General features: G+C 71.7%; 49 protein-coding genes and 1 riboswitch (2 of these 50 running past the window's edge). Of the genes, 31 read left to right on the top strand and 18 right to left on the bottom strand.

All coding sequences use genetic code 11. From position 1 onward, the window contains the following. Positions 1–68: the end of a GTP-binding protein gene (locus ACFYZ4_RS17365; protein ID WP_351292689.1), read on the top strand. The gene continues 1,039 nt to the left of window position 1, outside the view; 68 of the gene's 1,107 nt are visible here — the last part of the coding sequence; the start codon falls outside the window, past its left edge; its stop codon occupies positions 66–68. 30 nt (positions 69–98) lie between these two features. Here the strand turns inward: ACFYZ4_RS17365 and ACFYZ4_RS17370 are convergent, their stop codons facing one another. The 3 genes from ACFYZ4_RS17370 to ACFYZ4_RS17380 form a co-directional block, all read right to left on the bottom strand. Further along, positions 99–863, bottom strand: a complete 765-nt coding sequence (locus ACFYZ4_RS17370; protein WP_351292691.1) for an alpha/beta hydrolase — start codon at positions 861–863, stop codon at positions 99–101. Positions 864–872: 9 nt separating this feature from the next. Then, a complete protein-coding gene (locus ACFYZ4_RS17375) occupies positions 873–2,924 on the bottom strand; it encodes a restriction endonuclease (protein WP_390784260.1) in 2,052 nt (683 codons plus the stop codon). 107 nt (positions 2,925–3,031) lie between these two features. After that, complete coding sequence (locus ACFYZ4_RS17380; protein WP_390784261.1) at positions 3,032–5,488, bottom strand: DNA topoisomerase (ATP-hydrolyzing) subunit A; 2,457 nt, start codon at positions 5,486–5,488, stop codon at positions 3,032–3,034. 263 nt (positions 5,489–5,751) lie between these two features. Between ACFYZ4_RS17380 and ACFYZ4_RS17385 the strand changes: the two genes are divergently transcribed. From ACFYZ4_RS17385 to ACFYZ4_RS17400, 4 genes are all read left to right on the top strand, one after another. Next, positions 5,752–7,101 (top strand): pitrilysin family protein, encoded by a 1,350-nt coding sequence (locus tag ACFYZ4_RS17385; RefSeq protein WP_351292695.1) that lies wholly within the window; start codon positions 5,752–5,754, stop codon positions 7,099–7,101. 20 nt (positions 7,102–7,121) lie between these two features. Further along, a complete protein-coding gene (locus ACFYZ4_RS17390) occupies positions 7,122–8,489 on the top strand; it encodes a pitrilysin family protein (protein WP_351292739.1) in 1,368 nt (455 codons plus the stop codon). 217 nt (positions 8,490–8,706) lie between these two features. Further along, positions 8,707–8,866: riboswitch (cyclic di-AMP (ydaO/yuaA leader) on the top strand. 12 nt (positions 8,867–8,878) lie between these two features. Beyond that, positions 8,879–9,679: a M23 family metallopeptidase gene (locus ACFYZ4_RS17395; RefSeq protein WP_362855565.1), complete on the top strand. Its 801-nt coding sequence runs from the start codon at positions 8,879–8,881 to the stop codon at positions 9,677–9,679. Between the two features lie 194 nt (positions 9,680–9,873). Continuing rightward, on the top strand, positions 9,874–10,551 hold the full coding sequence (locus ACFYZ4_RS17400; protein WP_351292698.1) for a GntR family transcriptional regulator: 678 nt from the start codon (positions 9,874–9,876) through the stop codon (positions 10,549–10,551). Positions 10,552–10,836: 285 nt separating this feature from the next. Here the strand turns inward: ACFYZ4_RS17400 and ACFYZ4_RS17405 are convergent, their stop codons facing one another. Beyond that, the gene (locus tag ACFYZ4_RS17405; protein WP_030012489.1) at positions 10,837–11,118 is read right to left on the bottom strand and encodes an HPr family phosphocarrier protein; all 282 of its coding nucleotides are present in this window, start codon (positions 11,116–11,118) and stop codon (positions 10,837–10,839) included. 184 nt (positions 11,119–11,302) lie between these two features. Between ACFYZ4_RS17405 and ACFYZ4_RS17410 the strand changes: the two genes are divergently transcribed. The 4 genes from ACFYZ4_RS17410 to ACFYZ4_RS17425 all read left to right on the top strand — a co-directional run bounded on the left by ACFYZ4_RS17410 (position 11,303) and on the right by ACFYZ4_RS17425 (position 16,665). Next, the gene (locus ACFYZ4_RS17410) at positions 11,303–14,098 is read left to right on the top strand and encodes a GNAT family N-acetyltransferase (protein ID WP_390784262.1); all 2,796 of its coding nucleotides are present in this window, start codon (positions 11,303–11,305) and stop codon (positions 14,096–14,098) included. A gap of 50 nt (positions 14,099–14,148) precedes the next feature. Then, positions 14,149–14,748, top strand: coding sequence for a DUF5998 family protein (locus ACFYZ4_RS17415; protein WP_030009684.1), 600 nt, complete (start codon positions 14,149–14,151; stop codon positions 14,746–14,748). Continuing rightward, positions 14,748–15,950: an alkaline phosphatase family protein gene (locus tag ACFYZ4_RS17420; RefSeq protein ID WP_390784263.1), complete on the top strand. Its 1,203-nt coding sequence runs from the start codon at positions 14,748–14,750 to the stop codon at positions 15,948–15,950. Before ACFYZ4_RS17415 ends, ACFYZ4_RS17420 begins: the two co-directional genes overlap by 1 nt. 64 nt (positions 15,951–16,014) lie before the next feature. Further along, positions 16,015–16,665: a thymidine kinase gene (locus ACFYZ4_RS17425; RefSeq protein ID WP_351292704.1), complete on the top strand. Its 651-nt coding sequence runs from the start codon at positions 16,015–16,017 to the stop codon at positions 16,663–16,665. A gap of 23 nt (positions 16,666–16,688) precedes the next feature. On the opposite strand, the gene ACFYZ4_RS17430 is transcribed toward ACFYZ4_RS17425, so the two are convergent. The 6 genes from ACFYZ4_RS17430 to ACFYZ4_RS17455 all read right to left on the bottom strand — a co-directional run bounded on the left by ACFYZ4_RS17430 (position 16,689) and on the right by ACFYZ4_RS17455 (position 25,087). After that, positions 16,689–17,711, bottom strand: a complete 1,023-nt coding sequence (locus ACFYZ4_RS17430; protein WP_390784264.1) for a DMT family transporter — start codon at positions 17,709–17,711, stop codon at positions 16,689–16,691. Beyond that, entirely contained in the window at positions 17,708–20,146 is a 2,439-nt protein-coding gene (locus ACFYZ4_RS17435) for a penicillin acylase family protein (RefSeq protein ID WP_390784265.1), read from the bottom strand. Before ACFYZ4_RS17435 ends, ACFYZ4_RS17430 begins: the two co-directional genes overlap by 4 nt. Position 20,147: 1 nt before the next feature. Further along, positions 20,148–21,605 (bottom strand): pyridoxal phosphate-dependent decarboxylase family protein, encoded by a 1,458-nt coding sequence (locus ACFYZ4_RS17440; RefSeq protein ID WP_390784266.1) that lies wholly within the window; start codon positions 21,603–21,605, stop codon positions 20,148–20,150. 86 nt (positions 21,606–21,691) lie between these two features. After that, positions 21,692–23,530 (bottom strand): NAD(P)/FAD-dependent oxidoreductase, encoded by a 1,839-nt coding sequence (locus ACFYZ4_RS17445; RefSeq protein WP_390784267.1) that lies wholly within the window; start codon positions 23,528–23,530, stop codon positions 21,692–21,694. Positions 23,531–23,633: 103 nt separating this feature from the next. Then, positions 23,634–24,359 (bottom strand): GNAT family N-acetyltransferase, encoded by a 726-nt coding sequence (locus tag ACFYZ4_RS17450; protein ID WP_390784268.1) that lies wholly within the window; start codon positions 24,357–24,359, stop codon positions 23,634–23,636. Then, positions 24,356–25,087, bottom strand: coding sequence for a gamma-glutamyl-gamma-aminobutyrate hydrolase family protein (locus ACFYZ4_RS17455; RefSeq protein WP_390784269.1), 732 nt, complete (start codon positions 25,085–25,087; stop codon positions 24,356–24,358). Before ACFYZ4_RS17455 ends, ACFYZ4_RS17450 begins: the two co-directional genes overlap by 4 nt. 575 nt (positions 25,088–25,662) lie before the next feature. Between ACFYZ4_RS17455 and ACFYZ4_RS17460 the strand changes: the two genes are divergently transcribed. Genes ACFYZ4_RS17460 through ACFYZ4_RS17470 form a run of 3 tightly spaced genes read left to right on the top strand, consistent with a single transcriptional unit; the run spans position 25,663 to position 28,871 of the window. Next, complete coding sequence (locus tag ACFYZ4_RS17460; protein ID WP_384340739.1) at positions 25,663–26,700, top strand: lysine-2,3-aminomutase-like protein; 1,038 nt, start codon at positions 25,663–25,665, stop codon at positions 26,698–26,700. Between the two features lie 24 nt (positions 26,701–26,724). Then, entirely contained in the window at positions 26,725–27,981 is a 1,257-nt protein-coding gene (locus ACFYZ4_RS17465; RefSeq protein WP_390784270.1) for a hypothetical protein, read from the top strand. Then, positions 27,978–28,871, top strand: a complete 894-nt coding sequence (locus tag ACFYZ4_RS17470; RefSeq protein ID WP_351292721.1) for a DMT family transporter — start codon at positions 27,978–27,980, stop codon at positions 28,869–28,871. The genes ACFYZ4_RS17465 and ACFYZ4_RS17470 overlap by 4 nt, the downstream gene beginning before the upstream one ends. Here ACFYZ4_RS17470 and ACFYZ4_RS17475 read toward each other — a convergent pair. After that, on the bottom strand, positions 28,846–29,712 hold the full coding sequence (locus ACFYZ4_RS17475; RefSeq protein ID WP_384340743.1) for a VOC family protein: 867 nt from the start codon (positions 29,710–29,712) through the stop codon (positions 28,846–28,848). The genes ACFYZ4_RS17470 and ACFYZ4_RS17475 overlap by 26 nt on opposite strands. 176 nt (positions 29,713–29,888) lie before the next feature. On the opposite strand from ACFYZ4_RS17475, the gene ACFYZ4_RS17480 reads away from it, so the two are divergent. Further along, positions 29,889–30,737 carry a sulfurtransferase gene (locus ACFYZ4_RS17480; RefSeq protein ID WP_390784271.1) on the top strand — a complete coding sequence of 283 codons (849 nt, stop codon included), beginning with the start codon at positions 29,889–29,891 and terminating at the stop codon, positions 30,735–30,737. Positions 30,738–30,789: 52 nt separating this feature from the next. Here ACFYZ4_RS17480 and sepH read toward each other — a convergent pair whose 3' ends face one another. Further along, the gene (sepH, locus tag ACFYZ4_RS17485) at positions 30,790–31,848 is read right to left on the bottom strand and encodes a septation protein SepH (RefSeq protein WP_351292727.1); all 1,059 of its coding nucleotides are present in this window, start codon (positions 31,846–31,848) and stop codon (positions 30,790–30,792) included. A gap of 488 nt (positions 31,849–32,336) precedes the next feature. Between sepH and ACFYZ4_RS17490 the strand changes: the two genes are divergently transcribed. Then, positions 32,337–33,155: a hypothetical protein gene (locus ACFYZ4_RS17490; protein ID WP_390784272.1), complete on the top strand. Its 819-nt coding sequence runs from the start codon at positions 32,337–32,339 to the stop codon at positions 33,153–33,155. 35 nt (positions 33,156–33,190) lie between these two features. On the opposite strand, the gene ACFYZ4_RS17495 is transcribed toward ACFYZ4_RS17490, so the two are convergent. Continuing rightward, positions 33,191–34,528 (bottom strand): D-arabinono-1,4-lactone oxidase, encoded by a 1,338-nt coding sequence (locus ACFYZ4_RS17495; protein ID WP_384340747.1) that lies wholly within the window; start codon positions 34,526–34,528, stop codon positions 33,191–33,193. Next, positions 34,470–35,735 (bottom strand): MFS transporter, encoded by a 1,266-nt coding sequence (locus ACFYZ4_RS17500; RefSeq protein ID WP_351292733.1) that lies wholly within the window; start codon positions 35,733–35,735, stop codon positions 34,470–34,472. Before ACFYZ4_RS17500 ends, ACFYZ4_RS17495 begins: the two co-directional genes overlap by 59 nt. A gap of 170 nt (positions 35,736–35,905) precedes the next feature. Between ACFYZ4_RS17500 and ACFYZ4_RS17505 the strand changes: the two genes are divergently transcribed. Both ACFYZ4_RS17505 and ACFYZ4_RS17510 read left to right on the top strand, forming a co-directional pair. Further along, positions 35,906–37,060 carry a ferrochelatase gene (locus ACFYZ4_RS17505; RefSeq protein ID WP_390784273.1) on the top strand — a complete coding sequence of 385 codons (1,155 nt, stop codon included), beginning with the start codon at positions 35,906–35,908 and terminating at the stop codon, positions 37,058–37,060. Between the two features lie 11 nt (positions 37,061–37,071). Continuing rightward, positions 37,072–37,875, top strand: a complete 804-nt coding sequence (locus tag ACFYZ4_RS17510) for an inositol monophosphatase family protein (RefSeq protein WP_390784274.1) — start codon at positions 37,072–37,074, stop codon at positions 37,873–37,875. A gap of 147 nt (positions 37,876–38,022) precedes the next feature. Here ACFYZ4_RS17510 and ACFYZ4_RS17515 read toward each other — a convergent pair whose 3' ends face one another. Further along, positions 38,023–38,202 carry a hypothetical protein gene (locus tag ACFYZ4_RS17515; protein WP_319728675.1) on the bottom strand — a complete coding sequence of 60 codons (180 nt, stop codon included), beginning with the start codon at positions 38,200–38,202 and terminating at the stop codon, positions 38,023–38,025. A gap of 245 nt (positions 38,203–38,447) precedes the next feature. Between ACFYZ4_RS17515 and ACFYZ4_RS17520 the strand changes: the two genes are divergently transcribed. From ACFYZ4_RS17520 to ACFYZ4_RS17535, 4 genes are all read left to right on the top strand, one after another. Then, positions 38,448–39,101, top strand: a complete 654-nt coding sequence (locus ACFYZ4_RS17520) for a response regulator transcription factor (RefSeq protein ID WP_030008767.1) — start codon at positions 38,448–38,450, stop codon at positions 39,099–39,101. A 5-nt stretch (positions 39,102–39,106) separates the two neighbouring features. Continuing rightward, complete coding sequence (locus tag ACFYZ4_RS17525) at positions 39,107–40,348, top strand: sensor histidine kinase (RefSeq protein WP_384352573.1); 1,242 nt, start codon at positions 39,107–39,109, stop codon at positions 40,346–40,348. 382 nt (positions 40,349–40,730) lie between these two features. Further along, positions 40,731–41,027, top strand: coding sequence for a DUF4193 domain-containing protein (locus ACFYZ4_RS17530; protein WP_267723728.1), 297 nt, complete (start codon positions 40,731–40,733; stop codon positions 41,025–41,027). Between the two features lie 12 nt (positions 41,028–41,039). Then, the gene (locus ACFYZ4_RS17535; protein ID WP_351288730.1) at positions 41,040–41,972 is read left to right on the top strand and encodes a hypothetical protein; all 933 of its coding nucleotides are present in this window, start codon (positions 41,040–41,042) and stop codon (positions 41,970–41,972) included. Between the two features lie 27 nt (positions 41,973–41,999). Here the strand turns inward: ACFYZ4_RS17535 and ACFYZ4_RS17540 are convergent, their stop codons facing one another. Continuing rightward, positions 42,000–42,473, bottom strand: coding sequence for a DUF3093 domain-containing protein (locus ACFYZ4_RS17540; RefSeq protein WP_351288728.1), 474 nt, complete (start codon positions 42,471–42,473; stop codon positions 42,000–42,002). Positions 42,474–42,531: 58 nt separating this feature from the next. Here ACFYZ4_RS17540 and ACFYZ4_RS17545 point away from each other — a divergent pair, with 58 nt between their 5' ends. The 7 genes from ACFYZ4_RS17545 (at position 42,532) to ACFYZ4_RS17575 (ending at position 49,164) form a co-directional block, all read left to right on the top strand. Then, positions 42,532–43,116, top strand: coding sequence for a PaaI family thioesterase (locus tag ACFYZ4_RS17545; protein ID WP_390784275.1), 585 nt, complete (start codon positions 42,532–42,534; stop codon positions 43,114–43,116). Beyond that, positions 43,116–43,661, top strand: a complete 546-nt coding sequence (dut, locus tag ACFYZ4_RS17550; RefSeq protein ID WP_030709520.1) for a dUTP diphosphatase — start codon at positions 43,116–43,118, stop codon at positions 43,659–43,661. Before ACFYZ4_RS17545 ends, dut begins: the two co-directional genes overlap by 1 nt. Before the next feature lies 1 nt (position 43,662). Next, entirely contained in the window at positions 43,663–44,448 is a 786-nt protein-coding gene (locus ACFYZ4_RS17555) for a DUF3710 domain-containing protein (protein WP_351288723.1), read from the top strand. A 264-nt stretch (positions 44,449–44,712) separates the two neighbouring features. Continuing rightward, a complete protein-coding gene (locus tag ACFYZ4_RS17560) occupies positions 44,713–47,316 on the top strand; it encodes an ATP-binding protein (protein WP_390784276.1) in 2,604 nt (867 codons plus the stop codon). Continuing rightward, positions 47,313–47,999, top strand: coding sequence for a response regulator (locus ACFYZ4_RS17565; protein ID WP_351288719.1), 687 nt, complete (start codon positions 47,313–47,315; stop codon positions 47,997–47,999). The genes ACFYZ4_RS17560 and ACFYZ4_RS17565 overlap by 4 nt, the downstream gene beginning before the upstream one ends. Positions 48,000–48,024: 25 nt before the next feature. Further along, positions 48,025–48,444, top strand: coding sequence for an OB-fold nucleic acid binding domain-containing protein (locus ACFYZ4_RS17570; RefSeq protein WP_125816976.1), 420 nt, complete (start codon positions 48,025–48,027; stop codon positions 48,442–48,444). A gap of 3 nt (positions 48,445–48,447) precedes the next feature. Beyond that, complete coding sequence (locus tag ACFYZ4_RS17575) at positions 48,448–49,164, top strand: DUF3159 domain-containing protein (protein ID WP_351288717.1); 717 nt, start codon at positions 48,448–48,450, stop codon at positions 49,162–49,164. A 94-nt stretch (positions 49,165–49,258) separates the two neighbouring features. Here ACFYZ4_RS17575 and ACFYZ4_RS17580 read toward each other — a convergent pair whose 3' ends face one another. Together ACFYZ4_RS17580 and ACFYZ4_RS17585 are read right to left on the bottom strand one after the other, a co-directional pair. Continuing rightward, a complete protein-coding gene (locus ACFYZ4_RS17580; protein ID WP_351288715.1) occupies positions 49,259–49,921 on the bottom strand; it encodes a TrkA family potassium uptake protein in 663 nt (220 codons plus the stop codon). Continuing rightward, positions 49,918–50,586 (bottom strand): TrkA family potassium uptake protein, encoded by a 669-nt coding sequence (locus ACFYZ4_RS17585; protein ID WP_351288713.1) that lies wholly within the window; start codon positions 50,584–50,586, stop codon positions 49,918–49,920. The genes ACFYZ4_RS17580 and ACFYZ4_RS17585 overlap by 4 nt, the downstream gene beginning before the upstream one ends. A 251-nt stretch (positions 50,587–50,837) precedes the next feature. Between ACFYZ4_RS17585 and ACFYZ4_RS17590 the strand changes: the two genes are divergently transcribed. The 4 genes from ACFYZ4_RS17590 to ACFYZ4_RS17605 form a co-directional block, all read left to right on the top strand. Beyond that, entirely contained in the window at positions 50,838–52,892 is a 2,055-nt protein-coding gene (locus tag ACFYZ4_RS17590; RefSeq protein ID WP_390784277.1) for an APC family permease, read from the top strand. A gap of 93 nt (positions 52,893–52,985) precedes the next feature. Further along, positions 52,986–54,320, top strand: coding sequence for a class I SAM-dependent RNA methyltransferase (locus tag ACFYZ4_RS17595; protein ID WP_390784278.1), 1,335 nt, complete (start codon positions 52,986–52,988; stop codon positions 54,318–54,320). Between the two features lie 285 nt (positions 54,321–54,605). After that, complete coding sequence (locus ACFYZ4_RS17600; protein WP_384342215.1) at positions 54,606–55,340, top strand: SDR family NAD(P)-dependent oxidoreductase; 735 nt, start codon at positions 54,606–54,608, stop codon at positions 55,338–55,340. A gap of 538 nt (positions 55,341–55,878) precedes the next feature. Beyond that, on the top strand, positions 55,879–56,232 hold the 5' end (the start) of the coding sequence (locus tag ACFYZ4_RS17605; protein WP_384342213.1) for a BTAD domain-containing putative transcriptional regulator. It continues 450 nt past the right edge of the window; 354 of the gene's 804 nt are visible here — the first part of the coding sequence; it begins with the start codon at positions 55,879–55,881; its stop codon lies off the right edge, out of view.

A 56,232-nucleotide genomic window follows, 5' to 3' on the forward strand; every position in this document is an offset into this window, starting at 1 on the left:
CCGCGGCCGGCCCCGAAGCAGGGGCCGAGCCTGAGCCCGACCTCGAAGCCGAGGTCGAGGCCGTCTGATGAGCTGACCGGGACACCGGCCCGTCCCGCTCAGGCCGCGGGAACCGTCTCGCGCAGGAAGCCGATCAGCAGGTCCGTCACCGCGGCGGGCCGCTCCAGGCTGGGGAGATGCCCGGCCCAGGGCAGTTCTACGTGCCGGGTGTCGCCGAGGAGCCCCGGCAGCCGGGCCGCGATCTGCCGGAAGTCCGCCAGGTCGAGGCCGCCCGAAACCGCCAGACCGGGCGCCTTGACCGCCGACAGGTCGATGTCCACGTTCTTGCGCCCGGCCCCCTCGGGAGCGGCCAGTTGCACCTCGAAGGCACGCCGCTGCATCGCACGCACCTCGTCCCGGACCGCTTCCTCGGCGTCCGGCCCCAGGAAGGTGTCCACGTTCAGCTCCACGGCCCCCGCGATGTCACCCGCCTCGATCAGCGCGTCCTCCCGCTCGCCGAACGCGCGCAGCTCAGCGCTCGGTTCGTGCCCGGGCAGCCCGGAGCACAACAACGCCAGGGCGGACACCCGCTCCGGACGGCGTGCGGCGATCTCCACGGCAACACGCCCGCCGTACGAGGAGGCGATCAGCGCCGCCTGCTCGATGCCGAGGGAGTCCAGCAGGTCCAGCACGTCCTCCGCGTCGTTGTGACGCCGGCCCGGCAGGAGGCTCTGGCCGAAGCCCCGGAAGTCGCAACGCACCACCCGGTATCCGGCATCGACCAAGGCCTGCCACTGCGGATCCCACATCCGTCGGTCACAAACGGCGGAGTGCAGCAGCACCACCGCGGGGCCGTCTCCGGCTGCGTCGTAGGCAAGGGTCATGCGCAGACCCTAGGCGACCTCGACGCCGTACTCACGCAGCAGGTCCTCCAGGCCGCCCCGGTAGCCCTTGCCGCCGATCACGAAGTCCCAGTCGCCGTTCGCCCGACGGCGGAACGAGCCGAGCACCAGCGCCGTCTCGCCGGCCCGTCCGTCGGAGACGTCGAGCCGGCCCAGTTCCTCCCCGCCGGCCGACAGCAGGCGGATGTGGGCGTCGGTGAACCCGGCGAGGTCGGCGTGCGGGTCGACCTCCGGATCGATGGCGGCCACCAGGACCAGGCGGTCGGCCTGCACCGGCAGGGCGTCGAAGGAGACCTCCAGCGCAGCCTTGTCGGGCATCGCGTGCTCCCGGGCCCGGACCGAACCATCCGGGGTGCGCGGGTTGTTGAAGAAGACGAAGTGGTCCTCGCTCAGCACCCGGTTGCCCGTGCAGACCAGCGCGCACACGTCGAGGGCAACCGACCCCGACCAGGACATGCCGAGCACGTTGTGGTCCGCCGGGGGCGCAGGCTCCGGCGCCCGCCGCGCCGGTCCGCCGCCGAGGCGGCCGCGCAGCCCGTACTGGTGCAGCAGTTCCACGAGCTTGTCGCCGGGAACCAACTCCAACGGCTTGCCGTTGGAGAAGGTGTACGACGTCGGCCCGAAGGACGAGGTGGTGACCAGCACCCCCTTGTTCGCCCCCTTGTCCTGGACCGTGCCGTACAAGTCCCTGACCGCCGTGGGTGGCACGGTGTTCCGGTAGCGCTTGACCTGTACCACGATCCGTCCGCCCGTGATCGGGGAAGGGTCGTTCGCCTCGATGTCCACACCGCCGTCGCCGGACCGCTGGGTGGTCACCGCCTCCATGCCCATCGCCCGGAACAGCTCCGCCACCAGGTTCTCGAAGGCGATCGGGTCCATCACGAAGAGGTCCGGCTCGCCGTCGCCCGCGTGCCCGCCGTGGCTGACGACTCCTCCGCCGACCTGGTCGGGCCGGCGCCCGGGACGCACCGCCGTCAGCTGGTCGGGCCGCGCCGACAACTGCCCGCCCAGTCCCGAGACGAGACAGTCCACCGCGCTGACCTGCTCCAGCCGCAGCCCGGCGAATGCGCTGCGCTCCGCCGGCACGGTCGAGAGAACGAAGCGTGCCTCCTGCCCCGTCACCGGATCGTGGCAGTCCACGAAGCCGTTGACCACGACCGAGTCCAGTACGCCGAACTCGTCCGCCGCGTACAGCTCGCGCACCACCAGCAGCACGCACTGCGCCAGCAGGTCCCGGTACAGGGCCCGGCGTTCCGTGACCGGGCGCGGCTTCACCTTGTCCTGGTCCGTGCTCGGCAGGTACTGCACGGCCCGGGCCTCCGGCACGACCGCATACCCGGGAAGCTCCCAGTCCAGTACCAGCTGGCGCGCGGCGGGATCGTAGGCGGCGGCCACCTGGCGGGGCAGCGCCTCGGGCCAGGCCTTCGAGGCGTACAGGGCTGCCGAGAAGTACTCCACCGCCGCCTCGGCATCGCCCATGCGCAGCGCGTCGGCCAGCTCGGTGAGCCCGCTGTTGTGCGCCCGTACCCCGGCGAGTTGTTCCGCCGCCCACCGGTCGTACTGCTGCCGGTACGCGGCCAGTTGCTGCTGCCGCTGCGCCTCCGCGGCGTTCGCGGCCTGCCAGGCCTGCGTGTACCGGGCGTGCGCATCCCGTTCCGCCTGCGCCCGGTGGTTCGAGCCGAGAGTCCAGCCGCTGCTCTGCCGCTGGAAGTCCTCGATGCGTGGCATCGGCACCGGCTGGGCCAGGGCCCCGGGGTCGAAGGGCTCCAGCCGGTCGGGCCGGGCCAGGTCGGTTATCCGGAACGCCGGTGCCCGGCAGCCCGCGGCCAACAGGCGCTTGAGGGCGGTGACCTCGGCGTCGAGCTGTGCGGTGCGCCTCAGGGCCTCCGCCTCGCGGTACTGCCGGTGGCTCCGGTTCGCGTCCCGTTCGTAGGTACGCTGCCGACGCTCGGCCTCCCGCTGCTGGATCAGCTGCGTCTGCTGCTGACGGCGCTGCGCCTCCGCCCAGTTCCCGATCAGTCCGCTGCCCGCTCGACGGCTCATCAGCTCTGTGTTCTCCCGCCCCACCCGACAGTGCCAAGAGGGAAAACACTAGTCGCCATTCGGGTGGTACGTCCCCCGGACGTACCACCCGAATGACCGCGTACTTCCTACAGCGCGGCGCCCGCCAGCGCCGCGACGGACGCGGGCAGCGCCGCACCCGAGCCGTCCCGGCGCGGGTCCACGGCCGGGAGCTCCGCCGGAGTGCCGTTCGCCGCCGCCGCGCGGACGGGGGAGCCGCCCGCCCAGGCCAGTACGAGCACGTCCTCGCCCTTCAGGAACCGCTGGCAGCGCACACCACCGGTGGCCCGGCCCTTGCGCGGGTACTGGTCGAAGGGCGTCAGCTTCCCGGACAGCAACGAGTCGTCCAGCGTGCCGTGCGCGCCCGCCACGGTGAACACCACCGCGTCCCGGCCGGGGTCGATCGCCGAGAAGTGGATCACCTTGGCGTTGTCGGCGAGCTTGATGCCCGCCATGCCGCCCGCCGGACGGCCCTGCGGACGCACCTGGCCCGCCGGGTAGCGCAGCAGCTGGGCGTCGTCGGTGATGAAGACCAGGTCCTCCTCGCCCGTGCGCAGCTCCACCGCGCCGACGATCCGGTCACCGTCCTTGAGGGTGATGACCTCCAGCTCGTCCTTGTTGGCCGGGTAGTCCGGCACGACGCGCTTGACCACTCCCTGCTCGGTGCCCAGCGCCAGGCCCTGCGAGGACTCGTCCAGCGAGATCAGGCAGATCACCTTCTCGTCCGCCTCCAGCCCGGACAGGAACTCCGAGACCGGGGCGCCGCCCGCCAGGTTCGGCGCGGCGTGCGTGTCCGGCAGCTGCGGCAGGTCGATCACCGACAGCCGCAGCAGGCGCCCGTACGAGGTGACCGCGCCGACGTCGGCCCGGGCGGTGGCCGCGACCTGCGAGACGATCAGGTCGTGCTTGGCACGGGAGCCGCCCTCCTCCTCCGGCAGCGCCTCGCCGTTCGCCGTGCGCGCCAGCAGGCCCGTCGAGGACAGCAGCACCCGGCAGGGGTCGTCCGCGACCTCCAGCGGGACCGCGGCGACCGCGGTGCCCGCCGACTCCAGCAGCACCGTACGGCGCTCGGTGCCGAACTTCTTCGCGACCGCGGCCAGTTCCGTGGAGACGAGCTTGCGCAGCTCCGTGTCGGAGTCCAGGATCCCGGTGAGCTCGTCGATCTCGCCGGTCAGCCGGTCGCGCTCGGACTCCAGCTCCAGCCGGTCGAACTTGGTGAGCCGGCGCAGCGGGGTGTCCAGGATGTACTGCGTCTGGATCTCGCTCAGCGAGAACCGCTCGATCAGCCGGGCCTTGGCCTGCGCGGAGTTCTCGCTGTCGCGGATGAGCCGGATGACCTCGTCGATGTCGATGAGCGCCACCAGCAGGCCCTCGACCAGGTGCAGCCGGTCCCGGCGCTTGGTGCGGCGGAACTCGCTGCGCCGCCGGACGACCTCGAAGCGGTGGTCGAGGTAGACCTCCAGCAGCTCCTTGAGGCCCAGGGTCAGCGGCTGCCCGTCCACCAGCGCCACGTTGTTGATGCCGAAGGACTCCTCCATCGGCGTCAGCTTGTAGAGCTGCTCCAGCACGGCCTCCGGGTGGAAGCCGTTCTTGATCTCGATGACCAGGCGCAGACCGTGCGAGCGGTCGGTGAGGTCCTTGACGTCGGCGATGCCCTGGAGCTTCTTCGCGCCGACCAGGTCCTTGATCTTCGCGATGACCTTCTCGGGGCCGACCGTGAAGGGCAGTTCCGTGACGACCAGGCCCTTGCGGCGCGCCGTCACGTTGTCCACGGCCACCGTCGCGCGGATTTTGAAGGTGCCGCGCCCGTTCTCGTAGGCGTCCTTGATGCCCGAGAGGCCGACGATCCGGCCGCCGGTGGGCAGGTCGGGACCCGGCACGAAGCGCATCAGCGCCTCCAGGTCCGCCTGCGGGTGGCGGATCAGGTGGCGGGCGGCCGCGATGACCTCGCCGAGGTTGTGCGGGGGCATGTTGGTGGCCATGCCGACCGCGATCCCGGACGCGCCGTTGACCAGCAGGTTCGGGTACGCGGCGGGCAGTGCCACGGGCTCCCGCTCCTGGCCGTCGTAGTTGGCGGTGAAGTCGACGGTGTCCTCGTCGATCGACTCCGTCATCAGCGACGTGGCGTCGGCCATCTTGCACTCGGTGTAACGCATCGCGGCCGGCGGGTCGTCGTTGCCGAGCGAACCGAAGTTGCCGTGGCCGTCGACCAGCGGCAGCCGCATGGAGAACGGCTGGGCCATGCGGACGAGCGCGTCGTAGATCGAGGCGTCACCGTGCGGGTGGAGCTTGCCCATGACCTCGCCGACGACACGGGCGCACTTCACGTAGCCGCGGTCGGGGCGCAGCCCCATCTCGTTCATCTGGTAGACGATGCGGCGGTGCACCGGCTTCATGCCGTCCCGGGCGTCGGGCAGGGCGCGGGAGTAGATCACCGAGTACGCGTACTCGAGGAAGGAGCCCTGCATTTCGTCGACGACGTCGATGTCGAGGATCTTCTCCTCGAAATCCTCCGGCGGCGGGGTCTTCGTGCTGCGGCGGGCCATCGCTGCGCGGCTCCTTAACCAAGAATGGGGTGTGCTGGGTGTCTGGCGGGACTGCTGGGGTCTGGCTGGGTCTGGCCGGTCTTGCCGGGTCGGGCGGGTGTCCGGACGGGGTATGACGCGGACCATTGTGGCCCGAGGCACCGACAACGCCGACTCCGACCCCGGGGGAGTGACCCGGGAACTTATCCGGTGGTCGACGCGCTTGCATACAGTGGCAGGTCTGACAGAAATCTCTGCATCGCGATCGAAGGGACCACATGCCCATGGGTCACACGGCCACAGCCCAGGCCGGCTCCGGCGGCCTGACAGCGACCGAGCACCGGCTGGCCAACGGCCTGCGCGTGGTGCTCTCGGAGGACCACCTGACCCCGGTCGCCGCGGTCTGCCTCTGGTACGACGTCGGTTCGCGCCACGAAGTCAAGGGGCGTACCGGCCTTGCTCACCTCTTCGAGCACCTGATGTTCCAGGGTTCGGCGAGCGTCCCCGGCAACGGCCACTTCGAACTGGTCCAGGGAGCCGGCGGCTCCCTCAACGGCACCACCAGTTTCGAGCGCACCAACTACTTCGAGACGATGCCGACCCACCAGCTGGAGCTCGCGCTCTGGCTGGAGGCGGACCGGATGGGGTCGCTGCTGGCCGCCCTGGACGACGAGTCCATGGAGAACCAGCGCGACGTCGTCAAGAACGAGCGCCGCCAGCGGTACGACAACGTCCCGTACGGCACGGCCTTCGAGCGGCTCACGGCCCTGGCGTACCCCGAGGGCCACCCGTACCACCACACCCCGATCGGCTCCATGGCCGATCTGGACGCCGCCTCCCTGGAGGACGCGCGCACCTTCTTCCGTACGTACTACGCGCCCAACAACGCGGTGCTCTCGGTCGTCGGTGACATCGACCCCGAGCAGACGCTCGCCTGGGTCGAGAAGTACTTCGGCACCATCCCGGCGCACGACGGCAAGCAGCCGCCCCGCGACGGCTCGCTGCCCGACATCATCGGGGAGCAGCTGCGCGAGGAGATCGTCGAGGAGGTCCCGGCGCGGGCGCTGATGGCCGCCTACCGGCTGCCGCACGACGGCACCCGCGAGTGCGACGCCGCCGACGTGGCGCTGACGATCCTGGGCGGCGGGGAGTCCTCGCTGCTCCACAACCGGCTGGTGCGCCGCGACCAGACGGCCGTCGCGGCCGGCTTCGGCATGCTGCGCCTGGCCGGCGCGCCCTCGCTGGGCTGGCTGGACGTCAAGACCTCCAGCGGTGTGGAGATCCCCGCCATCGAGGCGGCCGTGGACGAGGAGCTCGCGCGGTTCGCCGCCGAGGGCCCGACGGCCGAGGAGATGGAGCGGGCCCAGGCGCAGCTGGAGCGCGAGTGGCTGGACCGGCTGAGCACGGTGGCCGGCCGCGCTGACGAACTGTGCCGCTTCGCGGTGCTCTTCGGCGACCCGCAGCTGGCGCTGACCGCCGTCCGGCGCGTCCTCGACATCACCGCCGAGGAGGTGCAGGCCGTGGCCGCGGCCCGACTGCGCCCGGACAACCGCGCGGTGCTCGTCTACGAGCCGATCGCGGCAGACGACGACGAGAACGACGAGTCCGACGAGAACGAGGGGGCGGAGCAGTGAGCGACACCGCAGCCGTCACGATGACCTTCCACCCGCGCCCGCAGGCCGGCGAGCCGCAGCCGTGGGCCTTCCCGGCCCCCGACCGCGGGGAGCTGTCCAACGGGCTGACCCTGCTGCGCTGCCACCGGCCGGGCCAGCAGGTGATCGCGGTCGAGGTCAACCTCGCCGCCCCGCTCGACGCGGAGCCCGCGGGCCTGGACGGCGTGGCGACCATCATGGCGCGGGCGCTCTCCGAGGGCACCGACAAGCACTCCGCCGAGGAGTTCGCGGCCGAGCTGGAGCGCTGCGGCGCCACTCTCGACGCGCACGCGGACCACCCGGGCATCCGGGTCTCCCTGGAGGTCCCGGCCTCCCGGCTGGCCAAGGCGGTGGGCCTGCTCGCCGAGGCGCTGCGCGCCCCCGCCTTCGCCGACGCCGAGGTGGACCGCCTGGTCCGCAACCGGCTCGACGAGATCCCGCACGAGCTGGCCAACCCCCAGCGCCGTGCCGCCAAGCAGCTCTCCAAGGAGCTGTTCCCGGCGTCCCTGCGGATGTCCCGGCCGCGCCAGGGCACCGAGGAGACCGTCGCCCGGATCGACTCCGGCGCCGTACGGGCCTTCTACGAGGCCCACGTACGCCCCGCCACCGCCACCGCGGTGGTCGTCGGCGACCTGACCGGCATCGACCTGGACGCCGTGTTGGCGGACACCCTGGGCGCCTGGACGGGCAACACCGCCGCGGCCCTCCCGGTGCCGCCGGTGACCGCCGACGACACCGGCCGCGTGGTCATCGTGGACCGCCCCGGAGCGGTCCAGACGCAGCTGCTGATCGGCCGGATCGGGCCGGACCGCCACGACCAGGTCTGGGCGGCCCAGGTGCTGGGCACGTACTGCCTTGGCGGCACCCTCACCTCCCGCCTGGACAAGGTGCTGCGCGAGGAGAAGGGGTACACCTACGGCGTGCGCGCCTTCGGCCAGGTGCTGCGCTCCACCGCGGACGGCAAGGGCGCCTCGATGCTTGCCATCAGCGGCTCGGTGGACACCCCGAACACCGGTCCGGCGCTGGAGGACCTCTGGAAGGTGCTGCGCACCCTCGCGGAGGGCGGTCTGACCGATGCCGAACGCGATGTGGCCGTACAGAACTTGGTGGGCGTGGCCCCGCTGAAGTTCGAGACGGCGGCCTCGGTCGCCGGCACCCTGGCCGACCAGGTCGAGCAGGAGCTGCCGGACGACTACCAGGCGCAGTTGTACGCGCGGCTGGCGGAAACGGGCACGGTGGAGGCGACTTCGGCGGCCGTGAAGGCCTTCCCGGCGGACCGCCTGGTCACGGTCCTGGTGGGCGACGCGGCAGTGATCGAGGAGCCGGTGCGCGCCCTCGGGATCGGGGACGTCACGGTCGTCACCAACTGACCTGTCGGTGACGGCCGACTGACGGCCGACCGACGGATCGCGCAGGGGCTCTGGCGGGCTTATCCGCTGGGGCCCCTTTTGTCCGTTTAGCGGCTAGGTTGCTTGTATGGGGTGTGGCGTACGCAACAAAAAGGCGCGTCTGTTTGGCGATTGACTGATGATCCGCCTAGCGTCAATCCCGCTGTCCGTCAGTTGTGCCCGCCGCATCCGCGGCACCGGACAGCGATCGCCGAGTCCCCGTCAGGCGCGAGCCTGGGGAGCCGGGGACCCACATGAGTCCCTGGGGTGAATCGGACCCCCTCGCAAGAGGAGGCCCGTAGGAGACCTTCCTGCTCCGAACCCGTCAGCTAACCCGGTAGGCGAGAAGGAAGGAAAGGATCAAACCCTTCATGGCGTTTGGCAGTCGTCCCGCTGGTACCGGTAAGCACCGTGGCTCCAGCCGCCTGAGCAAGAAGACCGCCGGCTACGCCGGTATCGCCGCGATCGCCACCACGGGTGTCGTCGGCTCCCTCGCCGCCCCGGCCTTCGCCGCGGACAACCACAGCAGCTCCGCCCCGGAGAACGGGCTGGGTGCCGTGGTCGTCGCCGAGGACCTCGCGGGTGACATCGCCGACCAGGCCGATTCCCAGCAGCGCGCCGCCGAGCACGCCGCCGCCAAGGCGCAGGCGGAGGCGGAGGCCAAGCAGAAGGCCGCCGAGTCCAAGCGCCTCGCCGAGGCCAAGGCGAAGGCCGAGCGCGACGCCGCCGAGCGGGCGGCCCGCGAGGAGGAGCGCAAGCGCCTCAACACCTTCGTCGCCCCGGTGGACGGCTCGTACGTCAGCACGCAGTACCACGCGGGCGGCGGCATGTGGTCCTCCGGCAGCCACACCGGCATCGACTTCCACGCGGCCTCCGGCACCTCGGTCCACGCGGTGGGCTTCGGCACCGTCGTCGAGGCCGGCTGGGGCGGCGCGTACGGCAACAACGTCGTGATCAAGCACAACGACGGCACCTACACCCAGTACGGGCACATGACCTCGCTGAACGTCTCCGTCGGCGAGCAGGTCACCCCGGGCCAGCAGATCGGCCTGTCGGGCTCCACCGGCAACTCCAGCGGCCCGCACCTGCACTTCGAGGCCCGCACGGGCTCGCAGTACGGCTCGGACATCGACCCGATCGCGTACCTGCGCTCGCACGGCGTCAGCCTCTGACCCCGTCCGCACCTTTTCCGAAGGCCCCGGCTCCCCGAGCCGGGGCCTTCGTGTTGCGTCCCTGTGTTGCGTCCCTGTGCAAATGTTTCGCATTTCCGGCCGCTCTCGGAAATTATCGTGTGTTGCAATAGAGTCGCAGCACGCGCATGTGCGTGCAATGAGGCTGGCAGTCGGAAATAGGCGGAGGTTCGGTCTTGCGTATTCCTGCGCACGCGGTATGCACAGCAATCCGCGACGACATCGTCTCCGGGGCGTTCGAGCCGGGCGGCCGGCTGACCGAGGAGGTGCTGGCCCGCCGGTACGGGGTCTCGCGCGTCCCGGTCCGCGAGGCGCTGCGGACCCTGGAGTCCGAGGGCTTCGTGACCACCCGGCGCCATGCGGGGGCCTGTGTGGCCGAGCCGACCGAGCAGGAGGCCGTGGACCTCCTGGAGGTACGGATGCTCCTGGAGCCCCTGGCGGCCGCCCGGGCCGCCCGGCGCCGTACCGAGGCGCACCTCAAGGTGTTGCGCGGGCTGGTCAGGCTGGGGCAGGAGCGGGCCAGGCGGGGCCAGGGGGAGGATCTGCGGTCCCTGGGCGGTTGGTTCCACGAGACGCTCGCCCAGGCCTCCGGCAGTCCCGGGCTGATCGCGCTGCTCACGCAGATGCGGCACAAGGTGGCGTGGATGTACGTGGTGGAGGCGCCGGTGCGGCCGGTGGAGTCCTGGGCGGAGCACGGGGCGATCGTGGACGCGGTGGCGCGCGGGGACGCGGAGCGGGCGCGGGCGCTGACCGCGCTGCACGCCGACCGCGCGGCGGGGGCGCACCGGCTGCGGCTCCGTCCGGCGGTGAGCACTTCGCAACCTGCCGTAAACATGTCGAGCGGCCGGCATTAACAGGAGCCGTATACAAAGGGTGGCGTCGCATGAATTCGCCGTGCAGGGGTGGGGCGAATTTATGGCGTGAATTCACCCTGCCGCTGTGCGGTGAATTCCCGTGGAGCTGAATTCCGGAGCGCCGGGATTCGGGCGGGGCTGTTTCCCGCCGCGGTGCTCCGATTCCCGTGCGAACGACGAAGCCGCGGCCCCGGAGGATCGGGGGCCGCGGCTTCGCCGTGCGTGACGCATGTGACGCATGTGATGCGTGGTGCGCGTGGTGTGCGCGGGGTCGAACCCGAAGGGTCAGACGGTCTCGGGGAGCTCCTCGAGACCCTCGGCGACCAGCTTCGCGAGGCGGTCCAGCGCGGCGTCCGCACCCTCGGCCTCGGAGGCGAGGACGATCTCCTCGCCGCCCTGGGCGCCCAGGCCCAGGACCGCCAGCATGGAGGCGGCGTTGACGGGGTCGCCGCCGGACTTCGCGATGGTCACCGGGACGCCGGAAGCGGTCGTCGCACGGACGAAGATCGAGGCGGGACGAGCGTGCAGGCCCTCGGCCCAGCCGACGTTGACGCGGCGCTCTGCCATGGTGATGCCCTTCAGGTTCTTACGGTTGTCTAGACCAGTCTCTCACGGCGCCCCGAATGCTCCTACCGACCTTCGGCCCGGATCCACCGCCGTTCGACCTCCCCCAGCTTGCACTCATTTGTCCCGGGTTGCCTCATGCGCCGCGCGGGGGTTGCGCGGCCCCTCCCGGCCTTAAGGTGGCCCCATGACCATCGAGTCGGACCCCTCGTACCCGGCCCACTGGGAAGCCGATGTCGTCCTGCGCGACGGCGGCACCGCCCGGATCAGGCCCATCACCACCGAGGACGCGGGCCGGCTCGTCAGCTTCTACGAGCAGGTCTCCGACGAGTCGAAGTACTACCGCTTCTTCGCCCCCTACCCCCGGCTCTCCGACCGCGACGTGCGCCGCTTCACGCACCACGACTACGTGGACCGGGTCGGCCTCGCCGCGACCATCGGCGGGGAGTTCATCGGCACCGTCCGCTACGACCGCATCGGCCCCGACGGCCGGCCCGCCTCCGCGCCCGCCGACGAGGCCGAGGTCGCCTTCCTCGTCCAGGACGCCCACCAGGGCCGCGGGGTCGCCTCCGCCCTCCTCGAACACATCGGGGCGGTGGCCCGGGAGCGCGGCATCCGCCGGTTCGCCGCCGAGGTGCTGCCCGCCAACTCCAAGATGATCAAGGTGTTCACGGACGTCGGCTACCAGCAGAAGCGCAGCTTCGAGGACGGCTCCGTCCACCTCACCCTCGACCTCGAACCCACCGCCGAGTCCCTCGCCGTGCAGCGCGCCCGCGAACAGCGCGCCGAGGCCCACTCGGTGCAGCGGCTGCTGGCCCCCGGCTCGGTCGCCGTCATCGGAGTCAGCCGCTCCGGCGCCGGCGTGGGCGCCGCCGCACTCCGCAACCTGCGCGACAGCGGCTTCCACGGGCACCTCTACGCCGTCAACGAGGCCGTCACGCGCGATCTGCTCGACGGCGTACGGGCCTACCGCTCCGTCGGAGCCATCGACGCCCCCGTCGACCTCGCCGTGATCGCCGTACCCGCCGAGCGGGTTCCCGACGCCGTGGCCGCCTGCGGCGAGCACGGGGTGCAGGGGCTCGTCGTCCTGTCCGCCGGATACGGGGAGAGCGGCCCGGACGGACTCGCCCGCCAGCGCGAACTCGTACGGCAGGTGCGCTCGTACGGGATGCGGCTGATCGGACCCAACGCCTACGGGGTGATCAACACCGCGCCGGAGGTGGAGCTCAACGCCTCGCTGACGCCCGCGCCCATGCCGATGCGGGGCCGGATCGGCCTCTTCACGCAGTCCGGGGCGATCGGCATCGCCCTGCTCTCCGCGCTCCTGCGGCGCGGCGAGGGCCTGTCCTCCTTCGTCTCCGCGGGGAACCGGGCCGACGTCTCCGGCAACGACATCCTCCAGTACTGGTACGACGACGAGACCACCGACGTCGCCCTGCTGTACCTCGAAACCCTCGGCAACCCGCGGAAGTTCACCCGCCTCGCCCGCCGGACGGCCGCGGTCAAGCCGGTGGTCGTCGCCAAGGGCGGCCGGCACACCCCGGCCGGACACGTCGTCCCCGGCACCAGGCTGCCGGAGGCGACCGTCTCCGCCCTGCTGCGGCAGGCCGGAGTCATCCGGGTCGACACGGTCACGGAGCTGGTGGACGTCGGCCTCCTGCTGGCCGCGCAGCCGCTGCCCGCCGGGCCGCGGGTCGCCATCCTCGGGAACTCCGAGTCCCTCGGGATCCTCACCTACGACGCCTGCCTGGCCCAGGGCCTGCGGCCGCTGCCGCCGCTGGACCTGACGACGGCGGCCGCGCCGGAGGACTTCCGGGCCGCCCTGGCCGCCGCCCTCGCCTCCGACGACTGCGACGCGGTCGTGGTCACCGCCATTCCCTGGGTGAGCGAGCACGCACTGGCCGACGACCTGGCCGACGCGCTGCGGGAGGCCGTGGCCGAGGTCCCGGGCAAGCCCGTGGCGGTGGTGCACGTGGAGCTCGGCGCGCTCGTCGAAGCCCTGTCCGCCACGCGGGGCCTGCCCCACCCGGCCCCGTCCCGGACCCGGGACGCCGCCCCGGACCCCGCACCCCAGGACCCGGCGGGTCCGGTTGCGGCCCGCCCGGCGTCCGAGGACCGGATCCCCAGCTACCCCGCCGCCGAACGGGCCGTACGGGCCCTCGCCGAAGCCGTCCGGTACGGGCAGTGGCGCCGCGGCCTCGCCGAGGGCGGGTACGTCCCCGAGTTCGAGGACGTGGACGAGGCCGGGGCGGCGGACCAGCTGGCCGGGCTGCTGGCCGACGTCGACGAGGGAGCCGCGCTGACCCTGGCGGAGTGGGACGCCCGCGCGCTGCTCGCCCGGTACGGGATCACCGTCCGCTCCGCCCTGCCCGCGCCCAGCGCCGACGCGGCGGTCCGGGCCGCCGCGATCCTGGGCTACCCGGTGGCCCTCAAGACCACCGCCCCGCACCTGCGCCACCGCGCCGACCTGGGCGGCGTACGGCTCGACCTCGCGAACGAGGCCGGGCTGCGGCGCTCGTACGAGGAGCTCACCGACCTGCTCGGCAAGCCGGCCGAGCTCCAGCCGGTGGTCCAGGCCATGGTGCCGCGCGGGGTCGACACCGTCGTCCGCTCCGTCATCGACCCGGCCGCGGGCGCCGTCCTCTCCTTCGGGCTCGCCGGAGTCGCCTCCGAGCTGCTCGGCGACACCGCCCACCGGCTGGTTCCGGCCACCGACCGGGACGCCGCCGGACTGATCCGTTCCATCCGGGCCGCACCCCTCCTCTTCGGCTGGCGCGGCAGCGATCCCGTGGACACCCCCGCCCTGGAGGAACTGCTCCTGCGGCTGTCGCGCCTGGTGGACGACCACCCCGAGGTGATCGGGGTCTCCCTGGAGCCCGTCGTGGTCGCGGCCGAGGGCCTCTCGGTGCTCAGCGCCACCGTCCGCGTCGCGCACCCGCCCGCCCGCGGCGACCTCGGCCCGCGCACCCTCCCCAGTTACTGAGCGAGTACGACGCGGCCTGGGGGCCCCGTACGGGCCTTAGGATGGACCTCATGGCGAAATCCGGTACGACGACCCAGGGGCTGCGCACGGCGATCGAGCGCAGCGGCTACTACCCGGCCCTCGTGGCCGAGGCCGTGGAGGCCGCGGTGGGCGGCGAGCCGATCTCGTCGTACCTGGTCCACCAGGAGACGACCTTCGACTCCAACGAGGTGCGCCGCCACGTCACCGTGCTGGTCCTCACCGGCAACCGCTTCATCGTCAGCCACACCGACGAGCAGGCCGCCGACGCCGGGTCCCCGTCCCCGTACGCGACCACCTCCACCGAGTCGGTCAAGCTGTCCAGCATCTCCTCCGTGGTGCTGAGCCGTGTCGTCGCCAACCCGGAGTCCTACACCCCGGGCACACTGCCCCGCGAGGTCGTCCTGACCATCGGCTGGGGCGCGGTCTCGCGGATCGACCTGGAGCCGGCCGCCTGCGGCGACCCGAACTGCGACTCGGACCACGGCTACACCGGCAACTCCACCGCCGACGACCTCAGCCTGCGGGTCAGCGAGGCCGGCGACGGCCCCGAGGCGGTGCGCCAGACCCTGGTCTTCGCACAGGCGCTCTCCGAGGCCACAGCGGCGACCTCCTCCACCCCCGCCCGCTGATGGCGTACTCCGTCGCGCAGGAGTGGCCCGAGCCGGAGCTGCTGGACCTGGCCGGCGCCCCCGTTCCGGAGTACGGCACCGGGTCCCTCGCCGACCTGCTGCCCACGCTCGTGGCCGGCCAGGGCGTCCCCGGTTTCACCGCCGCCATCGCCGAGCTGACCCCGGCCGACCGGAACTGCGTGTTCCTGGTCGACGGCATGGGCTGGGAGCAGATCAAGGACCACCCGGACGAGGCCCCGTACCTCACCTCGCTCCTCGGCAGCTCGCGCGGCGGCACCGGCCGCCCGATCACCGCGGGCTTCCCGGCGACCACCGCCACCTCGCTGGCCTCCGTCGGTACCGGCCTGCCGCCCGCCCGGCACGGCCTGCCCGGCTACGCCGTGCGCAACCCGGCCACCGGCGAGCTGATGAACCAGCTCCGCTGGCACCCGTGGACCTCGCCCAAGCCCTGGCAGCCGTACCCGACGGTCTTCCAGCTGGCCGACAAGGCCGGAGTGGCGACCGCCCAGGTGTCCTCGCCGACCTTCCAGACCACCCCGCTCACCAAGGTCGCGCTGAGCGGCGGCACCTTCCTCGGCCGGATGACCGGCGAGGAGCGGATGGACCTGGCGGCCGACCGCCTCGCGGCCGGTGACCGCTCCCTCGTGTACACGTACTACAGCGAGCTCGACGGGGCCGGCCACCGCCACGGCGTGGACTCCGACGCCTGGCGCGGCCAGCTGATGCTGGTCGACCGGCTGGTGCAGCGGCTCGCCGAGCAGCTGCCGCCGCGCACCGCGCTGTACGTGACCGCGGACCACGGCATGGTCGACGTCCCGCTCGACGAGGACGCGCGGATCGACTTCGACGAGGACTGGGAGCTCGGCGCCGGCGTGGCACTGCTGGGCGGCGAGGGCCGGGCCCGGCACGTGTACGCGGTGCCGGGCGCGCAGAACGACGTACTGACCGTGTGGCGCGAGGTGCTCGGCGACCGCTTCTGGGTCGCGAGCCGCGAAGAGGCCCTGGAACTGGGCTGGTTCGGCGTGCCGGGGGAGTGCGACGAGCGGGTGCTGGGACGCATCGGCGACGTGGTCGCGGCCGCCCAGGCCGATGTCGCGATCACCGCGTCGCGCAACGAGCCGAACGAGTCCGCCCTCGTCGGCATGCACGGCTCCATGACCGCGGCGGAGCAGCTGGTCCCGCTGCTCGAAATCCGCTCCTGACCCTTCCGTCCCTTCCTCCCCTCCCGCACTTCCCACCCCCGACCCGAAAGGTCCCGTACTCCCCATGCCCGAGCTGGTGTTCTTCTCCGGAACGATGGACTGCGGAAAGAGCACGCTGGCTCTGCAAATCACCCACAACCGTTCGGCGCGCGGCCTGGTGGGCGTGATCTTCACGCGTGACGACCGGGCGGGCGAGGGCAAGCTCTCCTCGCGCCTCGGCCTGGTGACGGAGGCGGTCGAGGCGGGCGAGGGCATGGACCTGTACGCGTACCTGGTCGGCGAGCTGTCCAAGGGCGGCCGGGCGGACTACGTGATCGTGGACGAGGCCCAGTTCCTGGCCCCGGAGCAGATCGACCAGCTGGCCCGCATCGTCGACGACCTGGACATGGACGTCTTCGCCTTCGGCATCACGACGGACTTCCGCACGAAGCTCTTCCCGGGTTCGCAGCGCCTGATCGAGCTGGCGGACCGGATCGAGCAGCTGCAGGTCGAAGCCCTGTGCTGGTGCGGGGCCCGCGCCACCCACAACGCCCGCACGATAGACGGGGAGATGGTGGTCGAAGGCGCCCAGGTCGTGGTCGGCGACGTGAACCGCCCGGCGGGGGAGATCGGCTACGAGGTGCTGTGCCGCCGTCACCACCGCAAGCGGATGACGAGCGCCGCGTCGCGGGCGGGGGCGCTGTCCCCGGACGTGCTGCCGGTGACCTCCGGCTGACACCCCGGCTCGAAGGCCTCAGGTCATCGCTCGGGCGAAGATGCGGGGACGGCTTCGGCCGCAGGGGCGGCGGGATCGCCGGTGTCGTGTGAGGGACCGGGGCGGGTCAGGCCGGCGCGGTTGAAGAGGTACGAGGCGAGAAGGACGCCCGAGACCACGAGCAGGCCGCCCCAGAGTTCGTGGAAGGTAGGCGTCCGGCCCTCCCACAGGAGGTTGAAGGCGGCGCCGAACACCGCCTCCATGCCGATGACCGGCCCCATCACCGTGGCGGGCAGCCGGCTGGAGGCGCGGTTCCAGAACCAGGTCGCGCACCACGAGCCGAGGACGGCGAGCGCCACGCACCACGCGAGGAACGGCCACAGCGTCCCGGCGTCCGCGAACGGCGACGGGCCGCCGCCGGTCAGCGCGAGCGGCAGCAGGAACAGCGATCCCAGGCAGGCACCGAGCCCGATGCAAGCGGTCCAGGTGGTGCCGTCGATGGCCGGCCGGGCGCGCTCCAGGGTCCTGCGGTTGACGATGACGAAGAAGGACCACGCGGCGGAGGCGAGGAAGCCGAGTGCGAGACCCTGGACGAGGTCGCGGGCGTCGGAGGAACGGTTCGCGGGGGCACCGCTGTTGACGAGCAGGAGACCGATGGAGATGACCACGACGGGGAGGAACAGCTTCCGCCAGGCGAGCACTTTCTCGGTGAGGTTCGACACCAGCGTGACCATGAGCGGGATCAGCCCCGTCATGGTCGAGGCGAGGACGCCGCCGCCGAGTTCGGCCGACATCGCCAGCAGCAGGTAGAAGCCGATGTAGCCCACGACGCCCAGGTAGACCGCCGTCAGGCGGTGGCGGGTGTCGAGAGCGCGCAGGCTCCCGCGGTGCGCGAGGAGCACGACCAGGGACATCACCCCGAAGACGGCGTACCTGCCCACGACCAGGTAGTAGACGTTGACGGGGGCCACGGCGGCCGGACCGAGGAACGTGAAGCCCCACAAGGCCGTTGCCGTGAGTGCGGCCGGCAGACCGACCGAATAGCCGCCGTACGCCCTGAATGTCATCGGTGCACCTTACTTGCTCTGCCTGCTTGATTCCCCGGTGGGGCGAGGACGACACGGGTGCGCGTGTGCGCCTCGACCGAGGCGCGGCTGTAGTGCAGCGGGAAGGATCCGTCCTGCGCCCACGTGTCGTACAGGTCGTCCCAGTGCGGGCTGTCGGGGCGGCCCGACTGGCCGGGAGCGTTCACCACCCGCGAGCGGTCCCACGCGCCGACGTCGACGACGATGCGGAAGCTCGCGCCCTCCTGCTGGCGGAACTCGCTGTCGTAGCTCGTGTTCAGCACCGTGTCCCCGCTGCCGCCGCGCTCACGCCGGGGCAGGCGGGGCACGGACAACCGGTCGCCGAGCAGGGGGGACAAGGGGTGGGCGGGGGCCGCGTGGTGCAGGCTTCCCCATCGCCAGCGCGCCGGGTCGTCGCCCAGCAGGGCCCGGGTTTCGGCCCAGGCCGCGGTCAGCGAGTCGATGAGGACGCGGTCCAGGACGGCGGGGCCGACGGAGTCGGCATCGGTATCGGCATCGGCGAGGGTGTCCTCGGCGAGGGTGTCGAGCAGAGCCAGGTCGGTGCGTACGTCGACGCCCAGTTCCTCGTCGACGAGGAGGCGCGCCAGCGCGTCCGGCAGGCGGGCGGGCGGGACCAGCGGCGCGAGGGCGTGGCGCAGCAGCGCCGGGCGCAGGTGACGCCGCTGCCAGATCTGGTAGAGGGCTGCCGCGGCGGAGTCGGTCCGTTCGTCGGCGTCCCAGGCGTGCAGGAGCGCGACGGCGGAGCGAAGGCCGGGGTGGGTGTCCCCGCCGTTGCGACCGCCCCCGTCGCCCCGGTCCCCGAGGCGGTCGGCCACCGTGGCCAGGATGCGGCGAGCGGCACTGTTGACGGTGTCGGCCTGGAGGCGCAGACAGTCCTCGACGGTGATCCCCTTGGTGTCGCCCAGGACTTCGGCGATGCGCTCGTAGCGGTATCGGTGGTCCCAGTCGAAGCCCACGGTGCAGCGGTCGTGGGGGAAGTCGTCCGGGAGGTTCATCTCGTTGGCGCTGGCGAGCCGTTCCTCGGGCGGGTCGATCACGGTGGGCAGGGCGTCGGCGGGGTGCGTGCCGTCCCATTCGTACCGCCCGTCACCGGGGACCGGAAGCAGGCCGTCCCAGTTGGGGCGGACCGGGACCCGGCCGACGGGGCGCAGGCCGATGGTCCCGTCGGCCGTCGCCCAGACCATGTTCTCGCCGGGTGCGCCCCAGCGGTCGAGGGCATCGAGGAAGTCGTCGGTGGTGCGCGCCCGCAGCAGGTTCAGCCCGCCCAGATAGGGGGCCATGCCCGGTTCGAGCCAGGCGGCCCGCACGGCGAAGGCCCGGTGGCGATGGTGATCACGGTGGACCACCGGCCCGTGCCGGGTGAAGCGGAGCTCGACGTCGACGGGGTCCGCGCCCGCCACGGGGACGCGTTCGCGGATCACCCGCATCGGCTCCCAGCCGTCGTTGTGGAGGTAGCGGTCGGGGTCCTCGGGGTGGGTCTCGTAGACGTACAGGTCCTCCTGGTCGATGGCGAAGATGGTCAGGCCGAACGCGAGGTGCCCGTTGTGGCCGACGGACAGGCCCGGCAGCGCGGGCTCGCCGGCGCCGATCGCGTCCAGGCCGGGAGCGGACAGGTGGACCAGCCGGCGCAGCGAGGGCAGCGAGATCGAGCGGTGCGGGTCGTTCGCGAGCAGGGGACGGCCGGTGGCGGTGCGCCCCGGGGCGACCACCCAGTTGTTGCTGCCCTCCGGCCGGATGCGGGGCGACGGCGTGCCCGGAGCGGCGAAGTCGACGGGTGCGGTGGCGAGCCGGTAGACGGCCAGGACGTCATCGGGGATGTCGGCCGGGTCGAGGCCTTCGGGGACGCGGAGGGCGCGGGCGGGCTCCCGGACCCGGCGCAGGTCCTCGACCTCGGGTCCGAAGTCGCGCAGGGTGACGGCCCGGGCGACCTCCTGCTCGACGTTGCCGAACAGCCCGTGGCTGCGGATGAGCGCCACGTCCTCGGGCCGCCACCGGCCGGGGCGGTGGCCGACGGCGTGGAACTCCGGCGGCAGCAGGTCGGGGCGCCGCTCGCACAGGTCGACGTACGCGTTCACGCCCGCGGTGAAGGCGGCCGCGACGCGGGCGGTGCCGGGCCCGTAGGCCCGCCATTCGGCGTCGAGTTCGCCGCGGTACAGGAACAGGCGGGCCGCGCGGTCACGGGCCGTGAACGACTCGCCGAAGGCCTCGGCGAGCAGCCCGAGGCCGCGCCGCCGCCACAGGTCGAGCTGGAACAGCCGGTCCCGGGCGGCGTCGAAGCCCTGGGCCAGGAACAGGTCGTCCTCGCAGGTCGCGTACAGGTGGGGGACGCCGTGCGTGTCGATGAGGATCTCGACGGGGGCGCTCAGCCCCGCGACCGTGTACTCCTCGCAGTCCTCGTGTGCCGCGTATCGGCTCATGTCATCGGCCGCTCTCGGCGGCGTACGCGGCTCCCAGCCGGCGCACCTCGGCGACCAGGTGGTCGAAGTCCGCCACGGACGAACGGTGGTTGTTGTTCGCGACGCGCAGGACGAACTTCCCGTCGAGGACGGTGTGCGAGGGCATCGCGATGCCCTCCGTCTGGAGGCGGTCGAGAACGGACCGGTTGACGCGGTCGAGCGCCTCGGGCGCCGCGCCCGGCCATACGTAGCGGAAGCAGGCCACGTTCAGCTCGCTGCGGGCCGCGAGTTCGAGGTCGTCGGCCGCCTCGACCAGCTTGACCAGGTGCGCGACCTGCGCGATGTTCCCGGCGATCGAGTCGGCGAACGTACCGATGCCGTACGTCTTGAGCGCGAACCACACCTTCAGCGCCCGGAAACGGCGCGACTGCTCCACACCGCGGTCGGAGAAGGCCAGCGGGAACGCGGCCGGCCCCCGGGCCGTTTTGCTGATGTAGTCCGCTCCGGATCGGAAGGCGGCCTCCAGGTCACCGTCGCGCCGGGTGAGCAGGCAGCTGACGTCGAAGGGCATGTAGAGCCATTTGTGCAGGTCGAGGACGAGGGAGTCGGCCTCGGTCATGCCGTCGAGGAGAGGGCGGTGGGAGGGCAGGAGCTGGGCGAACGCGCCGAAGGCGCCGTCGACGTGGTACCAGAGGTCCTCGTCGCGGGCGATGGACAGGAGGTCGGCGAGCGGGTCGACGGCCCCGGTGTTGACGGTTCCGGCGTTGCCGACGAGGAAGAGCGGATGCAGGCCCGCGGCCCGGTCGGCGCGGATGGCGGCCCGGAGGGCTGCGACATCGATGCGGAAGTCGGCGCCGACGGGGATGCGGCGGAAGAACCGCCCGCCGATGCCGAGTATTTCGACGGCCTTCTCGACGGAGTGGTGGGTCTCGGTGGAGCCGTAGACGGTGAACTGGATGCCGGACCCGGCGGCGCCCTCCTCGCGGATGCCGGGCGCCCTGGCCGCGCGGGCGGCGGCCAGTGCGGTGATCTGGCCCATGGAGGCGCCGCTGGTGAGCAGGCCCGAGCCGGTCCCGGGCCAGTGCAGGGCCTCCCCGATCCAGCCGAGCACCTGCTGCTCGACCATCATGGCGGCGTTCCCGCCGGAGCCGAGGGTGCAGTTGATCACCGAGGCGAGGAGGTCGCCGTACGCGGCGACGGGCACACCGGAGCCGTTGGCCCAGCCCCAGAAGCGGGGGTGGATGTTGCCCCGGGGGAAGGGCTGGATGGTACGGCGGAACTCCTCGTACACCTCGGCCATCGGCCGGCCCTCCTGGGGCAGGCCGGTCCGGAACGAGGCGGCGATCGCGTCGGGGACCTGTTGCCAGACCGGTTGGTCGCGGATACCGGAGAGGTGGTCTGCGATGTCGTCGATCATCTGTTTGCCGAGGGCCCGGAACTCGTCCCAGTCGGCCGGGTCCAGGGGAGGGTGGGGATGCATGTCGTGTGGTCCTCGTCTTCTGTGTGGCGGGCTGCGCGTGACTGCGGACGCGGCGGCGCGGGCCGGGGCGCGCCCCCGCGGACGGCCTAGGCGCGAGAGGCCAGCGGCCGCAGCGTGGCGCCGGGGCGCGGCCCGGCGCCGCCGGTGAAGGCGGGGTACCGCTCGGGGTGATAGAGCGTGTGCATCGGGTGCGTCTCCCCGCGCAGCGAGGCGAGGACGGCGCGGGCGATGGCGGGCGACTGGGCGAAGCCGCCGGTGTTGTGCCCACCGGTGACGACGTAGAGGCTCCCGTCGGGGCCGAGGGGTTCGCAGTGGTAGAGGCCGAGTGACGTCGTGGTCCACGGGCGTACGCAGTACTTGAAGCCGTAGCTCTCGTGGGGGTGTGACGAGGCGGCCGGTTCGTCGCCGTCGGGGAAGAGCCGTTCGATGGTGTCGGCGACGCCGGCGCGCATGGCGGTCAGCTGCCGCTCGTCGGGCTCGCCGGCGGCGCCGGTGTAGCCGTATCCGGATCCGACGATCAGAACCTCCCGGCCGTCGCCGTCGCGGGCCACGGTCACGTTGGCGTCCTCGGTGACGTGGCCCCGGCGGGCGACCTTGAGCGAGTTGCGCAGGGCCGGAGTGTGGTTCCGGGCGCGCATCCAGCCGCCGAGCACTCCGTGGATCAGGCCTTCGCAAGGGGTGCCGCGCAGGAGTTCGGTGCCGTGGACCCCGGGCGAGGCGACCACGTGGGCATGTTCGGGAACGGGCACGGCGGAGTCGAATCCGGTCACGGCGCCGTCCGTGCCACGGCGCACACCGGTGACCGTGGTGTCCCAGTGGAAGCGGCCGCCGAGGTCCGTCAGGAGCTCGATGGCACGCTGGGTGAACTTGTGCACGTTGACGGTGAAGCCGGGGACGAGGATGCCGCCGGCCAGCGTGCCGCCGCGCGCGGCGGCCGCGAGAGCGGGGTGTTCCCGCGCGAGGTCGGCTGGAGACAACTCGCGCAGTACGGCGCCGATGACTCGGTGGCGGGCCAGGGAGGCACGGAGGTGGGCCGGGTCGGAGTAGACGCGCAGGATGTCGTCGGTGAGTACGACGTCCTCGAAGAGCCGGGGGAAGCGGGCGCGCAGCGCGGTCCACTCCCGTCCGGCCTCGGCGCTGAGGGAGAAGATGTCCGCGTTGTAGGTGCGGGCCAGCCAGGACGGGATGGCCTCGAACTCGTCGATCCAGGCTTGCTCCTGCGGGGTGAGCGTCTCCGGGTCGCGGGCGAGCCACCCGTGTTTCTCGACGGAGTGCCTGAACCAGTCCGGGGCGTCGCCGTGGAAGTCCTGGTTGCCGTAGTTGTCCATCTCGGTGAAGGTGAACATGCGGGCGTCGTCACCGGCGTGGGTGCAGCCGTACGCCTCCCAGCCGGCCGTGCCGGGAGCGGGGGAGCGGTCGACCACGGTCACCCGGTAGCCGTTGTCCGCCAGGTGCAGAGCGGTCACGAGGTTGACGACGCCCGCGCCGATCAGGAAGACGTCGCGGGGACCACCCGCCTCGGGGGCGGCGCCGGCGGGTACGGGGCGGGCGAGGGCGGCGGCGCGCTCGCAGTGGGCCAGGGCGGTGGCGATGGCGTCCAAGCCGGTGCCGTCGAGAGGGAACTCGTGGACGGGATGGACCGGGTGGGCGCGGGGCGGTAACTCCCGGGCCGTTCCCGTGCCGCTGCCCGCCGGGACGGCGTAGGCGACGTGGACCGGCCCGGCGGTGTGCTGGGCCCAGGTGCGCAGCAGGGCGTCGTCGGGCCGGCGGGTGGCGATGAGGGCGGTGGCACCGTGCAGGAGCAGGGCGTCGAGCAGTCGGTCGTCGGGGGCGGAGTCGGCCGAAGGGTCGTGGACGACGTTGCCGGAGCGCAGGAAGTCGGTGGCGGCGAGGTCGGGACTGGGCAGGGTGAGCAGAATCTTCATCTCGCGGGGAGTCCTGTTCGAGCCGGTGGGTGCGAAGGGGGGAGGGGCGGGGTGGGGCGTGCCGCCGGCGGCGAGGGGCGGTGCCCTCGCGCAGGGGCGGCATTCAGCGTGGGCCGACCCGGAAGGGCAGGGGGCGTCGCAGCATCCGCAGCCGGGCGCCGTCGGGGCCGTCGAACCGGAGGCCGGCGCCGGACCAGCCGTCGCGGAAGGCACGGGCCAGCTCATCGGTGGCCGAGAACGGGACGATGAGCTCGGCGGACTCGGCGGACTCGGCGGAGCGGGTCGGGCCGAGCCGGCGGGCCGGTGGCGCCGCCCAGGGCTCCGGATAGGGCCGGTAGAGCAGGAAGCGCAGCCTGCCGCCGAACTTCTCGACGAGGGCCACGGGTTGGAACTCCGCGTCCATCAGGGTCCGCACACCGTGCGGATTGGCCGGCGAACTGGTGGCGAACACGTGCCGCACACCGCTGTCCGCGAGGTCGCCCAAGGCGCGGAGGTTCATGAGCCGGGCCAGTCCGTGGCCTCGCCACGCCGGCATGACGGCGACGGTGTCCCAGTGCGCGACGGTGTCGTACTGCGCCGCCGGCAGGGTCGTGTCCTTGGCCAGGTTGAACGGGCGGTCGCGCGGAAAGTAGACCATGCGGTAGGCGACGGGCTCGCCCTCGTGCACCACGCGGTAACAGCGGCCGCCGTCGGCGAGGCAGTACGCGATGAACTCCGGCGTACTGGTCTGGAAGACGGACGGGTCGGGCAGGGTGGAGCGGATCCGCTCCTGAAGGCAGAGGAGCAGGTCGAGGTCGGCGGGGCCGAGGCGCTGGACGTCGAAGGTCATGACGCGCCGACCGCGGACACGAAGGCGGAGATCAGCGGGTCGGTCCGGTCGTCGTCGGCCGGCAGCTCCGGGTGCCACAGGACACCGACGGCCCACGGGCCGTCCGCGTCCTCCCGCTCGAAGGCCTCGGTCAGGCAGTCCTCGGCTTGGGCGGTCACCCGCCACCGGAGCCCGCCGGGGAGCTGTTCGCCCAGTCCCTGGTGGTGGTAGGACGTCACTTCGACCTTTGCTTCGCGATACGCGTCTGCGACTCTGCCGGCCGGTGCCAGCGAGACGACGTGCCGGGAGGTCTCGGTCAGGGAGGTCCGGTGGAGCACCTGCCCGTCGTTGACATCCGGGATGTGCGGTATCAGAGGGTTGCCGGTGACGGACCAGAGGATCTGCGAGCCCCGGCAGATGCCGAGTACGGGCAGACCGTAGTCGAGTGCGAGGCGGGCGAGGCGTAACTCGAAGGCGTCGCGCCGCGGGTGGTACGTGTAGTCGGGCTGCCGGGCCGATCCGCTGCAATAGGCGGGGTCGATGTCCTCGCCGCCGGTGAGCAGCAGGCCGTCAACGGTCTCCAGGAACTCCTCGCAGAATTCCGGATCGAGCGCTGGGATGACGATCGGCAAAGCGCCGGCGCGAACCACCTGGTCGATATAGCCCCGGTGAATACTGTGGCTGTCGATCGCGGGTCGAAATCGAGAGGTCACCCCTATTCGAGGCCGACCGGACGAGGATGTCACCATTACCCAACCCCCGGTTGGAGTGCATGACGCCATGACGTAATCAATTCTTCTCGTCTGCCGGGCCCCCCGCTCCGGGACGGCGCCGGAGGCACTTCGCCAGACGAGCGGGACGGAACGCTAGCCGACCTCCAGACCGTGACGCAAGATCACAGAACGACCGATACGCCTGCTTGACGGCCCCCCGACGGGAAGACCTCCATTCCAGTGGGTGATGCCCGCAAGGGTTGTCGAGCACCTCCTGCCTGGCCTTTCTCTTCGCATTTCGTGAATCCTCCAAGGCTCCGGATGGTTGGCGGTGCCATGGATCCGGGTCTTGTACTGAACCGACGCCCTCCGCTGTGCTGCCGCTGACGGGTCGGAGCCCGCCCCTCGTTTCCAGTCAACCGGGCCCTGATTTTCAGTCAGCTCGCTTCAGGGTGATCGCCAAAAACTTGCGACGGTGACAGGCTCCCACAAGAACGCCGCAATGACCGGCGAGCGTGAACTTCCGCGGTGCGCACGCCTTTTCCGCCACTGCGTGCCCCAGCCGACCCGGCGTTGCCACGGCCTGATACCAACACGGGAGAGACACCGAAATGGGCCAGCGATCCGCCCGCACCCCCAAGGACCTCTTAGCCTCCAAGCTCATCGACGAGGGCGACCTTCCGGCCATCGCCGACGTCGCCCAGCGCTACGCGGTGAGCATCACCCCTGCCATCCAGGACCGCATCTTCGAACCCGACGACGGCGTGGGCCGCCAGTTCGTCCCCACCAGCCTCGAACTGATCACCACGCCGGAGGAGAACGACGACCCCATCGGGGACGATCCGTTCACTCCCGTGAAGGGCGTCACCCACCGCTACCCGGACCGCGTGCTGTTCAAGCCGGTCCATGTCTGCCCCGTCTACTGCCGGTTCTGCTTCCGCCGCGAGGTCGTCGGTCCGGGCGATCAGATGCTCAAGGACGAGAGCCTGGAAGCGGCGCTGGACTACATCCGGGCGCACCCGCGGATCTGGGAGGTGATCTTCACCGGCGGTGACCCCCTGATCATCGCGCCGACGAAACTGCGGCCCATGCTGGAGGCGCTCGACGCCATCGAGCACGTGAAGGTCATCCGCTTCCACACCCGGGTGCCCGTGGTGGACCCGCGCCGCGTGACCCAGGACATGGTCGACGCGCTGCGCCTGTCCACCCCGGTCTGGGTCGTCGTCCACACCAACCACAGCCAGGAGATCGGCGACGACGCCCGCACCGCGCTCGCCCGGCTCGTCGACGGAGGCATCCCCCTCGTCAGCCAGACCGTGCTGCTGAAGGGCGTGAACGACACGCCCGAGGCCCTCGAAGACCTCTTCCGCACCCTGATCGTGCACCGGGTCAAGCCGTACTACCTGCACCAGGGCGACCTCGCCAAGGGCACCGGCCACTTCCGCACCACGATCGCCGAGGGGCAGGAGCTCATGCGGAGGCTGCGCGGCCGGGTCTCCGGCATGTGCCAGCCCACGTACGTCCTGGACATCCCCGGCGGTCACGGCAAGGTGCCGATCGGACCGGTCTACCTGTCGGACGACGCCGGCCGGGTCACCGACCCGTGGGGCGAGGAGCACGTCTACCCCCCGAAGAGCACGGACGCGTAAGGCCGCGAAGGAGCCGCACCCCAGATGACCAGGCGACCGAGCCGCACCATCCTCTCGAACCTCAACAGCGACACCATGGTCGAGAACCCCACCGCCCGCTACCTGCGGGCCATGGCCGTCCCCACTCCGCGCATGCTGTGGGAGGCCGAGCCCGGCGACTGCGTCGTCATGCTCGCCCCGTGCCCCGCGTCCTTCCGGGAGTACGTCGCCCGTACCCTCGACCTCGACGTGGACCGGGTCGACATCGTCGCGCCGCCCGAGACGGCTCTCGTCCACCCCCTGGAGATGGCGGACGCGCTGGGCGCCGGCGCCAAGCTGACCGCCCGGCCCGTGCTGGACGCGTTCGCCCTCGACCGCCAGGTGCTGGACTTCGCCCGCCGTACGGGCGTGCGGCTCCATCCGTACGAAGCCCTGCCCGACGACGAGGTCCTGGACACCGTCCGGCACATCAACACCAAGGCCGGCATCCGCGAGACGGTCCTGTCGTTGGGACTTCCCGTCGCGGCCGGCGGCTTCGCCACGACCCGCGCCGAACTGACGGACCGGGTGGTCGCCTTCCTCGCCGACCACCCGGCCGCCATCGTCAAGGCGAACCGGTCCTCGACCGGCTTCGGCAACATCGTGATCGAGGCGGGAGCGCGCCACACCCGGGAGCACCGGGTCACCGCGGCCCTCGCCGACGAGACCGACCGCGCCTCCGGCTGGATCTACGAGGAGTTCCTGCCGCTGACCGCGTCCCCGAGCTACGAGATGGCCGCCGGGGAAGACGGGGTCACCGACTACTACAGCTGCGACCAGCGGACCGTGAACAACGCCTGGACCGGCATGGTCACACCGGCGCTGGACGGACCGTCGTCGCCGGCCATGCGCAAGGCGGCAAGGATGATCGGAGAGTGGCTCCACGCCCGGGGCTACCGAGGCATCTTCGACGTCGACTGCGGTACGTATGAGGGCGGTTACATCGTCACCGAGGCGAATGTGCGCACCACCGGCGGGACATATCTGGAGAAGCTGGCGCGCCGTCTGAGGCCGGCGGAGGCCCCCGTGCACTGGCGTGCCGACGGCCGGTTCGGCGCCCACACCGGCGGCCCGGACTTCGCGGAGGCCGTACGCCGGCTCGACGCGGAGGGGTTGGGTGACCCGGCCGGCCCCGTCCGGGCCGTGCTCACCACGGACACCCGCGACATCGACGGCAAGTGGCGCTACCTCGTGGTCGGAAACGATGCCGACTCGGTGGCCGATGCGGAAAAGACCATGGAGAGGGTTCTCGAAGTCCCATGAGCACAGTGATCACTCGAGGGCAGCGCGGCCTGCTGCCCTTGCTCGTCGCCTCCATCCTGTGGGGTGTCTGGACCACCGGTGAGAAATTCGGTCTGGGGGGCATGTCCGTCGTCACGCTGCTCGCCGTGACGCTGGCCTCGGCGACGGCCCTGCTGTGGGCGATCCTGCTCCGCCAGGGACACCAGCGGCCGACGCGCGAGCAGCTGAAACTGCTCGCGCTCCTGGGATTGTTCGAACCCATGCTCGGCTATGGGGCGATCGGCCTGGGCCTGGCCTACATCAACGCCGCCGACGCGGCCCTGTTGGACGGGACCGAGGCGGTCTTCATCGTCGCGCTCGCCGCGTTCCTCAACCGCCGGATGCCGACCGGCAGGGCCATCGCCGGCGTGGTCCTCGCGGCGGCGGGGGTGGCGCTGCTGGGCGGGCCCCGGGCCGATCTGGGGCTCGAACTCGGGTCCCTGCTCGTGCTGGCCGGCTCACTGGCCGCGGCCATCGCCACCATGATCGCCGGCCGGGCCGTGGCCGACATGACCCCGCTGGTGGTGACGGCCTACCAGTTCGCCTTCGGTCTCCTCTTCACACTGCCCCTGCTGGCCTGGCAGTGGGCCGCCGGCGACCGTGCGCTGACCCCCTCCGCGCACCTGGGCCACTGGCTGGTGGTGATGGTGGTCTGCGGTTTCGGACTGGGCATCGCCTACCTGCTGTACAACCGCGCCATCACGCAGGTCTCGGTGAGCGCGGCGGGCATCATCCTCAACATCATCCCGGTCTTCGGTGTGGCCGCCGCGATCATCTTCCTCGACGAGGCGATCACCCTCTGGCAGTTCATCGGTGCCTCCCTGATCATCGGCGGCATCTTCCTCTTCACGGAAGCGGATCTGGACGAGTGAGACCGGCCGGCCCGGACCCCTCGTCGACCGCCGCCGCATGACCTCGGCCGCCGCCCTGGTCCCGTGGCCCGACGAGGGTGAAGACCGCGCCCTCCGGGTCCGCGACCGTGGCCTGGCGGCCGCGCAGCCCCTCGCGGGGCGGGTCGATGACGCGGCCGCCGAGGTCGGCGACGCGGGCCGTGGCCGCGTCGGTGTCCGCCACCTCGAAGTACGCCATCCAGTGCGGGCCGCGGTCGTGCGGCAGCGAGCGGCCCACACCGTGCACCGCGGCCACCGGCCGGCCCTCCAGGTTGAGGGTCAGGTAGTCGAAGTCGTCGGAAGCCGTGCCGTGCGCCAGCGCCTCGTGGCCGAAGACGTGCTCGTAGAACTTCCCGACCGTCGAGGTGTCCTGGGTGACCAGCTCGTTCCAGACGGGGGTGCCCGGTCCGCCGGGCAGCCGGGTGCCCATGCGGCTCTGTGCCTGCCACAGCCCGAAGATCGCGCCCAGCGGGTCGGAGCAGATCGCCACCCGCCCCGCGATGCCCGCGTCCAGCGGGCCCACCGCGACCGTGCCGCCGCACGAGCGCACCGACTCGGCGGTCGCGTCGGCGTCGTTCGTGGCGAGGTACGTCGTCCAGGCCACCGGAAGATGCCGGTCCGGCGGCATCTCGCCGATTCCGGCCACCTCCCGGCCGTTCAGCACGGCGCGTACGTACGGGCCGAGCTGCTCGGGTCCCGGTACGTACTCCCAGCCGAACAGGTCGGCGTAGAAGTCCTCGGTGGTCCCGAGTCCGTGCACCATGAGGCTCACCCAGCACGGGGTACCGGGCGTGCGCCGGGTTGCTTCCGCTGCCTCGGTCATGTCAGCCGTCTCCTCCGTCGTACCGCTTACCGGTGCTGATGCTTCCACTCCGGAGGACCCGGCGCGCCCCGACCGCGCCGGATCGCGGGGTCCTGGCACGGAGTTGACCGGATCGGTGCGCCCCGCCGATGACGGGCTTGTTACGCCCGTTGCGGGCGGGGAGGAAGATGGCCGGCATGACTGCGAAAGATGCGATCCTCTCCGCCGCCGAACTGGGGAACGAGCTGGCGGGCTCCCGGCCGCCGGTGCTGCTGGACGTCCGCTGGCAGCTCGGCGGCCCCGACCAGCGGCCCGCGTACGAGGCCGGGCACCTGCCCGGCGCGGTGTACGTCGACCTCGACCGCGAACTGGCAGGTCCGCCGGGGGCCGGCGGGCGCCACCCGCTGCCGGACCCGGAGGCGTTCGGGGCCGTGATGCGGCGGGCCGGCGTCTCGGCGGACGTGCCCGTCGTTGTGTACGACGGCGGCCAGGGCTGGGCGGCCGCCCGCGCGTGGTGGCTGCTGCGCTGGACGGGTCACCCGAACGTGCGGGTCCTGGACGGGGGATTGGTCGCGTGGACGGCGGCCGGGGGCGCGGTGACGGCCGATCGGGTGACTCCCGAGGAGGGCGATTTCAAGCCAACCCCGGGCGCGGTCGGGCTGCTGGACGCCGACGCGGCGGCCGTACGGGCGCGCGAAGGGGTACTCCTCGACGCCCGGGCGGGGGAGCGGTACCGCGGTGAGGTCGAGCCGATCGACCCGGTCGGCGGCCACATCCCGGGCGCGCTGTCGGCGCCGACCGTGGAGAACGTGGGCCCGGACGGGCGCTTCCTGCCCGCGGACGCGCTGCGCGCCCGGTTCGAGGGGCTCGGCGCCGCCGAGGGCGGCGGCCCGGTGGGCGTGTACTGCGGCTCGGGGGTCTCCGGAGCCCACGAGGTCCTCGCACTGGAGGTGGCCGGCATCGCGTCCGACCTCTACGCGGGCAGCTGGTCGGAGTGGTCCTCGGACCCGGCCCGCCCGGTGGCCACGGGCCCCGACCCCCAGTAGGGGGCGGGCCGGGAGGCGTACCGCCGCCGGGTCGTCCCCGGCGGCGGTGCCGCTACTCCTGCTTCTTGCGGCGGGTGCCGAAGACGATCTCGTCCCAGCTCGGCACCGCCGCGCGCCGCCCGGGGCGGACCCCGTCGGCCTCGGCCTGGCGGTCGGTGGTGCCCGTCAGGCGGTCGCGGTGGCCCGCCACCGTGCGCGGCATCAGGACGTCGGCGTACGCGGAGCCCGCGCCGGCCGAGGCGGCCGGGGCCGGCGGCTCCTCCGCCTCCGGTTCCGTCGCCGGGGCGTCGGGGCGCTCGGGTACCACCATGTCGCCGCGGAAGCTCGGGACCGCCTCCAGCAGGCTCGTCAGGGTGTCCCGCTCCTCCTCCGGGTCCGGTGCGGGCGCCGGCCGGTTGTCCGGCCGCTCCAGCTGCCGGTCCAGGGCGCGGTCCAGCGGACGGTCGCGCGGCAGCCGCGCGATCCTCGGCACGAAGGGGAAGCTCGGCTCCGGCGTCGCCGGCAGGTCCTCCGACTCGCCGATCAGGGAACGGGCCTCGTCGTCCACGGCCACGACCAGCCGGCGGGGCGGGTCGTAGGTCCAGCTCGCCGAGTGCGGCTCGCCCACGACCCGGTAGACGAGGAGGACCTCCCAGGTGCCGTCGTCGCGGCGCCAGGAGTCCCACTGCACGGATTCCTTCTCGGCCCCGCGCAGGGTCAGCCGCTCCTGCACGGCCTCGCCGAGCTGCGGCCCGGTGTTCTCGCCGGGACGGCGCACGGGGGTCTTGCGGGCCCGCTCGGCCATGAAGGCGCGCTCGGCGAGCACGGGGCCCTCGAAGCGGCGTACGCGGTCGACGGGGATGCCGGCGAGTTGAGCGACCTCCTCCGCGGAGGCACCGGCCCGTATGCGGGCCTGGATGTCGCGGGGGCGGAGGTGGCTCTCCACCTCGATCTCGATCTGGTTCAGGCGTGCGCGATCGTTGCGGACGGCGGCGCGGAGCCGCTCGTCGATCGGAAGCGTGTACTCCGTGCTGTCCGCAGCCTTGAGCACCAGTCGTGTGCCGTCATTTGAGACGGCCACGACACGCAGTTCGGGCATGGGGACCTCCCGGGTGGTGCCTGCCGACGTCACGTGCGTCGCTGCTTCCGCTAGTCGAGTGTGGCCTGCCCGGGTGCAGCCTGCCACAACCTTGCCGAGTTAAACCGGCGTGTCGGGCATGCGCCCTTGATCGCCGTTATGGCACGGTTACCTGTTGGGCACGCACAGTGACCGAACGGTTACTGTGCGCAGCAGGAGCCCGTGCAATTCCGCGGCATCACCGGTCTTGAGTGCCGTTCTCCATCAGTCGGCCCCCTCTCCCGAGTCCGGACATCCGAAAGGAAGGACGGCCCCAGGGCTCGCCACAGTACTCCATTCGGGCCACCTGGGTGGACCGCCGCGCCGCCGAAGTTTCCCCGGACGGCGGGAGTTGGGCTGCCCTCCGTCGGGCCCCACCTGCACCCTCCGTCCGATTTCAGGTGTCTTGCTTCACAGAATCACCAGAAACGGAACTATCTGCTTCGCTCAGCGGTCGGTAACTGCTGGAAGAGGAGAAGCGTGAGAGGCGGGACACACACGGGATGTCGACGGGTCAGAAGACGACGCAGGACGCCGGGGACGCACCGGAGAAGAAGAAGCTCGACCTGAGCGCGGCCCAGGTCGCGGGCTCCTCCCTCGCCACCGTGGCGGCGGCCCTGCTCGCCTCGAAGATGGGCGTCTACGGGACCATCCTCGGGGCCGGCGTGGTCAGCGTCGTCGCCACCGCCGGCGGGCCGGTCATCCAGCACTTCTTCCGGCGCACGGGCGACCAGCTGCGCGAGAGCGCCCGGACCGGGGCCCGCCGGGTGCCGCCGCCCCACGGGGAGCGGGAGCCGGCCGACGCCGTGACGGCACCGCACACGGCCGCGCCCACAGGGGAGTTCGGCGAGGAGTTCGGCGAGGCCACCGTGCACGGCACCCGGGTACGGGGCTGGAAGCGCACCGCGGTGGCCTCCGGAGCCGCCTTCGCCCTCGCCATCGGCGGCCTCGGCACCTACGAGGCGATGGCCGGCACCTCCGTCAGCAGCGGCGGCGGCACCCTCTTCTCCGGCGGTACCCGCAAGGCCGGCCAGGACGGGCCCACGACGCCCCGGGAGGAGCCTGCGGGCGGCGGGAAGGGCGGCAGGACCCCCGGTCCGGGGGCCACCCCCGACTCCTCGCCCGCGCCCGGCGGCCCGAGCCCGAGCCCGAGTCGCGACGCCGGCGGCAGTCCACGTCCCGACCCCGGCACCTCCGGTTCCGGGGGTCCGACGCCCGGCCCCTCCCCCTCGCGGCAGACGCCGACGCCGACCCCCGCGTCGCCGACCCCGCCACCGGGTCCTGACGCGTCGACACCGGCGCCGCGGCAGAGCGCGCCCTGACGCCGCGTGAGGCTGGGCGGCGACCCGGCCGGACCTCAGTCGCCCAGGACGCGCCGCAGGTAGTCGTTGCCGAAGACCCGGCCCGGGTCGAGCCGGTCCCGCAGCGCGGTGAACTCGCCGAACCGCGGATAGACCGACGCGAAGTACTCCGCGTCCCGCGTGTGCACCTTGCCCCAGTGCGGCCGGCCGCCGTGCGCGGTGAAGATGCGCTCGGCCGCGGTGAAGTAGGCCTGGTACGGGGTGCCCCGGTACATGTGCACCGCGACGTACGCCGTCTCGCGCCCCGAGGCCGTCGACAGCGCGATGTCGTCCGCCGGAGCCGTCCGCACCTCCACCGGGAAGCTGATCCGCAGCCCCGAACGGTCGACCATCGCGCGCAGCTCCCGCAGCGCCTCGACCACCCGCTCGCGCGGAAGGGCGTACTCCATCTCCACGAACCGCACCCGCCGCGGGCTGGTGAACACCTTGTACGGGATGTCCGTGTAGGTGCGCGCCGACAGGGCGCGGCTGGCCACGCGGGCGATGGAGGGGATGGTGGCGGGCACCGCGCGGCCCAGCGAGTTCACCACCTGGAAGAGGCCGTTGGAGAGGAGCTCGTCCTCGACCCAGGCGCTCACCGGTCCGGGCGGGGCGGCGGGGCCCTGGCTGCGGTTGTTGCGCTTGGTGTTGCAGTTGCCGGTGTGCGGGAACCAGTAGAACTCGAAGTGCTCGTTCTCCGCGAAGTGCTCCTCGAACTCCGCGGTCACCCGGTCGAAGGTCATGGGCTCCTCGCGGGCGGTCAGGAAGAAGAGCGGCTCGACGGCGAAGGTGATCGCGGTGACGATGCCGAGCGCGCCGATGCCGATCCGGGCCGCCGCGAAGACCTCGGGATTCTCCTTCTCCGAGCAGACGAGCAGCCGGCCGTCGGCGGTGACCAGCTCCAGGCCGCGGATCTGGGCGGCGATGGACGCCGAGTCGCGGCCGGTGCCGTGGGTGCCGGTGCTGGTGGCGCCGGAGACCGTCTGCTCCATGATGTCGCCCATGTTGGTCAGCGACAGGCCCTCCCGGGCCAGGGCCCGGTTCAGGTCCTTGAGGACCGTGCCCGCCTCCACCGTGACGGTGCCGGCGGTCCGGTCGACGGCCCGGATCCCGGCCAGGGCGTGGGGGCGTACGAGCACCCCGTCGGTCGCGGCGGCCGCGGTGAAGGAGTGGCCGGTGCCGACCGCCTTCACCCGCAGTCCCTCTTCGGCGGCCCGGCGGACCGCCTCCTGGAGCTCCCCGACCGAGGCCGGGGTCACCACGCGGGCGGGCGTGGCGGTGACGTTGCCCGCCCAGTTATGCCACGTGGTGGCCGGCCTGCTGTTCCCTGCTGTCCCCGCTGTCGCCGTCGCCATCGCTAGAGGGCTCCTCCCCTTGCGCCGGCCTCGTCAGCCGGCGGTATCCCGCGAACGCCACCGCCGCCGCGGCCACCCCCGCCGAGATGGAGACGACGTACCCGGTCCGCGCGCCGGCCGCGTCCACGACCCAGCCGGTCACGGAGGACCCGAGCGCGATGCCGACCGCGAGGCCGGTGCTGATCCAGGTCATGCCCTCGGTCAGCTTCGCGTGTGGTACGTGCGCCTCGATCAGGGCCATCGTGGTGATCATCGTGGGAGCGATGGCGAGGCCCGAGACGAAGAGCGCCACGGCCAGAATCGGAAGGTTCCCGGCCAGTAGGAGGGGGATCATACTCACGGCCATCGCACATACGCCCAGTACCCAACGGCGTTCTGTCCGGCCTTTGAGATGCAGCAGGCCGAAAACGATGCCGGCCAGGCAGGAACCGAGGGCCCAGACGGCCAGGACGAAGCTCGCCGAGGACTTGCTGCCCTGCTCCTCCGCGAAGGCCAGGGTGGCCACGTCGATGGAGCCGAAGATCGCGCCGGTCGCCACGAAGGTGGCGGTCAGCACCTGCAGGCCCGGCGAGCGCAGGGCCGAGGTGCGCTCCGCGTTCTCGTCGCGCGGGTGCGGGGCGGGCTCGGTGGAGGTCTGGGCGGTGAGCAGCCACACGCCGACCATCAGGCAGACGGCGGCGATCAGCGGCCCGGCCTCCGGGAACCAGGTGGTGGACAGTCCGATGGCGAGGATCGGGCCGAAGATGAAGCAGACCTCGTCCACCACCGACTCGAAGGAGTACGCGGTGTGCAGCTCGCGCGGGGAGTCCCGGTAGATGACGGTCCAGCGGGCACGGATCATCGAGCCGACGCTGGGCACGCAGCCGGCGATCGCGGCGCAGACGAAGAGCGTCCAGTCCGGCAGGCCGTTCGCGGCGGCCAGCAGCAGCCCGGTGACCGCCGCCACGGAGATCAGGGTCGCGGGTCGCAGGACGCGCCGTTGGCCGTACTGGTCCACGAGCCGGGAGACCTGGGGGCCGATGACCGCGGCGGCGAGCGCGAGCGTGCCGGTGAGCGCGCTGGCCATGGCGTAGCGGCCGGTGATCTCGGAGATCATCGTGAGGATGCCCACGCCGACCATGGATATCGGGAGCCGGCCTATGAGGCCGGCGGCGCTGAACCCCTTGGTGCCGGGGGCCGCGAATAGGGCGCGATAGGGACTGGGCAAGGGCCCTCCGTAAGGGACGTCGTGGGCCCATACAGGTTACGACCGCCTACCGGGCACCCGCACGGGGAAGGTTCCGGACTCGGAACTAAGGTTTACCTTACCTTTGCTCCGCACCTGCTCCTGGCCGGGCCGCTTCTCCCGCGGGGACGCCGGGTGGCAGGATTCGAGGCATGTCAGACCAGCTCCTCCCGCCCGCAGGCGGGCCCGCCGCCCCGTACGACGCCCTCCTGCTGCTGTCCTTCGGCGGCCCCGAGGGACCCGACGACGTCGTGCCGTTCCTGGAGAACGTCACGCGCGGGCGCGGCATCCCGCGCGAGCGGCTCAAGGAGGTCGGGCAGCACTACTTCGGCTTCGGCGGGGTCAGCCCGATCAACGGGCAGAACCGCGCGCTGCTGGACGCGCTGCGCAAGGACTTCGCCGGCAACGGGCTGGACCTGCCGGTCTACTGGGGCAACCGGAACTGGGCCCCGTACCTGACCGACGTGCTGCGGGAGATGGCCGCCGACGGCCGCCGCCGGATCGCGGTGCTCGCGACCAGCGCGTACGCCTCGTACTCGGGCTGCCGGCAGTACCGCGAGAACCTCGCCGACGCCCTGGCCACCCTCGCCGAGGAGGGACTGGAGCTGCCGCGGGTCGACAAGCTGCGGCACTACTTCAACCACCCCGGCTTCGTGCAGCCCATGATCGACGGGGTGCTGGCCTCGCTCGCCGCGCTGCCCGAGGACGTCCGGGACGGGGCCCACCTCGCCTTCACCACCCACTCCATCCCGACGGCCGCCGCGGACGCCTCCGGCCCCGTGGAGGACCACACCGGGGGCGGCGAGGGCGGTGCCTACGTCAGGCAGCACCTCGACGTCGCCCGGGTGATCGCGGACGAGGTGGCCGCACGGACCGGGACCGCGCACGCCTGGCAGCTCGTCTACCAGTCCCGCAGCGGCGCCCCGCACATCCCGTGGCTGGAACCGGACATCTGTGATCACCTGGAGGCCCTGCACGCCGAGGGCGCCCCCGCCGTCGTGATGGTGCCCATCGGCTTCGTCTCCGACCACATGGAAGTCCTGTACGACCTGGACACCGAGGCCACCGCCAAGGCGGCCGAACTGGGCCTGCCCGTCGCGCGCTCCGCGACCGTCGGCGCCGATCCGCTGTTCGCCGGGGCCGTACGGGAGCTGGTGCTGGAGCGGGCCGCCAAGGAGCGCGGGGAGCCGGCCGCGGAGTGCTGGGTCGGCGCGCTGGGGCAGAGCCACGACCTGTGCGCGGTGGGCTGCTGCCCGGCGCGCGGCCCCCGGCCGGCGGCCGCGGGCGCCGACAGTCCGTACGCCTAGGAAGAGGAACCGTGATCTCCGAAGAGCTGAAGGCCGAACTGCTGGACGTGGGCCTGGAGGCCGCCCGGCAGGCCGGGGCGCTGCTGCGCGACGGCCGGCCGGCCGATCTGGCGGTGGCGGCGACGAAGACCAGCCCGATCGACGTGGTGACCGAGATGGACATCGCGGCGGAGAAGCTGATCACCGGCATCCTCGCCGAACGGCGACCCGAGGACGGGCTGCTGGGCGAGGAGGGCGCGGACACGCGGGGGACCAGCGGGGTGCGCTGGGTCGTCGACCCGCTCGACGGCACCGTGAACTACCTCTACGGGCTCCCGAGCTGGGGCGTGTCCATCGCCGCCGAGTACGAGGGCGAGACCGTGGTGGGCGTCGTGGCGGCGCCGATGCGCGGGGAGACGTACCACGCGGTGCTCGGCGGCGGGGCCTGGATGGGCACGGCGCGCCTCGCGTGCCGGCCGGCGGCGCCGCTGGACCAGGCACTGCTGGGCACGGGCTTCGCGTACGTGCAGACCCGGCGGGCCCACCAGGCCGGGATCGCGGCCCGGATCATCCCGCTGGTCCGGGACATCCGGCGGGGCGGGTCGGCGGCGCTGGACCTGTGCGACGTGGCCGCCGGGCGGCTGGACGGCTACTACGAGCGGGGGCTGAACCCCTGGGACCTGGCCGCCGGCGAGCTGATCGCGCGGGAGGCGGGGGCCGTGACGGGCGGCCGGCCGGGGGAGCGGGCCTCGGGGGAGCTGACCCTGGCCGCCACCCCGGCCGTGTTCGCCTCGCTGCAGCCGCTGCTGGAGGAGTCCGGGGCCTGGCACGACTGACCCGGCCCTGCGGCGCCCCGGTCGGGGCAGCACCGGCCGCCGGACGCACGCGAACCCCGGCCGCCCGAGAGGGCGGCCGGGGCTCGCGTCGTACGGGAGCCGTGAGGGATCAGCAGGTCGGCTCGGGGTCGGGTCGGCAGGCCGGGTTCAGCAGGCGGGCACGGTGGCCGAGACCGGGACACCGTGCTCGGCGGCGAGTCGCTGGAGATCTTCCAGCTCCGCCTGTTCCACTTCCGCGAGGAAGTCGTCGCCCGTCTCGCGGGCGTGCATGAGGTCCGACTGCGTGGACCTGATGCGCTGCAGGAGACCCGCGGTGAATGCGTCCATGATGGGTTCGCCCCCTCTTCGTGGGTCGGCGGCGGCACGTGGCTGTCCGCCGTCAGGGAGTGGATGGGGTGTGAGGACGTCCTCCCCGGCACCCTGGGCCCAGAAACCTCTCCAGGCCAGGGAATCCTCACTTCCGCCCCGTGAGCCCCTCCACGAGCCGCCTTACAGCCGGTTTACGGCCGAAACGTGCAGGATGGTCGACGCAATACACGTGTGCCCTTCTGGGCTCGGAGGAAGGAAACGACGTGCGCGTACTCGTCGTCGAGGACGAGCAGCTGCTCGCCGATGCGGTGGCCACCGGACTGCGCCGGGAGGCCATGGCCGTGGACGTCGTGTACGACGGCGCCGCCGCCCTGGAGCGGGTCGGCGTGAACGACTACGACGTGGTCGTGCTCGACCGGGACCTCCCGCTCGTGCACGGCGACGACGTGTGCCGGAAGATCGTTGAGCTCGGCATGCCCACCCGCGTGCTCATGCTGACCGCCTCGGGTGACGTCAGCGACCGGGTGGAGGGCCTGGAGCTCGGGGCGGACGACTACCTGCCCAAGCCCTTCGCCTTCACCGAGCTGACCGCCCGCGTGCGGGCCCTCGGCCGGCGCACCACGGTCGCGCTGCCGCCCGTACTGGAGCGTGCCGGGATCAAGCTGGACCCGAACCGGCGCGAGGTGTTCCGCGAGGGCAAGGAGGTGCAGCTGGCCCCGAAGGAGTTCGCGGTGCTGGAGGTCCTCATGCGCAGCGAGGGGACCGTCGTCTCCGCCGAGCAGCTGCTGGAGAAGGCCTGGGACGAGAACACCGACCCGTTCACCAACGTCGTACGGGTGACGGTCATGACCCTGCGGCGCAAGCTCGGGGAGCCGCCGGTCATCGTCACCGTGCCCGGTTCCGGATACCGGATCTGACCCGCGTGGCAACCAGCCCGGCGCCACCCACGGCGCCACCGAAACCGACCTGGGACCCCGGCCAGCCCGAGGGTCCCTTCCCGTGGCTGCGCCCGACCATCCGGATACGCCTCACGCTGCTCTACGGCGGGATGTTCCTGATCGCGGGCATCCTGCTGCTGTCGATCATCTACCTGCTGGCGGCGCAGGCGCTGCGGCAGGGCAACGCCCTCATGTACGAGATCGTCGACGGCCAGAACGTCCAGGTCACCAGCACCACCTGCCCGGTGTCGAGGATCAACCAGCTCGAACAGTTCAACACCGCGATGAAGGCCTGCGCGCTGGAGCAGCGCCGGCACGCCCTGGACGACCTGCTGAGCCGGTCGCTGATGGCCCTGCTGGGGCTCAGCATCATCGCCTTCGCCTTCGGCTACGCGATGGCCGGCCGGGTGCTCTCGCCGCTGGGCAAGATCACCCGTACCGCCCGCCGGGTGGTCGGCACCGACCTGACCCGGCGGATCGAGCTGGACGGGCCGGACGACGAGCTCAAGGAGCTCGCCGACACCTTCGACGAGATGCTCGACCGGCTGGAGCGGGCCTTCACGGCGCAGCAGCGGTTCGTCGCGAACGCCTCGCACGAGCTGCGCACGCCGCTCGCGATCAACCGGACCCTGCTGGAGGTGCACCTCTCCGATCCGGGGGCCCCGGTGGAGCTCCAGCAGCTCGGGAAGACCCTGCTCGCCACCAACGAGCGCAGCGAGCAGCTGGTCGAGGGTCTGCTGCTGCTGGCCCGCAGCGAGAACCAGATAGTCGAGCGCAAGCCCGTGGACCTGGCGGAGGTCGCCTCGCGCGCCGTCGACCAGGTGCGGGGCGAGGCCGAGGCGAAGGGCGTGGAGATCCGCGGCGAGCGCGTGCCGGCCGTCGTCCAGGGCAACGGCGTGCTGCTGGAGCGGATCGCCCTCAACCTGGTGCAGAACGCCGTCCGGTACAACGTGCCGGAGGACGGCTGGGTGGAGGTCACGACCGAGGCCCAGCACGGTCAGGCGGTCCTCCTGGTATCGAACACGGGTCCCGTTGTTCCCGCGTACGAGGTGGACAACCTCTTCGAGCCCTTCAGGCGGCTGCGTACGGAGCGCACGGGCAGTGACAAGGGTGTCGGACTCGGTCTGTCGATCGCGCGCTCCGTGGCGCGCGCACACGGCGGAAGGATCCAGGCAACCCCCCGGGAAGGCGGTGGCCTCGTGATGCGTGTCACTCTTCCCTTGTGAGTCCTGCACTCCGTGTTCGCTGTTGGCTGAATGTTTGCCCTTTGAAAGCAATTGCTCCTGTGTGATCGATCACAGTGGCGAGTGTCGGTGCATGTGCGTTCAGTGACCCCGGGGCGGCCGGAAAGCCCGGGAAGTCCGGGTTTCCGGCCCCCCGTATGGCGGGAAATACACGGGGTGGCGTTTGTGCAAGACGGCCCCCGGACCGTGTACGGTCCCGGTCGTCATCCCAGCCAATCGCCCCTTCAGGCGGGCGGCTGGGTGTCGATTGAGTAACAGACCTTGATGTGAGGCAAAATCTCCGCCTCAGGTCGGGCACAAGTCCGGCCTCTCGTGCGTTACGTGCGCTGAGACACCGCTAACACCCAGAGGGGGAGAGCGAACAATGGCAACGGACTACGACACCCCGCGCAAGACAGACGACGACGTCGACAACGACAGCATTGAAGAGCTGAAGGCCCGACGTAACGACAAGTCGTCCTCGGCCTCGGACATGGACGAATTCGACTCGGCCGAGAGCCTGGAGCTTCCCGGTGCGGACCTCTCCAACGAGGAGCTGGCCGTCCGGGTCCTGCCCAAGCAGGCCGACGAGTTCACCTGCATGAGCTGCTTCCTGGTGCACCACCGCAGCCAGCTGGCGCGCGAGAAGAACGGTCAGCCGATCTGTCGCGACTGCGACTGAGAGGCGTCGGCCGTGGCTGGCTCGACACCCTTTCGGAAGCGACGCTTCCGAAAGTCTGGTGATCCGGCGGAGGCGCAGGTGGCACCCCAGGACCCGGAAACGGGTTCCGGCGCCCCCGGCGGCTCCGCCAGTGAAGCGATCGCCGTGCCCTCCGACACCGCCCCGGCGGTGCCGTCGGTCACAGAGCCCGGCGAGGGGGCCCGGCCCAGGCCCGGGGCCCGTCGGCTGCAAGCCGTCAAGAAGGGTGTACGCAGGGGCGGCGAAGGTATCCGGCACGCCGCCCTGTACATCTCCGAGAGGGTCATCGAGAACGCACCGCGCGTTCCGGTTCGGGACCTCGCGACCCTGCGCGCGCAGTTCCCGGGCCTCGGTCCCGATCAGCTTGCCGACAAGCTGATCTCGGGCGCCGCCAACGCCACCTCGACCGTCGGCGCCGGGATCGGCGCGGCGGCCATGCTGCCCGTCCCGCCCGCGATGCCGGCGGAACTGGCGGCGGAGATCACCGGGGTCGCCGCGATCGAGCTGAAGCTCATCGCCGAACTCCACGAGGTCTACGGGCTCCGCGCGCCCGGCAACCTCGGACAGCGCAGCTACGCCTACCTGACCTCCTGGACGGAGGAGCGCGGGGTCGACCTGACCAAGCCGACCACGCTGAACGCGGCGCTCGGCGGGCAGATGAAGCGCGAACTGCGCCAGCAGATCATGAAGCGGATGTTCCGCAGCCTGCCGAACCTGATGCCGTTCATGGTGGGCGCCGCCGTCGGCGCGGTCATGAACCGGCGCGACACCCGCAAAGTCGCCGAGAAGGTCCGTGCGGACCTGCGCAGCAGGTCTGTGGCGTGGGATGCCCTGCCCGCCCTGCCGCCCCTTGAGCAGCCCACACAGCCCCTTCCCGAGGCCACCAGGGCCGCACTCGAGGGTCGGGATCCCGGCCTGTTCGGCTGAGACCGGCCGCCGCCGGGGGCGGCGACGCTATTCGGCCGGGACGGCCTGGGCCTTCGCCGCGCGAATCGCCTCGATCAGGGCCCCGGGCTCGCGGGTGGAGACGTACACGTACGGGGTCGGGTCCGCCGGGTCGGTGACCTCGACGCGGACCGCGGTCGGCACGTAGCTGCGCAGCAGCATGAAGGCGCGCGGGTCCGCCTTGTACGTGCGCCAGGCGCGCGACTCCTCGGCGTCCAGGACCTCCGGCTCACCCAGCGCGGTCACCGGGATCCGCGCGTCCCCGACCGCGAGCGCCCCGTTCACCACGCGCACGCGCGCGGAACCGTACGAGCTCACCAGCAGCCCGCTCAGCGCGGTGCCCCCGACCAGGCCGGCCAGCAGCGGCATCGTGCCCAGCGGCAGCAGCATCAGCGCGCACGCGAGGCCGGTCAGTACGGCGATGCCCCACCAGGAGCGGGGGGCGGTCAGGCGTTCGTCGTGGTGCGCGGGGGAGAGCTGCATGGGTTCAAGCCTGCCACGAGGCGACCGGCGGGTAGCCGCGCGGGTAAGGTCTGCGGCTGTGAGTGGACGAAACACAGCGTTGACGCCCCCGACCGATGCCGCCGCACCGGTCCGGCACCCCGATGCCCCGGCACCCGGCGAGCTCCTCGGTGCGCACTACGAGCACTGTTTCGGCTGCGGCGAGGGACAGCCGCACGGCCTCCACCTGGAGGTCCGCGCGGGCGAGGGCGTGAGCGTCACCGCGGAGTTCACCGTCAAGTCCGCACACCAGGGCGCTCCCGGCCTCGCCCACGGCGGGGTGCTCGCCACCGCGCTCGACGACACGCTGGGCTCCCTGAACTGGCTGCTGCGCGTCATCGCGGTGACGGGGCGGCTGGAGACCGACTTCGTACGGCCCGTGCCCGTGGACACCGTGCTGTACCTGGAGGCCGAGGTCACCGCCGTCGCCGGGCGGAAGATCTACTGCACCGCCGTCGGCCGGATAGGCGGTCCGCAGGGCCCGGTCGCCGTGCGCGCCGACGCCCTCTTCATCGAGGTGAAGGTCGACCACTTCATCGACAACGGACGGCCCGAGGAGATCCGGGCGGCGATGGCCGACCCGGACCAGGTCAGGCGCGCACGCGCCTTCGAGGTGAACCCCTGATGTCCCTGAACCACAACGGACCCCGCCATGAGGTCGACGTGCTGATCCGCCGCGTCGATCCGGAGGTCCCCATTCCGGCGTACGGCCACCCCGGCGACGCCGGCTGCGATCTGGTGACGACCCAGGCCGCGGAGCTGGCGCCCGGCGAGCGGACCGTGCTGCCCACGGGAGTGTCCATCGCCCTGCCCGACGGGTACGCGGCCTTCGTGCACCCCAGGTCCGGCCTGGCCGCACGCTGCGGGCTCGCCCTCGTGAATGCCCCGGGGACGGTGGATGCCGGGTACCGTGGGGAGATCAAGGTGATCGTGGTCAATCTCGACCCTCGCGAGAGCGTCCGGTTCGAGCGTTTCGACCGCATTGCCCAGCTGGTTGTCCAGCGGGTCGAGAAGGTGCGCTTCCACGAGGTGGCGGAACTTCCCGGCTCGGCCCGGGCCGAGGGGGGTTTCGGCTCCACCGGCGGTCATGCGGCCGTGGCCGGATCCGGGGCTGGTCAGCAGGGTGGGAATGGCTACGCTTCGGTCGTTACCGACCGGGAAGGACAGTGACGTGTTCGGACGTCGCAAGAAGAACGACTCCGCCCAGGACGGCGGCGCGGCCGAGCAGGTCGTAGACGGCGTCGACTCCGGTGAGCCGGACGACGCGGGCGAGCAGGACGGCGCCGCCACACCGCGCCGGGTGAACCTGCCCCCCGCCCCGCGGCCCGACGGCCCCTGGGACATCTCCGAGGTGCTCGGTAACCCGGCCGACGGCCGGGTCGACCTGGGCGGCATCCTCGTACCCGGTGTCGAGGGCATGGAACTGCGCGTCGAGGTCGCGGGTGACGCGATCGTGGCCGCGACCGTGGTCCTGGGCGACAGCGCCGTGCAGCTGCAGGCCTTCGCCGCGCCCAAGAAGGAAGGCATCTGGGGCGAGGTCCGCGAAGAGATCGCCGCGGGCATCACCCAGCAGGGCGGCATCATCGACGAGGCCCAGGGTTCCCTGGGCTGGGAGCTGCGCGCACAGGTGCCCGTACCGCTCCCGGACGGACAGACCGGCGCCCAGCTGGTCCGCTTCGTCGGCGTCGACGGCCCGCGCTGGTTCCTGCGCGGCGTCATCTCCGGCCAGGGCGCGGTGCGCCCCGAGTCGGCGGGCGTGCTGGAGCAGATCTTCCGGGACACCGTGGTCGTCCGCGGCGACGGCCCGATGGCCCCCCGTGACCCGATCGTCCTGAAGCTGCCGAACGACGCCCAGATGGTGCCGGACGGCGTGCAGACGGAGGAGCAGGAAGGCTCCCGCTTCGGCGGCGGCATGGGCCAGCTGGAGCGCGGTCCGGAGATCACCGAGGTCCGCTGACCCCGGACGGCCCCGTGCGCACAGGGGGCCGTCGCATGTTTTCGGCCGGTGGGCCCCACTCCTTCGGGGTGGGGCCCACCGGCTTTCGCGTGCGCGCCAGTGCCCCGCCAGTGCCCCGCCCGTGCCGGGCCCGCACCCGCCCGTGACCGCCCCGGTCGGCCGCGTGCGGGGGGACCCTGACCGAAGCGTCAGAGATCCGTCAGGGATCGGCGCCCGGATGGTCATCGGTACGTGGACATCCCGGACGTCCCGGAGAATGGGCGCATGGGACGCGGCAAGCTCAGGATCTATCTCGGCGCGGCACCCGGTGTGGGCAAGACCTACGCGATGCTCTCCGAGGGCCACCGCAGGGTGGAGCGGGGCGCGGATCTCGTCGTCGGCTTCGTCGAACATCACGGGCGGCCGCGTACGGAGGTCATGCTGCACGGTCTCGAACAGGTGGAGCGCACGGCCCTCACCTACCGCGGAGCCTCGTTCACCGAGATGGACGTGGACGCGCTGCTCGCCCGCAGGCCCGCCATCGCGCTCGTCGACGAACTCGCCCACACCAACGTGCCCGGCTCGCGCAACGCCAAGCGCTGGCAGGACGTCGAGGAACTGCTGCGGGCCGGGATCGACGTCGTGTCCACCGTCAACATCCAGCACCTGGAGTCCCTGGGGGACGTGGTCGAGTCGATCACCGGGGTGCGGCAGCGGGAGACCGTGCCCGACGAGGTGGTCCGCCGGGCCGACCAGATCGAGCTGGTCGACATGTCCCCGCAGGCGCTGCGCCGGCGGATGGCGCACGGGAACATATACAAGCCCGAAAAGGTCGACGCGGCCCTGTCCAACTACTTCCGGCCCGGCAACCTCACCGCCCTGCGCGAGCTCGCGCTGCTGTGGGTCGCCGACCGGGCGGACGAGTACCTCCAGCAGTACCGCGGCGAGCACGACATCCGCTCGACCTGGCAGGCGCGCGAGCGGATCGTCGTCGGGCTGACCGGCGGGCCGGAGGGGCGCACGCTCATCCGGCGCGCCTCGCGGATCGCGGCCAAGGGCTCGGGCAGCGAGATCCTCGCCGTCTACATCGCCCGCAGCGACGGGCTGACCGCGGCCTCGCCGAAGGAGCTCGCGGTCCAGCGGACGCTGGTCGAGGACCTGGGCGGAACGTTTCACCATGTGATCGGCGACGACGTCCCGGACGCGCTGCTGGAGTTCGCGCGCGGGGTCAACGCCACCCAGATCGTGCTCGGCTTCAGCCGCCGCCGCTCGTGGCAGTACGTCCTCGGTCCCGGCGTCGGGCCGAGCGTGGCCCGCGACGCGGGACCCGACCTCGACGTGCACATCGTCACGCACGAGGAGGTCGCCAAGGGGCGCGGCCTGCCCGTGGTCCGCTCGGCGACCCGGCTCGGACGGCCCCGGATCCTCGCCGGCTGGCTGGTGGGCGTGGTCCTCCCGCCGCTGTTGTGCCTGCTGCTGACGCATGCCGCCTGGGACCCCGGGCTCGCCAACGACATGCTGCTCTTCCTGGCGCTGACGGTCGCGGCGGCGCTGCTCGGCGGCCTCTGGCCGGCCCTCGCCTCCGCCGCCGTCGGCTCGCTGCTGCTGAACTACTACTTCGCCCCGCCGCTGCACCGGTTCGCCATCTCCGACGCCCGGAACATCGTCGCCATCGTCGTCTTCGTCGGGGTGGCCGTCTCCGTGGCCTCCGTGGTCGACCTGGCCGCCCGGCGCACCCACCAGGCGGCCCGGCTGCGCGCCGAGTCCGAGATCCTCTCCTTCCTGGCCGGCAGCGTGCTGCGCGGGGAGACCACGCTGGACGCGCTGCTGGAGCGGGTGCGCGAGACCTTCGCGATGGAGTCCGTGGCGCTGCTGGAGCGGGCGGACGACGTGGATCCCTGGAAACCGGCCGGCAGCGTCGGCCCGAGCCCCGCCGAACGGCCCGAGGACGCCGATGTGGACATGCCCATCGGCGACCACATGGCGCTGGCCCTGTCCGGGCGGGTCCTGCCCGCCGAGGACCGCCGGGTGCTGGGCGCCTTCGCGGCCCAGGCGGCCGTGGTCCTGGACCGCCAGCGGCTCGTCGGAGAGGCCGAGGAGGCCCGCCGGCTGGCCGAGGGCAACCGGATCAGGACCGCGCTGCTGGCCGCCGTCAGCCATGACCTCCGTACGCCGCTGGCCTCCATCAAGGCGTCGGTGACCTCCTTGCGCTCCGACGACGTGGAGTGGTCCGAGGAGGACCGGGCCGAGCTCCTGGAAGGCATCGAGAACGGTGCCGACCGCCTCGACCACCTGGTGGGCAACCTGCTCGACATGTCCCGGCTGCAGACCGGCACCGTCACCCCGCTCATCCGGGAGATCTACCTCGACGAGGTGGTCCCGATGGCGCTGGGCGGCGTACCCGAGGACAGCGTGGTGCTGGACGTGCCCGAGACGCTGCCGATGGTGGCGGTGGACCCGGGGCTGCTGGAGCGGTCCGTGGCCAACGTCGTGGAGAACGCCGTCAAGTACAGTCCGCCCGGGGAACCGGTGCTCGTGGCGGCCAGCTGCCTCGGCGACCGCGTCGAGGTACGCGTCGTCGACCGCGGGCCGGGGGTACCCGAGGAGGCCAAGGACCGGATCTTCGCCCCCTTCCAGCGGTACGGTGACGCCCCGCGCGGGTCCGGCGTCGGCCTCGGGCTCGCGGTCGCCCGCGGGTTCGCCGAGGCCATGGACGGCACCCTGGCGGTCGAGGACACCCCCGGCGGAGGGCTGACGATGGTGCTCACCCTGCGCGCGGTGCCCCCCGGACCCGGACCCGTGCCGGAAGGCCCTCTCGAACCGATGGAACACATGGAACGTGATCACAACAGTGATCGGATGACGCGACAGAAGGCAGGACCTCAATGACCCGGGTGCTCGTGGTGGAAGACGAGCCGCAGATCGTCCGAGCCCTTGTGATCAATCTGAAGGCACGCAAGTACGAGGTCGACGCCGCGGCCGACGGAGCGAGCGCACTGGAGCTCGCGGCGGCCCGTCACCCCGACGTGGTCGTCCTCGACCTCGGGCTGCCCGACATGGACGGCATCGAGGTGATCAAGGGGCTGCGCGGCTGGACCCGCGTGCCGATCCTCGTCCTCTCCGCCCGCCACACTTCCGACGAGAAGGTCGAGGCGCTGGACGCGGGGGCCGACGACTACGTCACCAAGCCCTTCGGCATGGACGAGCTGCTGGCCCGGCTGCGCGCCGCCGTCCGCCGCGCCGAGCCCTCGGCCGGTTCCGGCGAGGACGAGGTGATCGTGGAGACCGAGGGCTTCACGGTGGACCTGGCCGCGAAGAAGGCCGTGCGCGAGGGCCGCGACGTACGCCTGACGCCGACCGAGTGGCACCTGCTGGAGGTGCTGGTCCGCAACGGCGGCAAGCTGGTCAGCCAGAAGCAGCTGCTCCAGGAGGTCTGGGGGCCGTCGTACGGCACCGAGACCAACTATCTGCGGGTCTACATGGCCCAACTGCGGCGCAAGCTGGAGGCGGACCCCTCGCACCCCCGGCACTTCATCACCGAACCGGGCATGGGATACCGCTTCGAGAGGTAGTGGGCGCGCCGGTAGGCTTCCTTGTATGAGTGCTGAACCGCGTCCCGAGAAGCCCGCGAAGCCGGCCAGGCCGGCGGGCCGGTTCCGCCGGATGATCGAGCGGCTGTCCACCTCGCAGGAGGAGCTGCATTCGGCGGAGCTGCAGGAGGACGCAGAAGCCGCGGGGTGCACGCGGATCTGCGACTGCCACGACCGCCAGATAGTCAAGGTGACCGGAACCCTGCGTACCGTCACCCTGCGGCCGCGGGCGGGCGTCCCCGCACTGGAAGCGGAGCTGTTCGACGGCTCCGCCGCACTCGACGTGGTCTGGCTCGGGCGTCGCTCGATCGTGGGAATCGAGCCGGGGCGGCGCATGATCGCCTCCGGGCGCATCTCGATGAGTCATGGCCGTCGGGTGCTCTTCAACCCGAAGTACGAACTCCGACCGCTCGGACAGGAGCACTGACCGGTGACGTCATTCGACAAACCGACCACCCCGGAACCCGCCGCCACGCCGTCCGAGGACCAGAGCGCGGTGACGCAGGCGGCGCTGTTCGACGCCTTCGGAGGCATCCGGGGCACCGTGGAGACGATGCTCCCCGGGCTGCTCTTCGTCATGATCTACACGATCAACAAGGACCTGAAGTGGTCCGCCTTCGCCGCGGGCGCCGTCGCGGTGCTCTTGGTGATCGTGCGGCTGCTGCGCAAGGACACGGTGAAGCACGCCTTCAGCGGGGTCTTCGGCGTGGGCGTGGGCGTGGCCTTCGCGCTCTTCACGGGCAGCCCGAAGGGCTTCTACCTGCCGGGCATGATCTACGGAGCCGGGCTCGGGGTGGCCTTCACGCTCTCCGCGCTCGTGGGCTTCCCGCTGCTGGGCGTGATCCTGGGCCCGGTGTTCAAGGAGAACCTGTCCTGGCGCACCCGCAACCCCGGGCGCAAGAAGGCGTACACGAAGGCCAGCCTGGCCTGGGGCCTGATCTTCCTCGCCAAGTACGCGATCCTCTTCCCGCTGTACTGGTGGGGTGACGCGACGCAGCTGGGCTGGGTGCTGATCGGGCTGAAGCTGCCGCCGATGGTGCTCGCGGTGTACTTCACCTGGGTCTTCCTGGCGAAGGCGCCGCCGCCGATCGACGTGATCGCGGAGTGGGAGGCGAAGGAGGCCGCTGCGGAGAAGCAGGGGTCCTGAGCCGGACTGACTGCGACGTACCCGCAAGCCCGAAGGGGGCGGGGCGACCGACTGGTCGCCCCGCCCCCTTCGTCGTGCGCGCGTGCCCGCAGGGCTAGCCGCGGGCCTGGAGGAGGTCCTCCAGCTGTTCCTCGCGGGCCTGGGCGGCCACGAAGAGGAGCTCGTCGCCCGGCTCCAGGGTCTCCTCGCCGTGCGGGGTGAGGACCCGGTTGCCGCGGATGATCGTGACCAGCGAGGTGTCCTCGGGCCAGGCGATCTCGCTGATCTGGGTGCCCGCGACCGAGGAGTCGGCCGGCAGGGTCAGCTCGACGAGGTTGGCGTCGCCGTGGCTGAAGCGCAGCAGCCGTACGAGGTCGCCGACGCTGACGGCCTCCTCGACCAGGGCCGACATCAGGCGCGGCGTGGAGACGGCGACGTCGACGCCCCAGGACTCGTTGAAGAGCCACTCGTTCTTCGGGTTGTTCACACGGGCCACCACGCGCGGCACCCCGTACTCGGTCTTGGCGAGCAGCGAGACGACGAGGTTGACCTTGTCGTCGCCGGTCGCCGCGATGACCACGTTGCAGCGCTGGAGCGCCGCCTCGTCGAGCGAGGTGATCTCACAGGCGTCGGCCAGCAGCCACTCGGCCTGCGGCACCCGCTCCACCGAGATGGCGGTCGGCGCCTTGTCGACGAGGAGCACCTCGTGGCCGTTCTCCAGCAGTTCGCCCGCGATGGAGCGACCCACCGCGCCTGCCCCGGCGATCGCGACCCTCATGCGTGTGCCTCCTCAGGCCCTTCGGCGAACGCCGCCTCGACCTTTTCGATCTCGTCCGTACGCATCATCACGTGGACGAGGTCGCCCTCCTGGAGGACGGTCGCCGACGTGGGCAGCACGGCCTCGCCCAAGCGGGTGAGGAAGGCGACGCGGACGCCGGTCTCCTCCTGGAGCTTGCTGACCTTGTGCCCGATCCAGGCGGCGGAGGCGTGCACCTCGGCGAGCTGCACGCCGCCGCTCGGGTCGCGCCACAGCGGCTCGGCACCCGACGGCAGCAGCCGGCGCAGCATCTGGTCGGCGGTCCACCGCACGGTGGCGACGGTGGGGATGCCGAGGCGCTGGTAGACCTCGGCGCGCTTGGGGTCGTAGATGCGGGCGGCGACGTTCTCGACGCCGAACATCTCCCGGGCGACGCGGGCAGCGATGATGTTGGAATTGTCACCACTGCTGACGGCGGCGAATGCGCCCGCGTCCTCGATTCCCGCCTCCCTCAGGGTGTCCTGGTCGAAGCCGACCCCGGTGACGCGGCGGCCGCCGAATCCGGCGCCGAGCCGGCGGAATGCGGTGGGGTCCTGGTCGACTACGGCGACCGTGTGTCCCTGCTGTTCCAGGGTTTGCGCGAGGGCGGAGCCCACTCTTCCGCAGCCCATGATGACGATGTGCACGGCCGTCCTTCCGGCTGTCAGCGACTCGCTGGTTTCCAGCCTCATTGCATGCTCTGGTTTAACAGGGTCTCAGACCATGGCCCAAGCTACACACGGGTGGTCACCGATGGGACCTCTTCGATCACGGTCTCGGGGTTCCGTCGGCGTATGGGCGACGTACGGGCGACGTATGCACTGCGTATAGGCGGCGCAATGCCGTACGGCGGGGTGCGGGTTCGTCAGGCTGATTTCGAACGCTTACGATCCTCTGCGTGTCCAAACTGACCGACGTGCCCAAACGGATCCTGATCGGCCGGGCGCTACGCAGCGACCGCCTCGGAGAAACCCTCCTGCCCAAGCGGATCGCCCTTCCCGTCTTCGCCTCCGACCCGCTCTCGTCCGTGGCATATGCCCCTGGCGAGGTCCTGCTGGTCCTGTCGATCGCGGGCGTGTCGGCGTACCAGTACAGCCCCTGGATCGCGCTCGCGGTCGTCGTGCTGATGTTCACCGTCGTCGCGTCCTACCGCCAGAACGTCCATGCCTACCCGAGCGGTGGCGGCGACTACGAGGTGGCCAACACCAACCTCGGACCCAGGGCCGGCCTCACCGTCGCGAGCGCCCTGCTCGTCGACTACGTCCTGACCGTCGCCGTGTCGATCTCCTCCGGAGTCGAGAACCTCGGCTCCGCCGTGCACTTCGTCATCGAGCACAAGGTGCTCTCGGCGACCGTCATGATCCTTCTGCTCACGCTGATGAACCTGCGCGGTGTGAAGGAATCCGGCAAGCTCTTCGCGATCCCGACCTATGTCTTCGTCGCCGCCGTATTCGTCATGATCGGTTGGGGTGCCTGGAAGGGCATCGTCCTCGGCGAGACCCTGACGGCGCCGACCGCCGACCTCGAGATCAAACCCGAGCAACAGGGGCTGGCCGGCTTCGCGATGGTCTTCCTGCTGCTGAGGGCCTTCTCCTCCGGCTGTGCGGCCCTGACCGGCGTCGAGGCCATCAGTAACGGCGTACCCGCCTTCCGCAAGCCGAAGAGCAAGAACGCCGCGTCCACCCTCGCCTACATGGGCGGCCTGGCGGTCACCATGTTCTGCGGGATCATCGGCCTGGCCATGGCCAGCGACGTGCGGATGGCCGAGAACCCCGCCGAGGACCTGCTCAAGGGCGGCGTCCCGGTCGGCCCCGAGTACATCCAGAACCCGGTGATCTCACAGGTGGCCGAGGCCGTCTTCGGAGACGGCAGCTTCTTCTTCATCCTGCTGGCCGCGGCCACCGCGCTGGTGCTGTTCCTGGCCGCGAACACCGCGTACAACGGCTTCCCGCTGCTCGGTTCGATCCTCGCGCAGGACCGCTACCTGCCGCGTCAGCTGCACACCCGGGGCGACCGGCTCGCCTTCTCCAACGGCATCGTGCTCCTCGCCGGCGCGGCCATCCTGCTCGTCTGGATCTACGACGCGGACTCGACCAAGCTGATCCAGCTCTACATCGTCGGCGTGTTCGTCTCCTTCACGCTGAGCCAGATCGGCATGGTCCGGCACTGGAACCGCCACCTGAAGTCGGAGCGCGACGCCGCCGCCCGCCGCCGGATGCACCGCAGCCGGGCCATCAACGCCTTCGGCGCCTTCTTCACCGGCATGGTGCTGGTCATCGTCCTCGCCACCAAGTTCACCCACGGTGCGTGGGTGGCCCTGCTCGGCATGCTGATCTTCTACGGCACGATGAGCGCGATCCGGAAGCACTACGACCGCGTCTCCGCGGAGATCGCCGCCGCCGAGGGCCCCAGCGACGACAGCGTGCGCCCCTCCCGGGTCCACTCGATCGTCCTGGTCTCCAAGGTCCACAAGCCGACGCTGCGGGCCCTGGCCTTCGCCAAGCTGACCCGCTCGGACACCCTGGAAGCGCTCAGCATCAGCGTGGACCCGGCCGAGACCAAGGCGCTGCGCGAGGAGTGGGACCGGCGCGGGATCAACGTCCCGCTCAAGATCCTCGACTCGCCGTACCGGGAGATCACCCGCCCGGTGGTCGAGTACGTCAAGGGCCTGCGCAGCGAGAACCCGCGCGACGCCGTCAGCGTCTACATCCCGGAGTACGTCGTCGGACGCTGGTACGAGCACCTGCTGCACAACCAGAGCGCGCTGCGCCTCAAGGGCCGGCTGCTCTTCACGCCCGGTGTGATGGTCACCTCGGTGCCCTACCAGCTGGAGTCCTCGGAGCTCGCCAAGAAGCGGGCGAAGAAGCGCCAGGACTGGAACGCCCCGGGCGCCGTGCGCCGTGGCCCGGTGGACAGCCCGCGGCCCCCGAAGGAACCCGCCTCGAAGCGCTGAGCCGGTTGGTGAACGGCCGGACGAGATCCACGTAAACTGGTGGGTCGGTCGTCCGGCCGTTCCCCGTTTTCAGGTTTTTGGAGTCTCCCCACCATGACGAGCGCCGAGCAGAACGAGAAGCAGTCACTGGTGGGGGAGGAGTACGAGGTCGAGGTCGGCCCCGTCGCGCACGGTGGGCACTGCATCGCCCGTACCGAGGACGGCCGCGTCCTGTTCGTCCGCCACACCCTGCCCGGCGAGAAGGTCGTCGCCAAGGTCACCGAGGGCGACGTCGACTCCCGCTACCTGCGCGCCGACGCGATCACCGTGCTCGACGCCTCCAAGGACCGCGTCGAGGCCCCCTGCCCGTACGCCGGCCCCGGCAAGTGCGGGGGCTGCGACTGGCAGCACGCCAAGCCGGGCGCCCAGCGCCGGCTCAAGGGCGAGGTCGTCGCCGAGCAGCTGAAGCGGCTCGCCGGGCTCACCCCGGAGGAAGCCGGCTGGGACGGCACCGTGATGCCCGCCGAGGGCGACAAGCTGCCGGCCGGTCAGGTGCCGCAGTGGCGCACCCGCGTGCAGTTCGCGATCGACGAGGACGGCCGCGTCGGCCTGCGCAAGCACCGCTCGCACGACATCGAACTGATCGACCACTGCATGATCGCCGCCCCGGGCGTCTCGGAACTCGGCATCGAGCAGCAGGACTGGCCGCAGATGGCCACGGTGGAGGCCATCGCCGCGACCGGCTCCCAGGACCGCCAGGTCGTCCTCACCCCGCGCCCGGGCGGCCGTCTCCCGCTCGTCGAACTGGACAAGCCGGTCTCGGTCCTGCGGGTCGAGGAGAAGGACGGCGGCGTGCACCGCGTCCACGGCCGCCCCTTCGTACGGGAGCGCGCGGACGGCCGTACGTACCGCGTGGGCATGGGCGGCTTCTGGCAGGTCCACCCGCAGGCGGCCGACACCCTGATCAAGGCCGTCATGCAGGGCCTGATGCCGCGCAAGGGCGAGATGGCCCTCGACCTGTACTGCGGCGTCGGCATCTTCGCGGGCGCGCTCGCGGAGCGCCTCGGCGACACGGGCGCGGTGCTCGGCATCGAGTCGACGAAGCGCGCGGTCGAGGACGCCCGGCACAACCTGGCGGACTTCCCGCGGGTCCGCGTGGAGCAGGGCAAGGTCGAGCAGATCCTCCCGAAGACCGGGATCACGGAGTGCGACCTGGTCGTCCTGGACCCGCCCCGCGCGGGCGCCGGCAAGCAGACGGTCCGCCACATCGCGGGCCTCTCGGCCCGCCGCGTCGCGTACGTGGCGTGCGACCCGGCAGCCCTGGCCCGCGACCTGGGCTACTTCAAGGAAGCCGGCTACCGAGTCCGCACCCTCCGCGTCTTCGACCTCTTCCCGATGACCCACCACGTGGAGTGCGTCGCCATCCTGGAGCCGATCGCGAAGGGCTGACGAGCGGGTTGGGCAGTCGGGATCGGAAACGGGTTGTTCTAGATGTGCGCGCCGACATCGAGGCATACGCGCGATGAGCGCCAGGGGCTTCTCACCGTTTCCGTCACACATGAGGGTCATGGCGAACAGGAACTCGTGCATGCCGCCTGGACTTCGGCCCGCCGCCCCGGGGCACTGAACTCCTCGATCCGGCTGCCCCGTTGCTGAAGCTGCTGGTGGACGGGGCGCCGGCCCCGGGCAAGATCGTCGTACGCTGACCGGGCTCAGACCAAACGGAGGACGAAGGTGCGAGGACGACAGAAGATCACCGTCGTCACGGGCGGCAGCAGGGGCATCGGGGCCGCGATCTGCCGGCGGCTGGCGGCCGAGGGCCATGACGTGGTGGTCGGCTACCGGTCGAACGAAGCGGCCGCCCGCGCCGTCGCGGCCGATGTGGAGGCGACCGGCCAACGGGCCCTGGCCGTGGCCGTGGACACCGCCGACGAGGACGGCGTCGCCGCGCTCTTCGAGGCCGCGGCCGTGCTCGGGCCGGTCACCGGCCTGGTGAACAACGCGGGAGTGAGCGGCCCCAACGGGCGCCTCGCCGATGCCGACCCCGCCGGCATGCGGGAGGCTCTGGACGTCAACCTGTTCGGCTACCTGCTCTGCGCACGCCAGGCCGTCCGTGCGATGAGCGCCACCGGCGGCGGCTGCGTCGTCAACGTCTCCTCGGCCGCCGCGACGCTCGGCTCCCCGGGGCAGTACGTGCACTACGCCGCCGCGAAGGCCGCGGTCGACGCCCTCACGGTGGGCCTGTCGAAGGAAGTCGCCGCCGACGGCATCCGGGTCAACTGCGTGGCCCCGGGCACGGTGTGGACGGAATTCCACGAGGACCCGCAGCGGCCCGCCAAGGTCGCGGAGAACATTCCGATGGGGCGGGCGGGCCGGCCGGACGAGATCGCCGGAGCCGTCGCGTGGCTGCTGTCCGACGATGCCGGGTATGCCACGGGAGCCGTGCTGCGGGTCGCCGGAGGCCTGTAGCACGTCGAACTGCTTTCCTTCCCCTGAGCGTCGGCTGAGCATGCGCTCGTCTCCTGTGGACGGGCTCTTCTCGCTGTCCGTGTCCGGTGGCCCGACGTGCGCCGTGACTGGGGACATAGTGCGGCAAATGGTGGGCGGCGGCGGCAACGTGGCGCCTGCGGAGAACCGGCACGCAGCCTGATGCGCGGCTAAACGCGCAATTAAATCCGGGCCGGCGGGTCCGGCCAACTTTGGCGGGGAAGTTACCTATGCGATCTTCCCGGCCGGTGTGGGCTGTGCGGCCCGGCCGCGGTCCCGTGCGACGCGGGGGGTAGATGTACCCTGAATATACCGATTCACCCCTTCGTCGTGTGTGGATTATACCGACGTGGTCGCCCTGTGGGAGCGGTTTACGAACCGACTGAAAGTTGACGACCGCCCTTCGGTCTGCCGATGATCGAACCGCTGTGCGGCTTCACGGGATCGGGGCGTAAATTGCGCTGTGATTGCGGCGGGGCTGCGGAGCGTGACAGTGTCTAGTTTCAGGGGGACTGATCGCGTGAAGATACAGATTCTAGGTCCGCTCGAAGTGAAAACGGATCTGGGCGAGGAGGTCACGCCTCGGCCATTCAAGCTCCGTTCGCTGCTCGCCGCCCTGTGCGTGAGTTCCGGCCGGCCGGTCACCGCGCCGCACCTCATCAACGTCCTGTGGTCGGGCGAGCCGCCGCGTACGGCGGCCACCGCCCTTCAGGTCTACGTGTCCAAGCTGCGCAAGCATTTCCAGACCTCTGGGATCGACCCGAGCATCCTCAGGACGATGCCGGCCGGTTACATGCTCCGCCCCGCCGGCCATGCGATGGACTGCGATGACTTCAATGCGCTGGTGTCGAAAGCCCGGACTTCCGTGGGATTC

It is taken from the genome of Streptomyces sp. NPDC001513 (assembly GCF_042894695.1).
In the GTDB taxonomy this organism is placed as follows: domain Bacteria; phylum Actinomycetota; class Actinomycetes; order Streptomycetales; family Streptomycetaceae; genus Streptomyces.

Excerpts from the sequence above, each read along its gene's own strand:
- ACFYZ4_RS17565 (WP_351288719.1), top strand. The coding sequence starts at position 47,313 with ATGACCCGGGTGCTCGTGGTGGAAGACGAGCCGCAGATCGTCCGAGCC.
- ACFYZ4_RS17515 (WP_319728675.1), bottom strand. The coding sequence starts at position 38,202 with ATGGACGCATTCACCGCGGGTCTCCTGCAGCGCATCAGGTCCACGCAG.
- ACFYZ4_RS17460 (WP_384340739.1), top strand. The coding sequence starts at position 25,663 with ATGGGCCAGCGATCCGCCCGCACCCCCAAGGACCTCTTAGCCTCCAAG.
- ACFYZ4_RS17530 (WP_267723728.1), top strand. The coding sequence starts at position 40,731 with ATGGCAACGGACTACGACACCCCGCGCAAGACAGACGACGACGTCGAC.
- ACFYZ4_RS17560 (WP_390784276.1), top strand. The coding sequence starts at position 44,713 with ATGGGACGCGGCAAGCTCAGGATCTATCTCGGCGCGGCACCCGGTGTG.
- ACFYZ4_RS17415 (WP_030009684.1), top strand. The coding sequence starts at position 14,149 with ATGGCGAAATCCGGTACGACGACCCAGGGGCTGCGCACGGCGATCGAG.
- ACFYZ4_RS17420 (WP_390784263.1), top strand. The coding sequence starts at position 14,748 with ATGGCGTACTCCGTCGCGCAGGAGTGGCCCGAGCCGGAGCTGCTGGAC.
- ACFYZ4_RS17570 (WP_125816976.1), top strand. The coding sequence starts at position 48,025 with ATGAGTGCTGAACCGCGTCCCGAGAAGCCCGCGAAGCCGGCCAGGCCG.
- ACFYZ4_RS17495 (WP_384340747.1), bottom strand. The coding sequence starts at position 34,528 with ATGGCGACGGCGACAGCGGGGACAGCAGGGAACAGCAGGCCGGCCACC.
- ACFYZ4_RS17435 (WP_390784265.1), bottom strand. The coding sequence starts at position 20,146 with ATGAGCCGATACGCGGCACACGAGGACTGCGAGGAGTACACGGTCGCG.
- ACFYZ4_RS17385 (WP_351292695.1), top strand. The coding sequence starts at position 5,752 with ATGGGTCACACGGCCACAGCCCAGGCCGGCTCCGGCGGCCTGACAGCG.
- ACFYZ4_RS17595 (WP_390784278.1), top strand. The coding sequence starts at position 52,986 with ATGACGAGCGCCGAGCAGAACGAGAAGCAGTCACTGGTGGGGGAGGAG.
- dut (WP_030709520.1), top strand. The coding sequence starts at position 43,116 with ATGTCCCTGAACCACAACGGACCCCGCCATGAGGTCGACGTGCTGATC.
- ACFYZ4_RS17410 (WP_390784262.1), top strand. The coding sequence starts at position 11,303 with ATGACCATCGAGTCGGACCCCTCGTACCCGGCCCACTGGGAAGCCGAT.
- ACFYZ4_RS17475 (WP_384340743.1), bottom strand. The coding sequence starts at position 29,712 with ATGACCGAGGCAGCGGAAGCAACCCGGCGCACGCCCGGTACCCCGTGC.
- ACFYZ4_RS17375 (WP_390784260.1), bottom strand. The coding sequence starts at position 2,924 with ATGAGCCGTCGAGCGGGCAGCGGACTGATCGGGAACTGGGCGGAGGCG.
- ACFYZ4_RS17490 (WP_390784272.1), top strand. The coding sequence starts at position 32,337 with ATGTCGACGGGTCAGAAGACGACGCAGGACGCCGGGGACGCACCGGAG.
- ACFYZ4_RS17390 (WP_351292739.1), top strand. The coding sequence starts at position 7,122 with ATGACCTTCCACCCGCGCCCGCAGGCCGGCGAGCCGCAGCCGTGGGCC.
- ACFYZ4_RS17430 (WP_390784264.1), bottom strand. The coding sequence starts at position 17,711 with ATGACATTCAGGGCGTACGGCGGCTATTCGGTCGGTCTGCCGGCCGCA.
- ACFYZ4_RS17440 (WP_390784266.1), bottom strand. The coding sequence starts at position 21,605 with ATGCATCCCCACCCTCCCCTGGACCCGGCCGACTGGGACGAGTTCCGG.
- ACFYZ4_RS17465 (WP_390784270.1), top strand. The coding sequence starts at position 26,725 with ATGACCAGGCGACCGAGCCGCACCATCCTCTCGAACCTCAACAGCGAC.
- ACFYZ4_RS17425 (WP_351292704.1), top strand. The coding sequence starts at position 16,015 with ATGCCCGAGCTGGTGTTCTTCTCCGGAACGATGGACTGCGGAAAGAGC.
- ACFYZ4_RS17455 (WP_390784269.1), bottom strand. The coding sequence starts at position 25,087 with ATGGTGACATCCTCGTCCGGTCGGCCTCGAATAGGGGTGACCTCTCGA.
- ACFYZ4_RS17445 (WP_390784267.1), bottom strand. The coding sequence starts at position 23,530 with ATGAAGATTCTGCTCACCCTGCCCAGTCCCGACCTCGCCGCCACCGAC.
- ACFYZ4_RS17540 (WP_351288728.1), bottom strand. The coding sequence starts at position 42,473 with ATGCAGCTCTCCCCCGCGCACCACGACGAACGCCTGACCGCCCCCCGC.
- ACFYZ4_RS17405 (WP_030012489.1), bottom strand. The coding sequence starts at position 11,118 with ATGGCAGAGCGCCGCGTCAACGTCGGCTGGGCCGAGGGCCTGCACGCT.
- ACFYZ4_RS17450 (WP_390784268.1), bottom strand. The coding sequence starts at position 24,359 with ATGACCTTCGACGTCCAGCGCCTCGGCCCCGCCGACCTCGACCTGCTC.
- ACFYZ4_RS17480 (WP_390784271.1), top strand. The coding sequence starts at position 29,889 with ATGACTGCGAAAGATGCGATCCTCTCCGCCGCCGAACTGGGGAACGAG.
- ACFYZ4_RS17505 (WP_390784273.1), top strand. The coding sequence starts at position 35,906 with ATGTCAGACCAGCTCCTCCCGCCCGCAGGCGGGCCCGCCGCCCCGTAC.
- ACFYZ4_RS17370 (WP_351292691.1), bottom strand. The coding sequence starts at position 863 with ATGACCCTTGCCTACGACGCAGCCGGAGACGGCCCCGCGGTGGTGCTG.
- ACFYZ4_RS17380 (WP_390784261.1), bottom strand. The coding sequence starts at position 5,488 with ATGGCCCGCCGCAGCACGAAGACCCCGCCGCCGGAGGATTTCGAGGAG.
- ACFYZ4_RS17470 (WP_351292721.1), top strand. The coding sequence starts at position 27,978 with ATGAGCACAGTGATCACTCGAGGGCAGCGCGGCCTGCTGCCCTTGCTC.
- ACFYZ4_RS17395 (WP_362855565.1), top strand. The coding sequence starts at position 8,879 with ATGGCGTTTGGCAGTCGTCCCGCTGGTACCGGTAAGCACCGTGGCTCC.
- ACFYZ4_RS17580 (WP_351288715.1), bottom strand. The coding sequence starts at position 49,921 with ATGAGGGTCGCGATCGCCGGGGCAGGCGCGGTGGGTCGCTCCATCGCG.